The 57,169-nt window shown below is 61.5% G+C and carries 50 protein-coding genes and 4 pseudogenes (2 of these 54 cut by a window edge); 26 read left to right on the top strand and 28 right to left on the bottom strand.

From position 1 onward, the window contains the following. From hutU to ACVWZP_RS18580, 11 genes are all read left to right on the top strand, one after another. Nucleotides 1–1,200, top strand: partial view of a urocanate hydratase gene (gene hutU, locus ACVWZP_RS18630; protein ID WP_057003614.1) — the 3' portion only. Its footprint begins 486 nt before the window's first position; the window shows 1,200 of its 1,686 coding nt (coding positions 487–1,686); the start codon falls outside the window, past its left edge; the stop codon is at nt 1,198–1,200. 149 nt (nt 1,201–1,349) lie between these two features. Next, nucleotides 1,350–2,822 carry a purine-cytosine permease family protein gene (locus ACVWZP_RS18625; RefSeq protein WP_057003615.1) on the top strand — a complete coding sequence of 491 codons (1,473 nt, stop codon included), beginning with the start codon at nt 1,350–1,352 and terminating at the stop codon, nt 2,820–2,822. Between the two features lie 68 nt (nt 2,823–2,890). Further along, nucleotides 2,891–3,856 (top strand): ABC transporter substrate-binding protein, encoded by a 966-nt coding sequence (locus ACVWZP_RS18620; protein WP_046384991.1) that lies wholly within the window; start codon nt 2,891–2,893, stop codon nt 3,854–3,856. Between the two features lie 71 nt (nt 3,857–3,927). After that, a complete protein-coding gene (locus ACVWZP_RS18615; RefSeq protein ID WP_046384990.1) occupies nt 3,928–4,779 on the top strand; it encodes an ABC transporter permease in 852 nt (283 codons plus the stop codon). Continuing rightward, nucleotides 4,776–5,600, top strand: coding sequence for a quaternary amine ABC transporter ATP-binding protein (locus tag ACVWZP_RS18610; RefSeq protein ID WP_046385362.1), 825 nt, complete (start codon nt 4,776–4,778; stop codon nt 5,598–5,600). Before ACVWZP_RS18615 ends, ACVWZP_RS18610 begins: the two co-directional genes overlap by 4 nt. Before the next feature lie 136 nt (nt 5,601–5,736). Beyond that, nucleotides 5,737–7,260 (top strand): HAL/PAL/TAL family ammonia-lyase, encoded by a 1,524-nt coding sequence (locus tag ACVWZP_RS18605; RefSeq protein ID WP_457370005.1) that lies wholly within the window; start codon nt 5,737–5,739, stop codon nt 7,258–7,260. 19 nt (nt 7,261–7,279) lie between these two features. Further along, on the top strand, nt 7,280–8,818 hold the full coding sequence (gene hutH, locus ACVWZP_RS18600) for a histidine ammonia-lyase (protein ID WP_457370004.1): 1,539 nt from the start codon (nt 7,280–7,282) through the stop codon (nt 8,816–8,818). 144 nt (nt 8,819–8,962) lie between these two features. Beyond that, a complete protein-coding gene (gene hutI / locus ACVWZP_RS18595; protein ID WP_457370003.1) occupies nt 8,963–10,168 on the top strand; it encodes an imidazolonepropionase in 1,206 nt (401 codons plus the stop codon). Between the two features lie 11 nt (nt 10,169–10,179). Then, a complete protein-coding gene (gene hutG, locus ACVWZP_RS18590; RefSeq protein ID WP_457370002.1) occupies nt 10,180–10,980 on the top strand; it encodes an N-formylglutamate deformylase in 801 nt (266 codons plus the stop codon). Between the two features lie 187 nt (nt 10,981–11,167). Next, a complete protein-coding gene (locus ACVWZP_RS18585; RefSeq protein WP_057003619.1) occupies nt 11,168–12,007 on the top strand; it encodes an RNase A-like domain-containing protein in 840 nt (279 codons plus the stop codon). An 8-nt stretch (nt 12,008–12,015) separates the two neighbouring features. After that, nucleotides 12,016–12,381: a hypothetical protein gene (locus ACVWZP_RS18580; protein WP_057003620.1), complete on the top strand. Its 366-nt coding sequence runs from the start codon at nt 12,016–12,018 to the stop codon at nt 12,379–12,381. A 141-nt stretch (nt 12,382–12,522) separates the two neighbouring features. Here the strand turns inward: ACVWZP_RS18580 and ACVWZP_RS18575 are convergent, their stop codons facing one another. The 5 genes and pseudogenes from ACVWZP_RS18575 to ACVWZP_RS18555 all read right to left on the bottom strand — a co-directional run bounded on the left by ACVWZP_RS18575 (nt 12,523) and on the right by ACVWZP_RS18555 (nt 18,402). Beyond that, nucleotides 12,523–12,714 carry a hypothetical protein gene (locus ACVWZP_RS18575; RefSeq protein ID WP_132849963.1) on the bottom strand — a complete coding sequence of 64 codons (192 nt, stop codon included), beginning with the start codon at nt 12,712–12,714 and terminating at the stop codon, nt 12,523–12,525. Next, nucleotides 12,704–13,123 (bottom strand): hypothetical protein, encoded by a 420-nt coding sequence (locus tag ACVWZP_RS18570; RefSeq protein ID WP_057003621.1) that lies wholly within the window; start codon nt 13,121–13,123, stop codon nt 12,704–12,706. Before ACVWZP_RS18570 ends, ACVWZP_RS18575 begins: the two co-directional genes overlap by 11 nt. A 385-nt stretch (nt 13,124–13,508) precedes the next feature. Further along, nucleotides 13,509–13,675: pseudogene (locus ACVWZP_RS18565) on the bottom strand (RHS repeat-associated core domain-containing protein); the annotation flags it as partial. Next, nucleotides 13,674–14,081, bottom strand: coding sequence for a hypothetical protein (locus tag ACVWZP_RS18560; RefSeq protein ID WP_227778768.1), 408 nt, complete (start codon nt 14,079–14,081; stop codon nt 13,674–13,676). The pseudogene ACVWZP_RS18565 and the gene ACVWZP_RS18560, both read right to left, overlap by 2 nt. Then, nucleotides 14,065–18,402 carry an RHS repeat-associated core domain-containing protein gene (locus tag ACVWZP_RS18555; RefSeq protein WP_457370001.1) on the bottom strand — a complete coding sequence of 1,446 codons (4,338 nt, stop codon included), beginning with the start codon at nt 18,400–18,402 and terminating at the stop codon, nt 14,065–14,067. Before ACVWZP_RS18555 ends, ACVWZP_RS18560 begins: the two co-directional genes overlap by 17 nt. On the opposite strand from ACVWZP_RS18555, the gene ACVWZP_RS18550 reads away from it, so the two are divergent. The 9 genes and pseudogenes from ACVWZP_RS18550 to ACVWZP_RS18510 all read left to right on the top strand — a co-directional run bounded on the left by ACVWZP_RS18550 (nt 18,401) and on the right by ACVWZP_RS18510 (nt 28,665). Then, nucleotides 18,401–18,688 (top strand): hypothetical protein, encoded by a 288-nt coding sequence (locus tag ACVWZP_RS18550; protein ID WP_457370000.1) that lies wholly within the window; start codon nt 18,401–18,403, stop codon nt 18,686–18,688. The genes ACVWZP_RS18555 and ACVWZP_RS18550 overlap by 2 nt on opposite strands. Nucleotides 18,689–18,791: 103 nt before the next feature. Beyond that, nucleotides 18,792–19,763: a prolyl aminopeptidase gene (pip, locus tag ACVWZP_RS18545; RefSeq protein WP_457369999.1), complete on the top strand. Its 972-nt coding sequence runs from the start codon at nt 18,792–18,794 to the stop codon at nt 19,761–19,763. Then, nucleotides 19,760–20,197: a D-aminoacyl-tRNA deacylase gene (gene dtd, locus ACVWZP_RS18540; RefSeq protein WP_017849898.1), complete on the top strand. Its 438-nt coding sequence runs from the start codon at nt 19,760–19,762 to the stop codon at nt 20,195–20,197. The genes pip and dtd overlap by 4 nt, the downstream gene beginning before the upstream one ends. A gap of 323 nt (nt 20,198–20,520) precedes the next feature. Further along, nucleotides 20,521–22,200, top strand: a complete 1,680-nt coding sequence (locus tag ACVWZP_RS18535) for a glucan biosynthesis protein G (protein ID WP_186354518.1) — start codon at nt 20,521–20,523, stop codon at nt 22,198–22,200. Next, a pseudogene (gene mdoH, locus ACVWZP_RS18530) lies at nt 22,193–24,801 on the top strand (glucans biosynthesis glucosyltransferase MdoH). Before ACVWZP_RS18535 ends, mdoH begins: the two are co-directional and overlap by 8 nt. Before the next feature lie 150 nt (nt 24,802–24,951). Continuing rightward, on the top strand, nt 24,952–25,752 hold the full coding sequence (locus ACVWZP_RS18525; RefSeq protein ID WP_046384983.1) for a transporter substrate-binding domain-containing protein: 801 nt from the start codon (nt 24,952–24,954) through the stop codon (nt 25,750–25,752). Nucleotides 25,753–25,972: 220 nt separating this feature from the next. Beyond that, nucleotides 25,973–26,770, top strand: coding sequence for a transporter substrate-binding domain-containing protein (locus ACVWZP_RS18520; RefSeq protein WP_046384982.1), 798 nt, complete (start codon nt 25,973–25,975; stop codon nt 26,768–26,770). A gap of 208 nt (nt 26,771–26,978) precedes the next feature. Further along, nucleotides 26,979–27,938 (top strand): amino acid ABC transporter permease, encoded by a 960-nt coding sequence (locus ACVWZP_RS18515; RefSeq protein ID WP_017849893.1) that lies wholly within the window; start codon nt 26,979–26,981, stop codon nt 27,936–27,938. Continuing rightward, a complete protein-coding gene (locus ACVWZP_RS18510; protein WP_017849892.1) occupies nt 27,931–28,665 on the top strand; it encodes an amino acid ABC transporter ATP-binding protein in 735 nt (244 codons plus the stop codon). Before ACVWZP_RS18515 ends, ACVWZP_RS18510 begins: the two co-directional genes overlap by 8 nt. 3 nt (nt 28,666–28,668) lie before the next feature. Here the strand turns inward: ACVWZP_RS18510 and ACVWZP_RS18505 are convergent, their stop codons facing one another. From ACVWZP_RS18505 to ubiE, 12 genes and pseudogenes are all read right to left on the bottom strand, one after another. After that, a complete protein-coding gene (locus ACVWZP_RS18505; protein ID WP_046384980.1) occupies nt 28,669–30,576 on the bottom strand; it encodes a methyl-accepting chemotaxis protein in 1,908 nt (635 codons plus the stop codon). Between the two features lie 142 nt (nt 30,577–30,718). Beyond that, nucleotides 30,719–31,432, bottom strand: a complete 714-nt coding sequence (locus ACVWZP_RS18500; protein ID WP_370737573.1) for a methyl-accepting chemotaxis protein — start codon at nt 31,430–31,432, stop codon at nt 30,719–30,721. A gap of 144 nt (nt 31,433–31,576) precedes the next feature. Then, nucleotides 31,577–32,635 (bottom strand): annotated as a pseudogene (locus tag ACVWZP_RS18495) (methyl-accepting chemotaxis protein); the annotation flags it as partial. An 80-nt stretch (nt 32,636–32,715) separates the two neighbouring features. Then, nucleotides 32,716–33,423, bottom strand: coding sequence for a 16S rRNA (uracil(1498)-N(3))-methyltransferase (locus tag ACVWZP_RS18490; protein WP_057003627.1), 708 nt, complete (start codon nt 33,421–33,423; stop codon nt 32,716–32,718). Continuing rightward, nucleotides 33,420–34,214, bottom strand: a complete 795-nt coding sequence (gene tatC / locus ACVWZP_RS18485; RefSeq protein ID WP_017849888.1) for a twin-arginine translocase subunit TatC — start codon at nt 34,212–34,214, stop codon at nt 33,420–33,422. Before tatC ends, ACVWZP_RS18490 begins: the two co-directional genes overlap by 4 nt. After that, the gene (tatB, locus tag ACVWZP_RS18480) at nt 34,211–34,621 is read right to left on the bottom strand and encodes a Sec-independent protein translocase protein TatB (protein ID WP_457369998.1); all 411 of its coding nucleotides are present in this window, start codon (nt 34,619–34,621) and stop codon (nt 34,211–34,213) included. Before tatB ends, tatC begins: the two co-directional genes overlap by 4 nt. A 10-nt stretch (nt 34,622–34,631) precedes the next feature. Then, nucleotides 34,632–34,910, bottom strand: coding sequence for a twin-arginine translocase TatA/TatE family subunit (locus ACVWZP_RS18475; RefSeq protein WP_017849886.1), 279 nt, complete (start codon nt 34,908–34,910; stop codon nt 34,632–34,634). 25 nt (nt 34,911–34,935) lie between these two features. Next, the gene (locus tag ACVWZP_RS18470) at nt 34,936–35,268 is read right to left on the bottom strand and encodes a phosphoribosyl-ATP diphosphatase (protein WP_017849885.1); all 333 of its coding nucleotides are present in this window, start codon (nt 35,266–35,268) and stop codon (nt 34,936–34,938) included. A 2-nt stretch (nt 35,269–35,270) separates the two neighbouring features. Then, entirely contained in the window at nt 35,271–35,663 is a 393-nt protein-coding gene (gene hisI / locus ACVWZP_RS18465) for a phosphoribosyl-AMP cyclohydrolase (protein ID WP_017849884.1), read from the bottom strand. Nucleotides 35,664–35,704: 41 nt separating this feature from the next. Then, nucleotides 35,705–37,309, bottom strand: coding sequence for a ubiquinone biosynthesis regulatory protein kinase UbiB (gene ubiB / locus ACVWZP_RS18460; protein WP_017849883.1), 1,605 nt, complete (start codon nt 37,307–37,309; stop codon nt 35,705–35,707). Further along, nucleotides 37,306–37,929 (bottom strand): ubiquinone biosynthesis accessory factor UbiJ, encoded by a 624-nt coding sequence (locus ACVWZP_RS18455; RefSeq protein ID WP_177029560.1) that lies wholly within the window; start codon nt 37,927–37,929, stop codon nt 37,306–37,308. Before ACVWZP_RS18455 ends, ubiB begins: the two co-directional genes overlap by 4 nt. Beyond that, a complete protein-coding gene (gene ubiE, locus ACVWZP_RS18450; RefSeq protein WP_017849881.1) occupies nt 37,929–38,699 on the bottom strand; it encodes a bifunctional demethylmenaquinone methyltransferase/2-methoxy-6-polyprenyl-1,4-benzoquinol methylase UbiE in 771 nt (256 codons plus the stop codon). The genes ACVWZP_RS18455 and ubiE overlap by 1 nt, the downstream gene beginning before the upstream one ends. A gap of 144 nt (nt 38,700–38,843) precedes the next feature. On the opposite strand from ubiE, the gene ACVWZP_RS18445 reads away from it, so the two are divergent. The 3 genes from ACVWZP_RS18445 to ACVWZP_RS18435 all read left to right on the top strand — a co-directional run bounded on the left by ACVWZP_RS18445 (nt 38,844) and on the right by ACVWZP_RS18435 (nt 40,528). Then, a complete protein-coding gene (locus ACVWZP_RS18445; protein WP_017849879.1) occupies nt 38,844–39,119 on the top strand; it encodes a polyhydroxyalkanoic acid system family protein in 276 nt (91 codons plus the stop codon). A gap of 104 nt (nt 39,120–39,223) precedes the next feature. Continuing rightward, nucleotides 39,224–39,646, top strand: coding sequence for a phasin family protein (locus tag ACVWZP_RS18440; protein ID WP_046384976.1), 423 nt, complete (start codon nt 39,224–39,226; stop codon nt 39,644–39,646). Between the two features lie 12 nt (nt 39,647–39,658). Beyond that, a complete protein-coding gene (locus tag ACVWZP_RS18435) occupies nt 39,659–40,528 on the top strand; it encodes a phasin family protein (protein WP_057003629.1) in 870 nt (289 codons plus the stop codon). A 113-nt stretch (nt 40,529–40,641) separates the two neighbouring features. Here ACVWZP_RS18435 and ACVWZP_RS18430 read toward each other — a convergent pair whose 3' ends face one another. The 10 genes from ACVWZP_RS18430 to ACVWZP_RS18385 all read right to left on the bottom strand — a co-directional run bounded on the left by ACVWZP_RS18430 (nt 40,642) and on the right by ACVWZP_RS18385 (nt 53,593). Then, nucleotides 40,642–41,262: a TetR/AcrR family transcriptional regulator gene (locus ACVWZP_RS18430; RefSeq protein ID WP_017849876.1), complete on the bottom strand. Its 621-nt coding sequence runs from the start codon at nt 41,260–41,262 to the stop codon at nt 40,642–40,644. Nucleotides 41,263–41,290: 28 nt separating this feature from the next. After that, the gene (gene phaC / locus ACVWZP_RS18425; RefSeq protein ID WP_046384974.1) at nt 41,291–42,973 is read right to left on the bottom strand and encodes a class II poly(R)-hydroxyalkanoic acid synthase; all 1,683 of its coding nucleotides are present in this window, start codon (nt 42,971–42,973) and stop codon (nt 41,291–41,293) included. 88 nt (nt 42,974–43,061) lie between these two features. Continuing rightward, nucleotides 43,062–43,907 (bottom strand): poly(3-hydroxyalkanoate) depolymerase, encoded by an 846-nt coding sequence (gene phaZ / locus ACVWZP_RS18420; RefSeq protein ID WP_017849874.1) that lies wholly within the window; start codon nt 43,905–43,907, stop codon nt 43,062–43,064. Between the two features lie 163 nt (nt 43,908–44,070). Continuing rightward, a complete protein-coding gene (gene phaC / locus ACVWZP_RS18415; protein ID WP_046384973.1) occupies nt 44,071–45,750 on the bottom strand; it encodes a class II poly(R)-hydroxyalkanoic acid synthase in 1,680 nt (559 codons plus the stop codon). 249 nt (nt 45,751–45,999) lie between these two features. Beyond that, a complete protein-coding gene (locus ACVWZP_RS18410; protein WP_057003631.1) occupies nt 46,000–46,377 on the bottom strand; it encodes a gamma-butyrobetaine hydroxylase-like domain-containing protein in 378 nt (125 codons plus the stop codon). Between the two features lie 146 nt (nt 46,378–46,523). Further along, complete coding sequence (gene hslU, locus ACVWZP_RS18405) at nt 46,524–47,861, bottom strand: ATP-dependent protease ATPase subunit HslU (protein WP_046384972.1); 1,338 nt, start codon at nt 47,859–47,861, stop codon at nt 46,524–46,526. A 38-nt stretch (nt 47,862–47,899) separates the two neighbouring features. Further along, nucleotides 47,900–48,430: an ATP-dependent protease subunit HslV gene (hslV, locus tag ACVWZP_RS18400; RefSeq protein WP_457369997.1), complete on the bottom strand. Its 531-nt coding sequence runs from the start codon at nt 48,428–48,430 to the stop codon at nt 47,900–47,902. A 272-nt stretch (nt 48,431–48,702) separates the two neighbouring features. Continuing rightward, on the bottom strand, nt 48,703–49,404 hold the full coding sequence (locus ACVWZP_RS18395; RefSeq protein WP_017849870.1) for an SPOR domain-containing protein: 702 nt from the start codon (nt 49,402–49,404) through the stop codon (nt 48,703–48,705). A 1-nt stretch (nt 49,405) separates the two neighbouring features. Next, nucleotides 49,406–51,142: an arginine--tRNA ligase gene (gene argS, locus ACVWZP_RS18390; protein WP_057003632.1), complete on the bottom strand. Its 1,737-nt coding sequence runs from the start codon at nt 51,140–51,142 to the stop codon at nt 49,406–49,408. 231 nt (nt 51,143–51,373) lie between these two features. Continuing rightward, nucleotides 51,374–53,593 carry a primosomal protein N' gene (locus tag ACVWZP_RS18385; RefSeq protein ID WP_017849867.1) on the bottom strand — a complete coding sequence of 740 codons (2,220 nt, stop codon included), beginning with the start codon at nt 53,591–53,593 and terminating at the stop codon, nt 51,374–51,376. 225 nt (nt 53,594–53,818) lie between these two features. Between ACVWZP_RS18385 and rpmE the strand changes: the two genes are divergently transcribed. The 3 genes and pseudogenes from rpmE to ACVWZP_RS18370 all read left to right on the top strand — a co-directional run bounded on the left by rpmE (nt 53,819) and on the right by ACVWZP_RS18370 (nt 55,671). Further along, nucleotides 53,819–54,049: a 50S ribosomal protein L31 gene (gene rpmE / locus ACVWZP_RS18380; RefSeq protein ID WP_017849866.1), complete on the top strand. Its 231-nt coding sequence runs from the start codon at nt 53,819–53,821 to the stop codon at nt 54,047–54,049. Between the two features lie 14 nt (nt 54,050–54,063). Next, nucleotides 54,064–54,147: pseudogene (locus ACVWZP_RS18375) on the top strand (thermonuclease family protein); the annotation flags it as partial. 255 nt (nt 54,148–54,402) lie between these two features. Further along, entirely contained in the window at nt 54,403–55,671 is a 1,269-nt protein-coding gene (locus tag ACVWZP_RS18370; protein WP_017849864.1) for a malic enzyme-like NAD(P)-binding protein, read from the top strand. Between the two features lie 199 nt (nt 55,672–55,870). On the opposite strand, the gene ACVWZP_RS18365 is transcribed toward ACVWZP_RS18370, so the two are convergent. Then, on the bottom strand, nt 55,871–57,169 hold the 3' portion of the coding sequence (locus ACVWZP_RS18365) for a penicillin-binding protein 1A (protein ID WP_457370397.1). 1,164 nt of this gene lie beyond the right edge of the window; only the last 1,299 of its 2,463 coding nucleotides appear in the window; its start codon lies off the right edge, out of view; the stop codon is at nt 55,871–55,873.

Below are 57,169 nucleotides of genomic sequence, written 5' to 3'. Positions count from 1 at the left end.
CGCCAGCATTACGACAGCAACCTCAAAGGCCGTTGGGTACTGACCGCCGGCCTCGGCGGCATGGGCGGCGCGCAGCCGCTGGCCGCGACCCTGGCCGGCGCATGCTCGCTGAACATTGAATGCCAGCAGGTCAGCATCGATTTCCGCCTGAACAGCCGTTATGTCGACGAACAGGCCAGCGACCTCGACGACGCCCTGGCGCGCATCGCCAAGTACACCCAGGAAGGCAAAGCGATCTCCATCGCCCTGCTGGGCAACGCCGCCGAAATCCTGCCGGAACTGGTCAAGCGCGGTGTGCGCCCGGACATGGTCACCGACCAGACCAGCGCCCACGACCCTCTCAACGGCTACCTGCCGGCCGGCTGGACCTGGGACGAATACCGCGCCCGCGCCAAGACCGAACCGGCGGCCGTGATCAAGGCCGCCAAGCAGTCGATGGCCGTTCACGTCAAAGCGATGTTGGACTTTCAGAAACAAGGCATCCCGACCTTCGACTACGGCAACAACATCCGTCAGATGGCGCAAGAAGAGGGCGTGGAAAACGCGTTCGACTTCCCAGGCTTCGTACCGGCCTACATCCGCCCGCTGTTCTGTCGTGGCATCGGCCCGTTCCGCTGGGCCGCGCTGTCGGGCGACCCGCAAGACATCTACAAGACCGACGCTAAAGTCAAAGAGCTGATCCCCGACGACGCGCACCTGCACAACTGGCTGGACATGGCCCGCGAACGCATCAGCTTCCAGGGCCTGCCGGCGCGTATCTGCTGGGTCGGCCTGGGCCAACGCGCCAAGCTGGGCCTGGCGTTCAACGAAATGGTGCGCAGCGGTGAGCTGTCCGCGCCGGTGGTGATCGGCCGCGACCACCTCGACTCCGGCTCGGTGGCCAGCCCCAACCGCGAAACCGAATCCATGCAGGACGGTTCCGACGCCGTGTCCGACTGGCCGCTGCTCAACGCCTTGCTCAACACCGCCAGCGGCGCGACCTGGGTCTCGCTGCACCACGGCGGCGGCGTGGGCATGGGCTTCTCGCAGCACTCGGGGATGGTGATCGTCTGCGACGGCACCGACGAAGCGGCCGAGCGGATTGCCCGCGTGCTGCACAACGACCCGGCCACCGGGGTGATGCGTCATGCCGATGCGGGTTACCAGATCGCGATCGATTGCGCCAAAGAGCAGGGCTTGAACCTGCCGATGATCAAGTAACGACTGGCTCGGTTTCTGTGGGAGCTGGCTTGCCTGCGATTGCATCACCGCGGTCTACCCGAAAGACCGCGTCGCCCGCATCGCAGGCACGCCAGCTCCCACAGAAGAGCAATCAGTACCCAAAACAATCCATCAGAGGTTGAACACACATGGCTGCAAATGACGCGCGTGCAAGCTCCACCCCGTTGATCGAAAGGCGTTCGATCGACTACATCCCGGAAGCGGAAAGACACGGACGTCTGTTTAGCCAGTTCACCCTATGGATGGGCGCCAACCTGCAAATCACTGCGATTGTCACCGGGGCCCTGGCCGTGGTGCTGGGCGGTGATGTGTTCTGGTCGTTGATCGGCCTGTTGATCGGCCAACTGCTCGGCGGCAGCGTCATGGCGTTGCACGCGGCGCAAGGGCCCAAGCTTGGTCTGCCGCAGATGATCTCCAGCCGGGTGCAGTTCGGGGTTTATGGCGCGGCCATCCCGATCGTGCTGGTGTGTTTGATGTATCTGGGGTTCACCGCCACCGGCACCGTGCTTTCCGGTCAGGCGCTGGGCCAGTTGTTCGGCGTCAGCGACAGCGTCGGTATCCTTGTCTTTGCCAGTGTCATCGTGCTGGTCACGGTGCTCGGCTACCGCGTGATCCACTTCATCGGCCGGGTCGCCAGCGTCATTGGTGTGATTGCCTTTGTCTACCTGTTCAGCCGTCTGATGAGCCAGGCCGACATTGGCGCGCTGCTGCAAATCCGTCACTTCAGTTGGAGCAGCTTCCTGCTCGCGGTGTCGCTCGCAGCCTCCTGGCAAATCGCCTTCGGCCCTTACGTGGCGGACTATTCGCGCTACCTGCCGAGCCAGACGTCCTCGCTGAAAACCTTCCTGGCCGCCGGCGCGGGGTCGGTGATCGGCGCACAGGTGGCGATGGTCCTCGGTGTGTTTGCCGCCGCTCTGTCCAACGGGCAATTCGCCGGTCATGAAGTGGCCTACATCGTCGGTTTGGGCGGTACGGGGGCCACCGCCGCGCTGCTGTATTTCAGCATCGCGTTCGGCAAGGTCACCATCTCCACGCTGAACTCCTACGGCAGCTTCATGTGCATTGCCACCATCATCAGCGGCTTCCGGGGGCGCCTGCAGGTCACGCGCTTGCAGCGTCTGGTTTTTGTGCTGGCCATCGTCGGTACGGCGACTCTGATCGCGTTGCTCGGCCAGCACTCGTTCCTCGGTGCGTTCAAGTCTTTCATCCTGTTCCTGCTGGCGTTCTTTACGCCCTGGAGCGCGATCAACCTGGTGGACTACTACTGCATCACCCGCGAGCGTTATGACGTGACGGCGCTGGCCGATCCGGACGGGCGTTATGGGCGTTGGAACCTGCTCGGTATCAGCGTCTATGTGTTCGGTGTGCTGGTGCAATTGCCGTTCATCTCCACCAAGTTCTACACCGGTCCGCTGGTGGCCGCCCTGGGTGATGTGGATATTTCCTGGATCATCGGTCTGATAATTCCCGCAGTTCTCTATTACGTGTGTGCGAAAAAATGGCACAGCGCCGTGCCCGATCAACTGATTCTGCCGGTCGAGCAGGACAGCGTTGTACCTGCCCCAGCCAGCGGCGCCAGTCGCTCTGCGGCGCGGGCCTGATTGGACGTGGACCGGGCAGGATGCCTCTTGACTGCCGTAAGCCAACTCATGATTAGGAGCGTCACACAATGAAATCGAACAAGACCCTGCTGACCACATTGCTGTCCATGGGCTTGCTGGCAAGCGCCGGTGCCCAGGCGGCCGGTTGGTGCGAGTCCGGTAAGCCGGTGAAATTCGCCGGCCTGAACTGGGAAAGCGGCATGTTGCTCACTGACATCCTGCAAACCGTTATGGAAAAGGGCTACGACTGCAAGACCGACAGCCTGCCGGGTAATTCGATCACCATGGAAAACGCCCTGAGCAGCAATGACATTCAAGTGTTTGCCGAAGAGTGGGTCGGCCGCAGCGAGGTGTGGAACAAGGCCGAGAAGGCCGGCAAGGTCGTCGGTGTCGGCGCGCCGATTGTCGGTGCGATCGAAGGCTGGTATGTGCCGCGTTACGTGATCGAAGGCGATGCCAAGCGCAAGCTGGAAGCCAAGGCGCCGGGCCTGAAAAACATCGCCGACCTGGCCAAGTACGCTGCGGTGTTCAAGGACCAGGAAGAGCCGTCCAAAGGCCGCTTCTATAATTGCCCGGCCGGCTGGACCTGCGAGCTGGACAACAGCGCGATGCTCAAGAGCTACGGCCTGGAGAGCAGCTACACCAACTTCCGTCCTGGCACCGGCCCGGCGCTGGATGCGGCGGTGCTGTCGAGCTACAAGCGCGGCGAGCCGATCCTGTTCTACTACTGGTCGCCAACGCCGCTGATGGGCCAGGTCGACCTGGTCAAGCTGGAAGAAAAACCCGGCGTGGATAAGAGCGTGAGCATCAAGGTCGGCCTGTCCAAGACCTTCCACGAACAGGCACCGGAACTGGTGGCCGTACTGGAAAAGGTCAACCTGCCGATCGACCTGCTGAACCAGAACCTGGGGCGCATGGCCAAGGAGCGAATCGAGTCGCCGAAACTGGCGAAACTGTTCCTCAAGGAACACCCTGAAATCTGGCACGCCTGGGTGAGCGAAGACGCCGCCAAGAAAATCGACGCGGCCTTGTAGGTCATACGCGCCCGACTACCCTGAGGGGCAGCCGGGCGCCTGGCCACAACCCACTGGATCGAGAGCACGCTATGTTTCCTGAGAGTTTTACGTTTTCCATCGCCGACTGGGTCAACGGTTGGGTGGATTCGCTGGTGACCAACTACGGCGATGTGTTCCGGCACATCTCCGACACCCTGCTATGGGCCATCGTCAACCTCGAGGGCCTGCTGCGCGCCGCGCCCTGGTGGCTGATGCTGGCCATCGTCGGCGCCGTGGCCTGGCACGCCACGCGCAAGGTGGTGACCACCGCGGTGATCGTCGGCCTGTTGTTCCTGGTGGGCGCGGTCGGCCTGTGGGACAAACTGATGCAGACCCTGGCCCTGATGCTGGTTGCTACGCTGATCTCGGTGCTGATCGGCATTCCGCTGGGCATCCTGTCGGCGCGCAGCAATCGCCTGCGTTCGGTGTTGATGCCGCTGCTCGACATCATGCAAACCATGCCCAGCTTCGTGTACCTGATCCCGGTGCTGATGCTGTTCGGCCTGGGCAAGGTGCCGGCGATTTTCGCCACGGTGATCTACGCCGCGCCGCCGCTGATCCGCCTGACCGACCTGGGGATTCGCCAGGTCGACGGCGAAGTCATGGAAGCCATCAACGCCTTCGGCGCCAATCGCTGGCAACAGCTGTTCGGCGTGCAACTGCCGCTGGCGCTGCCGAGCATCATGGCTGGCATCAACCAGACCACCATGATGGCGTTGTCGATGGTGGTGATCGCCTCGATGATCGGCGCCCGCGGCCTGGGCGAAGATGTCCTTGTCGGCATCCAGACCCTCAACGTCGGCCGCGGCCTTGAAGCCGGGCTGGCCATCGTGATTCTCGCCGTGGTCATCGACCGCATCACCCAGGCCTATGGTCGTCCACGGCATGAGGCGAGCAAATGACTACTGTCAGCAAAATCGAAGTGAAAAACGTCTTCAAGATCTTCGGCAACCGCGCCAAGGACGCGCTGGCGCTGATCGGCCAGGGCAAGACCAAGGATCAGGTGCTGGCCGAGACCGGTTGCGTGGTCGGCGTCAACGACCTGTCCTTGAGCATTGGCACCGGCGAGATCTTTGTGATCATGGGCCTGTCGGGCTCGGGAAAATCGACCCTGGTGCGCCACTTCAATCGCCTGATCGACCCCACCAGCGGCGCGATCCTGGTGGACGGCGAAGACATCCTGCAACTGGACATGCAAGCCCTGCGCGAATTCCGTCGACACAAGATCAGCATGGTGTTCCAGAGCTTCGGCCTGTTGCCCCACAAGAACGTGCTCGATAACGTCGCCTACGGCCTGAAAGTGCGCGGCGAAACCAAGCAGGTCTGCGCCGAGCGCGCGCTGCACTGGATCGAAACCGTGGGCCTCAAAGGCTACGAAAACAAATACCCGCACCAGCTCTCCGGCGGCATGCGCCAGCGGGTCGGCCTGGCCCGCGCCCTCGCGGCGGACACCGACATCATCCTGATGGACGAAGCCTTCAGCGCCCTCGACCCGCTGATCCGCGCCGAGATGCAGGACCAGTTGCTCGAACTGCAAAAGACCCTGCACAAGACCATCGTGTTCATCACTCACGACCTCGACGAGGCGGTGCGTATCGGCAACCGCATTGCGATCCTCAAGGACGGCAAGCTGATCCAGGTCGGCACGCCGCGGGAGATTTTGCATTCGCCGGCGGATGAGTATGTGGATCGGTTCGTTCAGCGGCGGGCGGCGGTGGTCTGATCCGGATTATGTGGGGAGGCTGCTGGCCTCATCGGGAGCAAGCTCCCTCCCACAGGGGGATGCATTCCAAAGGTGGGAGGGGGCTTGCTCCCGATAGGGCCAGTAAAGCTGCACAAGAACTCAAGAAGGTATGAAGATGTCCCAGGCAGCAAAAATCATCATCGCCGACACCCCCCTGCGCTGGCAGGACGTGGTCGCCGTGGCCCGCTTCGGTGCGGTGCTCGAACTCTCGGGCCAGGCCTGGGCGCGCATCGACAATGCCCAGGCCATCGTGCAGCGCATCGTCGCCAGCGGTGAGCGCGCCTACGGCGTGAACACCGGCCTGGGCGCGTTGTGCAATGTGCCGCTGGAGGGCGCGCAACTGAGCCAACTGTCGCGCAACACGCTGTTGAGCCACGCCTGTGGCGTCGGCCCGGTGCTCAGCGACGAACAGACCCGCGCGATCATCTGCGCGGCGATCATCAACTACAGCCACGGCAAATCCGGCCTGCATCCGCAGGTGGTGCATGCGCTGCTGGCGCTGCTCAACCACGGCATCACGCCGCAGGTGCCGTCCCAGGGTTCGGTGGGTTACCTGACCCATATGGCTCATGTCGGCGTGGCGTTGCTGGGGATTGGCGAGGTGAGCTACCGCGGCCGGATCGTCCCGGCGCAACAGGCCCTGAGCGCAGAAGGCTTGCAGCCGGTGGTGCTCGGCGCCAAGGACGGCCTGTGCCTGGTCAACGGCACGCCGTGTATGACCGGCCTGAGCTGCCTGGCCCTGGCCGACGCTCATCAACTGTTGCAATGGGCCGACGTGATCGGCGCCATGAGTTTCGAGGCCCAGCGCGGCCAGATCGATGCCTTCGACGCCGAAATCATCGCCCTCAAACCGCACCCCGGCATGCAGCAGGTCGGTATCAACCTGCGTGCGTTGCTCGACGGCAGTGAAGTGATCGCCAGCAGCCAAGGCATCCGCACCCAGGACGCGCTGAGCATCCGCTCGATCCCGCAGATCCACGGCGCGGCGCGCGACCAGGTGGAACACGCGACCCGCCAGATCGAGACCGAACTCAACAGCGCCACCGACAACCCGCTGCTGCTCGGCACGCCACACAGCTACCGCGTGGTGTCCCAGGCCAACCCGCACGGGCAGTCCGTGGCGCTGGCCGCTGATATGCTGGCGATTGCCATGGCCGAGATCGGCTCGGTCGCCGAACGTCGTCTGGACCGCCTGATCAACCCCCACGTCAGCGGCTTGCCGGCGTTTTTGGTGAGCGACCCGGGGGTCAACTCCGGGATGATGATCGTGCAGTACGTCGCCGCTTCCCTGTGCGCGCAGAACCGTCAGTTGGCGCAGCCGGCGGTGCTCGACAATTTCGTCACCTCGGGCCTGCAGGAAGATCACCTGAGCATGGGCACCAACGCCGCGCTCAAGCTGCACCAACTGTTGGCCAACGTTACCCAGATCCTCGCCATCGAGTACCTGCTGGCGGCCCAGGCCTTCGAGTTTCTCAAGGACCAGCGTTTCGGCGCGGGCACCGACCGCGCCTGGCGCTTGTTGCGTGAACAGGTCGCGCCTTACGCGCAAGACCGCTGGCTGGCGCCAGACATCGCGACCGCCGCCGCGTTGCTCAAGCAGAGCGCTTTGCTGCAGCAGACTTTTCCCGAATTGCACTGAACAATAATTTCCAAGGAGCATGAATGTGACTGCGCTAACTCTGATTCCGGGCCAACTGAGCCTTGCCCAACTGCGGGCCATCTACCAGCAGCCGGTAACGATCAATCTGGATGACAGCGCCACTGCGCAGATCGACGCCAGTGTGGCCTGCGTTGAGCAGATTCTCGCCGAGAACCGCACCGCCTACGGCATCAACACCGGTTTCGGCCTGCTGGCCTCGACCCGCATCGCCAGCGAAGACCTGGAAAACCTCCAGCGTTCCCTGGTGCTGTCCCACGCCGCCGGCGTCGGTGAGCCGATCAGCGATGCGCTGGTGCGGCTGGTCATGGTGCTCAAGGTCAACAGCCTGAGCCGTGGGTTTTCCGGGATTCGCCGCCAGGTGATCGACGCGCTGATCGCGCTGATCAACGCCGAGGTGTACCCGCACATCCCGCTCAAAGGCTCGGTCGGTGCCTCCGGTGACTTGGCGCCCTTGGCCCATATGTCCCTGGTGCTGCTCGGCGAAGGCAAGGCGCGCTACCAAGGCGAATGGCTGGAGGCGACTGCTGCGCTGAAAATCGCCGGTCTCACCCCGCTGACCCTGGCCGCCAAGGAAGGCCTGGCGCTGCTCAACGGCACCCAGGTGTCCACGGCGTATGCGCTGCGGGGCTTGTTCGAGGGCGAGGATCTGTTCGCCGGTGCCCTCGCGTGCGGCAGCCTCACCGTGGAAGCGGTGCTGGGTTCGCGCTCGCCGTTCGATGCGCGCATTCACGCCGCGCGCGGCCAGCGTGGGCAGATCGATTCGGCGGCGGCTTACCGCGACCTGCTGGGCGAAAGCAGCCAGGTGTCGCAGTCGCACCAGAACTGCGACAAGGTGCAAGACCCTTATTCCCTGCGCTGCCAGCCACAAGTCATGGGCGCCTGCCTGACCCAGTTCCGCCAGGCCGCCGAGGTGCTGGTGATCGAGGCCAACGCGGTGTCGGATAACCCGCTGGTATTCGCCGCCGAAGGCGACGTGATCTCCGGCGGCAACTTCCACGCCGAACCGGTGGCCATGGCCGCCGACAACATGGCGCTGGCCATCGCTGAAATCGGCTCGCTGAGCGAGCGGCGTATTTCGTTGATGATGGACAAGCACATGTCGCAACTGCCGCCGTTCCTGGTGGGCAATGGCGGGGTGAACTCCGGCTTCATGATCGCCCAGGTGACCGCCGCGGCACTCGCCAGCGAAAACAAGGCACTCGCCCATCCCCATAGTGTCGACAGCCTGCCGACCTCGGCCAACCAGGAAGACCATGTGTCGATGGCTCCGGCTGCGGGCAAGCGCTTGTGGGAAATGGCTGAAAACGTTCGCGGCATCCTGGCCGTGGAATGGCTGGCGGCGTGCCAGGGCCTGGACCTGCGCGAATGCCTGAAGACCTCGCCGAAGCTGGAAAAAGCGCGCGCCACCCTGCGCGGCAAAGTGGCGTTCTACGATAAAGACCGCTTCTTCGCCCCGGACATCATCGCCGCCACTGAACTGCTCGCCAGCCGCTGCCTGAATGAACTGGTGCCGGCCAAGTTGCTGCCGAGCCTTTGAAAAACCCTCCGCCCCTGTAGGAGCGAGCTTGCTCGCGAAGAACCCCCAGGCGCCGCGAGCTATCAGGTAGCACGCGTTATCGTTGAGGTTTTTCGCGAGCAAGCTCGCTCCTACAGGGAACAGCGACCACCTTGGGAGGCATTGATGAAAGTCCTTTGGCAACACTGCCACATCGCAACCATGGCCCACGGCAATTACTCGATCATCGAGGATGCCGCCCTGGTCACTGCCGGTTCGCTGATCGAGTGGATCGGCCCGCGCAGCGAAGTGCCGGCTGCGGATTACGCCCAGGTGCATGACCTGCACGGCGCGTGGGTCACCCCCGGGCTGATCGACTGTCACACCCACACGGTGTTCGGCGGTAACCGCAGTGGTGAATTCGAGCAACGCCTTCAAGGCGTCAGCTACGCCGACATCGCCGCCCAGGGCGGCGGTATTGCCAGCACCGTGCGCGCCACCCGCGCCGCCAGCGAGGATGAACTGTTCGAAAGCGCCCACAAGCGCCTGCGCAGTTTGCTGCGCGACGGCGTGACCACGGTGGAGATCAAATCCGGCTACGGCCTCGACCTGGCCAGCGAGCGCAAGTTGCTGCGGGTGATTCGGCGCCTCGGCGACGCGCTGCCGGTCAGCGTGCGCGCCACCTGCCTGGCCGCCCATGCGTTGCCGCCGGAGTACAAGGACCGCGCCGACGCCTACATCGATCACATCTGCAGCGAAATGCTCCCGGCCCTGGCCGCGGAAGGGCTGGTGGACGCGGTGGATGCGTTTTGCGAATACCTGGCGTTCTCGCCGGCGCAGGTGGAGCGTGTGTTCAAGGTCGCGCGGCAACTCGGCCTGCCGGTGAAGCTGCACGCCGAGCAACTGTCGTCGCTGCACGGTTCCAGCCTGGCCGCGCGTTACCAGGCGCTGTCGGCGGATCACCTGGAGTTCATGGCCGAAGACGACGCTATCGCCATGGCCGCTGCCGGCACCGTCGCGGTGCTGCTGCCGGGCGCGTTCTACTTCCTGCGCGAAACTCAACTGCCGCCGATGGAGGCCCTGCGCAAGCACGGGGTGAAGATCGCCATCGCCAGCGACCTCAACCCCGGTACTTCACCGGCCTTGTCGGTGCGCCTGATGCTGAACATGGCCTGCACCCTGTTTCGCATGACCCCGGAAGAAGCCCTGGCCGGCGCCACCCAACATGCCGCCACTGCGCTGGGCATGGGCGATACCCATGGCTCGCTGGAAGTGGGCAAGGTCGCCGACTTTGTCGCCTGGCAGATCGATCGTCCCGCCGACCTGGCCTACTGGCTGGGCGGCGAGCTTGAAAAACGCGTCGTGCGCCACGGCGTCGATGTCACTGTTTAAGGAGTCGCACTGTGGATAACGTTCTGAGCTTCAAACAAGGCCGCGTGCCGCTGCTGATCAGCATGCCCCACGCCGGCCTGCGCCTGACGCCTGCCGTGCAGGCCGGGCTGATCCCCGAGGCACAAAGCCTGCCGGACACCGATTGGCATATCCCCACGCTGTATGACTTTGCCGAAGAACTCGGCGCCAGCACCCTGGCGGCGGAGTACTCGCGGTTTGTCATCGACCTGAACCGGCCCTCCGACGACACGCCGCTGTACGCCGGCGCCACCACTGGTTTGTACCCGTCGATCCTGTTCGATGGTGTGCCATTGTTCCGCGAAGGCCTGGCGCCATCCAGGGAAGAGCGCGCCACCTACCTCGAGCAGATCTGGATGCCGTATCACCGCACCCTGCAAGACGAACTGGCGCGGCTCAAGGCCGAATTCGGCTACGCACTGTTGTTCGACGCACATTCGATCCGCTCGGTGATCCCGCACCTGTTCGACGGCAAACTGCCGGACTTCAACCTCGGCACCTTCAACAACGCCGCCTGCGACCCTGGGCTGGCCAGCCAACTGGAAGCCATCTGCGCCGCGCATCCGCAGTACACCCATGTGCTCAACGGACGCTTCAAGGGCGGGCATATCACCCGGCATTACGGCAACCCGGCGCAGAACATTCATGCCGTGCAGTTGGAGTTGTGCCAGAGCACGTATATGGAAGAGTTCGAGCCGTTCCGTTATCGCGCGGATCTGGCGGGGCCGACGCGGGGGGTGTTGAAGCAGTTGTTGGACGGTTTTCTGGGGTGGGGGCAGAAGCGTTACTGCTGAAGTAGGTGGTCTATAGACGTATCGTAGGAACCAGGTGGTGCAATGGTTGCGGTCTCTCCTGGATAAAATGTAGGCGGTTTGCTACTGCCTACGTAGTCCGCGTCTTTATTAATAACGCGAGCGCTAAGGCATTAAAGCCTCTTGCTAATCTGCGTCCCCGCATCGTTGATAGCAAGGTAGGACTTAGGTGTCTCAAGAAGGAGAGTTTAGTGTTGTCATAAGCCAAGTGCAGATGGCAGCAATTTTGGAGCGTGAATCTTTGAGTGCCACTGAAATTGCGACTAATCGTATATTTGGAGGTTTGCGTATTGTTGGTGGGATTATCGAGTTGGGAGGAGCTGGCGTGCTCTGTGCAATACCCGAACCTACGATGATCACTAAGGTGGGATGTGCTGCCATGGGCATTCACGCTGCCGACCAATTGGCAGCGGGCAGCGCCCAATTGCTAACAGGCCTTACCGTTGACTCTTATGCCTATAAATCTGGTCAGGCAATGGCAAACGGCTTAGGCGCGTCTGCGCAAGTGGGGCAGGGGATGGGATTGGCTATGGAGTTCGCCGTTCCGCTCTCCGTTGCTAATCTCTACAACGCTTTCAGAGTTTCCTCCATCCGAGCAGGGCGGATGACACTGAACGTCAGTGAGCGACCGTTGCATGCACCTAAGAGTCTCGGGGGCGGACATGCCTATAGCGTTCATGTCGACAAGCCACTTGAGTTTTTGCAAAAGAGGGCGCTGAAAATGCCTGGGGCCGAGAGCATTTCCACGTTCGGTAATGCTGAGAAGGCAGAATGGGCTGTCAGTCAGGTATTGCAAAGGAACAAACTCAAAGTAATCTTCATGTCGAAAGTTAAGATGCGCTCAAGTGTATACACCCTTGAGGCGGATCTTGGTCAAATCGTGGGTTGGGGCATTCGCCCACGATCGCCTGCAACCGTCATTGAGATGACTAAAGTGCGAGTGGTCATAAAATATGCAGAATTCAACAATATGCCCATGTATATTTTGACGGCGTTCCCAATCCTTTGAGGCAGTCAATGGCTTACGGGTATCTAGAAAGCTTCATGTATGGTGAAGTGGCAGATGGCGTAGGCGCATGGCTCGTCGACGCCGAGTCAAACGTCGCGCCTACGGCGCTTTCGGATATTGTGAAGGGGTATGTTGATAGCCGATCACGCTTCGCATCTTTTATGCTCAAAAGAGATATTGGACGCTACCTGAAAGCAAACCTCACCGCTACGGGCCTGAAAAACGCCGCTCCGTTTGACTATGAGCTTTGCTTTTCCGAGCAGTATTTTGGCTGTAGTAATCAACAGTTCTTGCAGCAGGTCTCTCAGTTACTTGATGTAAATCTCAAGCGTACTAAGTGGCGAAACGTAAAACGTTTTTTGAAATGGCGCTGAGATGCCATGTTGATGATCTTGCTGCTTCTACGGTCAGACTTCGTCCGCTGCGAGAAGATGGGTTGTTGGAGCCTTCAGGGTCAGCCCCCTATCAACACGACCGGTGGCGTCGTAGTGAGGAGTTGGCGGTGTGGGTCTGGATCAGGTTGCGAGTTCGTCGTAGTGATGGTTTAGGTTGCCAGCGGCGCTTTGTTCGGTGAGCAGTTGGCCCAGTGGGTCGTAGACGTATTCGGTGCGGTCGTCATCGGTCATTTCTGAGTGAATTGTAGGACTGATCCCAAAGGCCGGTTGAGCCCCGGCCAGCGCGAGGGCGACCACGATTCTAAAAGTCATAAACCCAAAGCTCACTAAATACAAAGTCGAGATCAAAATGATCGGTCAACGAATCGAAGTCATCGTATTCCTCCGGCAGCGAGAGGCCTATGCCGTTGACTTGGTCAATTTGTACGAAACCCGCCCACGCCACTTGCTCTTTGGAGAGCCTTAGGACATCGGCTACAGTCATTCCCGGCCATAGCATATTTTCATAATTACCCTTGAAAGCAGTATTGCAAGAGATAGCAGAAATGACGCCATCGACGCCGTGATACGCCGTAATAAACCCGTTGTCGATGGTGAATGAATCGGGGCTGTTATGGGTTTTGTACTTATCTGACAGACGTGCTTGTACTTGTGTAATGCTTTCTCCAATGGCTATTCCGCCGATCGAAACTTTTGGCACTATTACGTTAGTCAAATTCATAACTATCTCTATTTCGGAGCATTCACTAATGCCCCGTCTACAAAAACTGGACTATCGACAATTTTTTCGTACTTTACAAAATCTGTTGGAACTACGCGTCCTTGGACTTCCCCATTCCGGTAGACTTTCCAGTAGCTGGGTTGGTGGACGCCTCCGCCCGGATGGTAGTCCAGGACATCCTTGTTTCCGGGTTTTGTCGTCCTAGTAACTTGGGTGTGCTGAGTCTTGTTGGTGTTCAAATTTGTGATGCTTTTGGTATAGCCTTTTTTCAATAACGACGCTTCAACTTGCTGTGTAGTGGTCACTGAGGCGTTTTGCCGGAAAGCTTGCTCGTCCATTTTTTAGAAATGTTTCTCCCTCTATTAAAGGCTTTAATGCAAGTTGGCCCGAGGGGGGCTACCCATTCGATTGGATTTTTGCATAGGCATAGAGGTTAATCCCCCCCATCAACCCAATCGGATCCGGCGTCGTAAACCGCCCCACATCCGGGTCATAAAACCTGAACGTATTGAAGTGCAACCCCGTCTCCCGATCCAGATACTGCCCCAGTCTAGACTTGTTTTTCTGTGTACATGTAAAATACATCTTCCGAGCAGTAGAATACTTTTCTCTTTTGATGTGCTTGGATTGGAGAAATTAATAACTCCCTCAATTCATCTGAATCTATGGCCTCAAAAATAAAATTCAACAAGTCGTCCTTTTTTGCTTTATACAACCTTCCTTTGAAGATTGTTTTTTTTCCTTTGCGTGCGGTTAAATTATGTGCCACGTAGTAGCAGTCCGAATTTAAATATGACTTCATATCTGCAAGCGAGTCGAAAATTTTTACCATATCCCCGTACAGTATCGGCTTTTGCATCATTGAGTAGATATCTTCCCTACTTTCGGTTGGGCCCAATTCCGACTTTATAAGTTTTTCAAAGCGATAGCTGTTTTTCATTTTAGTTTGGGATGTCATAAAAAATATGACCATCCCCTCCATTTTTATACCACTTGATGTGAGGTGTATCCCCGAAGCCGCCCTCTGGAGCCATATGCTGCTCGTAACCTTTTGGGTATTTTGCTACACCGTCGGCGCGGGCGCTTTGGGTATGAGCCTTGTAACGGTTCATATTGCCTTGCGATTCTTTCAAGAAAAATTTTGCATCTGAGCTTGATTTCACCTTAACTTGAAATTTCCCCCCATTTGCCATAGCCATCTTGCTATCTGCAACCGCTTGCTTCCACTCTTTTGAACCTTTAGTTAGTGCGTGCATCTGCGATGCTTTTTGATTCAGTTTTCCCTTGTAGGTACTGCACGCCAATCCTTTGGGATCGACCCACCCGAAAGGGTTCGGAGCATATTGATATAGATTCAATCCGCCCGCTAACCCGATCGGGTCAGGCGTGGTGAATCGTCCGATATCCGGATCATAAAACCTGAACGTGTTGTAGTGCAGCCCCGTCTCCCGATCCAGATACTGCCCCTGAAACCGCAGGTTCTGCTCTTCAATGTAGTAAGGCTCACGCACCTCTTCTGCCGTGTTCCCCCACACCCGATAAGTCGCCCGCCACACCGTTTCCCCATCAGCTTCCGTCAGTTGCTCCGGCAACCCATTCAAGTCGTTGTGGTAATAGCGCACGCTCTGGTGTTCGCCCACGCCATCAATCCGGGCCAGCGGCGTGTAGCCATCGTCCTCATAGAGATACAGGCTGGTTTGACTATGCCGATGCTCCTGCAGCAGGCGCAGGCCATCCCAGGTGAAGCGGGTTTCTCCCAGCGCATAACCCCGGCTGTCGTGTTCGGTTTTAGTGATGCGTCGACCGAGCGGGTCGTAGGTCATGTTCACAACCGTTTCTCGCTCGCCTTTTTGGCTGCGCACTTGGATCAAGCGGTGTTCAGCATCGTAGGCAAAGCGCTGTACGCCGCGTTTGGCGCTGCGCTTTTCGATCATTCGGCCGAAGCCGTCGTAGCGGTAACGCTTGTCCTGGTAGGTCAGCAGTTTGTTATGCACCACCAGCCCGGCGCCGGGTTGCGGGCCGTCGAGCAGGTTGGCGGCGGCGTCGTAGGCGAAGGTTTCGCGCTGACCTTGAGTGTTGTCCTGGGTAGCGATAATCCGGCCGGTGGCGTCGTAGTGCAGCAGTTCGAGGTGTTCGTCTTCCCGGCGGCTGATCAGGTTGTTGGCGGGGTCGTACTCGAAGTGCTTTTGCGCGGCCGCCGGCATCAACGAGGGCTGGCTGGCGTGGCGGCGCTGGCGGGCGCGCAGGCGGCCGCTGCGGTCGTATTCGCTGCGGGTGCTGAGTTGGCCTTGGGTGCGCAGCACTTCGCGGTGTAGACGGTCGCGTTCGAAGTCGCTGATGACGTGGCCGTCGAGGTTGATCTGGTGCAGGTGGCCGCTGCCGTAGTACAGGCGATTGAGCCAGCGGCCGTCGGGCAGTTGCGTTTGGATCAGGTTGCCGAGTTCGTCGTAGTGGTGGTGCAGAGTGCCCGCTGAACTCTGTTCGGCAAGCAACTGGCCAAGGGCGTCGTAAGCGAAACAAAGTGCCTGGGTATTGCCCTGCAAGTCGGTGAAGGTGACCGCTGTTAGCTGGTCTACCGCGTCGTAGCTGTAGTGGGTGCGGCCATCGTCGGTGGTCTTGGCAATCAACCGGCCAACCGCATCGCGCTCCAGCCGATGAATGATGGGGGCCGGTGGATCCTCGGGAACTATCGCCAAGCCATTGCCATAGGGCGCCGCAGCGGCGGTCACTGCCGTGATGTTATCCAGCCGGTCGTAGTCGTAGCGCTTGGCGCTGCCGTCAAGATCTTGTTGCTCGGTCAACCGATCCCCGGCATCCCAGGCAAACCGATAACGTTCGCCGTTCTCGTTGGTCAGCGCTTGCAGTCGCCCGTAGCTGTCATAGCCCAGTTGCACCTGTCGTCCATGGGCGTCGGTGCGCTGGCGTACCTGGCCGCGACGGTTGTGCTGGTAGAGCGTGGTGTGCCCGGCGGGATCGGTATAGCCCACCAACTGACCGCTGGCATCGCGCTGATATTGCTCGGTGCGCCCGTCCGGCAGTTGGCTGTTGAGTAAACGCCCGTTGGCGTCATAGCTGAATTGAGTGCGTTCGCCGAGGGCGTCGGTGATGACGTGCAAATAGCCGCGCTCGTCGTAGCGAAAGCGCGTGGGGTAGCCTGAGCAATCGACATGCTCGACCAGTTGCCCGAACGGGTTCCAGCGCAGCTTTTTACTTTTGCCGGTGGCGTCGATGATTTCCACTGCTTGGCCGAAGCGGTCGTATCGATAGCGCGTTGTCTGACCAAGTGGATCGATTTCGCTGACGCAGTTGCCGCGCGGGTCGTACCGGTATTGCCAGGCCTGTCCGGCGGCATCGGTTTCCACCAACGGCAGCGACCAATGCTCCAGCCACACGGTGGATTCGATCCGCCCCAACGGATCTTGCGTCTCGCACAGGTTGCCGGACTCGTCGTAACCGAACTTCCACTGACCGCCCTGAGGATCGGTGGCACCGAGCAACTGGCGCTCGTCATTCCATTCGAATTGCCAGGTTTGGCCGAGGTTGTCGGTGTATTCGGTGATCTGGTACTGCGGATTCCATTGGCGGGTGCTGACCCGTTGCAAGCCATCGGTAATCCGCGTGATCCCAGCTTGTAGGTCATAGTCGAACTGGTAGTCGTCGCCCTCGTCGGTCCAGTGTCGGACTACGCGCCATTCGTAGTCGTCCACACAGGCCCATTGGTAATAGCAACGCAGCCCGGTAGGTCGTTGGTGCTCGACCATGCGCTGGCCGCTGTCGTAGGCAAAGCGGCGCTGTAGATGCCCGGCAGTATCGCGAACTTCGGCCAGGTCGCCATGAGCGTCATAGGCATAGCTGACTAGGGTTTCGCGGCTGTGGTCGGCGAACAGCCGTTCAATCTGCTCGAGCCGGCCGAGTTTGTAGCCGAGTTCGATTCGCACATCATTGAGGGAATCGCGTAACCGGCTCAGCCGACCTTGGGCGTCATAGTCGAGGAGGATGCGGTTGTCGTTGCGGTCCCCTAATTGGCTCAAGCGCAGGTGCGACGGGTTGCCGGGCGTTGGTTCGAACAGCCGATAGAGCCCGTCGACGCTTTCAATCAGCAACTGCCCGTCGGCATGGCGCCGCACGCTCAGGCCTTCGCCCGCGCTGAACACCGCGCCGCCCAAGGGGATCACGCCCATGTCGATCTGCCGGGCCTGCTCGTCGGTGTAGACCAGGCGCTCGCCGCCCTCAGGAAGCCCACCCATCTCGACGAAGACTTCGTAGATCACACTCCAACCGGCGCCGAACAGGCCATCGCGGCGTTCATCCCGGCTGCTGTAGTAGCGCTGCCACTCGATAGGCAACAGGCCTGGCAGGGCGAAGTCCAAGTCGTCTTCACCGTCGAGAACTTTCGCGCCCGTGGCGCTGTGTACCGGGTTGGGCGAACCCACGACCGCCGAGGTGATGGCATTGCTCACCTGACTGCTGCCCCACGACACCAGCCCGCCCACGACCATGCACGGCAACGTGCTGAAGAACTTCGCGCCACCGCCGCGCAACGTCAGCAGCGCCGTCACCGCCAGCCCGACACCGGGCGTCTTGCCGCTGCGAATCTCGCGAACCACCACGGGCGCTCCGCCGATGATCACATTCGGCGAAATCTGTACCGTCCCAACCTTGGCCTCGCAGGTGCTCCGATCACCACTGCGCACGGCGGGCTGGCCGTTGATAAATACGCGACTGGAACCCTCGGCCATGTATTGCTCTGGCATCGGCGCGTGTTTATGGCAGTCGACTTTATCGCCAGGACAAGGCGCAGCGCCCGCCACCGGAGAGGCCACCGTTGGGCGCCATAGCTGAGAGAAAAACCCTTCAGCGATATCCAGATAAGAAGGCTCACCACCTGGCGCTGCGATCACATCCGAGATTTTGCCAGCCGCCCGCGCAGCGGGTTTACCGTTGATGAATACGTTGGGCGAACCGCTGCTGATGAAGGCGTCGATGACGGGAGGAAACAGGGCATTGGCGAAATACTCACATAATCGTGAGAGGCCTTTATCCGCGCCGGTTTTGCTCATGCCGACGCCGACCACCGCACCCACCACGGCGCCGAGTACCACGCAGCCGAGACCGCCAGTCGCCACGGTTACACCCGCCGCGGCAACCACCGCCGCTGTCGCCAATGCGGTCACGGCCACGTTGGCGGCAATCTCCAGGACTCCGCCTAAAACGTCGGCCAGCATGGAACTGTGCAGAAGCGCATCGCCCTCGCGGGCGGCCCAAGGCGTGTCGGTCATGCGTAACGATCCGTGTCTGAAAAAGACCCGGATCAAATCACGCAGTGGCGGTATTGCTCAGGTGAGACTTTCCGATGCGCTTGTAGGAATGCTCCTGAGGTTGATCGGCCAAACTCTCCACTTGTATGCCAAGCACCTGCACGCGGCGGGCGTGAACGCGCTGCTGTACTGCGGCCAAAGTCTGGTCCATGGCTGTTTGCGGGCGCAGAGCGAGGTGGAGGAGGGCGACCGGCTCTACAACGGCCTATTGGCTTACCTGGGTAGCGAACTGCTGACACAGGTCTAAGTGCTCAAGGACATGCTCATTGCACAATTCGGGTTTATAGTGCCAGACGGCAAAATAAAAGACGTCCCCCCAGGGATGAACCCGACCCCCTACGGAGCGCGCAATGCAGACTTGGTACCCGCAGATCAAACCCTACGCCCGGCACGATCTGGCCGTCGATGACACCCACACCCTGTATGTCGATGAAAGTGGCTCCCCCGAAGGCTTGCCTGTCGTATTCATCCATGGTGGCCCTGGTTCCGGTTGCGACGCCAACAGCCGCTGCTATTTCGATCCGAACCTGTACCACATCGTCACCTTTGACCAGCGGGGCTGCGGGCGTTCCTCTCCCCGCGCCAGCCTGGAAAACAACACCACCTGGGACCTGGTCGCCGACCTCGAGCGCATTCGCGAGTACCTGGGCATCGACAAATGGGTGTTGTTCGGCGGCTCCTGGGGTTCGACCCTGGCGCTGGCCTACGCGCAAACCCATCCCGAGCGCGTGCATGGCCTGATCGTGCGCGGGATTTTCCTGGCCAGGCCCCAGGACATCCGCTGGTTTTACCAGGAAGGCGCCAGCCGCCTGTTCCCGGATTACTGGCAGGATTACCTTGCGCCGATCCCCCTGGACGAGCGCCACGACCTGCTCACCGCGTACCACAAGCGCCTGACCGGCAACGACCAGATTGCCCAGATGCACGCCGCCAAGGCCTGGTCCACCTGGGAAGGGCGCATGTTGGGCCTGTGCCCGAACCCGCAGTTGATCGAGCGTTTCGCCGAGCCCCAGCGTGCGCTGTCGATTGCCCGCATCGAGTGCCACTACTTCACCAATAATTCCTTCCTGGAACCCGACCAGCTGATTCGCGACATGCACAAGATCGCCCATCTGCCTGGCGTAATCATCCACGGCCGCTACGATATGATCTGTCCGCTGGATAACGCGTGGGAGCTGCATCAAGCCTGGCCGAACAGTGAACTGCAGGTGATCCGCGAGGCGGGCCATGCGGCGTCCGAGCCGGGCATCACCGATGCCTTGGTGCGCGCGACCGGCGAGATGGCGCGTCGTCTGCTGGACTTGCCGCCTGAAGAAGCATGAAGGGCCTGTTGCAACGGGTGCGCGGCGCCCGGGTCGAGGTCGCGGGCGAAATCGTGGGGGCGGTCGACCAGGGTTTGCTGGTGCTGGTGGCCGTCGAACCGGGGGATACTGTCGAGAGCGCCGACAAACTGCTGCACAAACTGCTTAACTATCGGGTGTTCAGCGACGACGATGGCAAGATGAACTTGTCGCTCAAGGATATCGACGGCGGTTTGCTGCTGGTGTCGCAGTTCACCCTGGCGGCGGATACCAAAAGCGGGCTGCGGCCAAGTTTCTCTACCGCCGCGCCGCCGGCCCTGGGGGCGGCACTTTTTGCGCACTTGCTGTTACAAGCGCAACAATTGCATGGCAAGGTGGCGTCAGGGCGTTTTGGTGCGGATATGCAGGTTCATTTGGTCAATGATGGCCCTGTGACCTTCCTCCTACAGACATGAATGTATTAAAAACGACGTTAATGCCTAAAAACGCAGGGTTTCGCTACAAATACTTCGTTGTCCCTGATGCGTTGTCTCGCGGGCTACTAGATAATCGCGCGCTACGGGGATCAGCGTTGATTGGTCCATTTTTGACTTAGGTAGAGACTTGTCCGACAGCCTCAGGGGAATCATTTTGCCTCAGGGGAGTCGGAACAATGCTCGCCAACCTGGCATATAGATAGCTGGCCGTTGGTTTTTTGATCTGTTTTCGGCGAGGGTTGCTCGTGATTGTTAGTCCCTGTAATGCACCAAAATTGTCTGCCAAACGGTTACGAAACGCACTGGTGACGGGCTCCGCCCTGTTTTGCCTGTTCGGCGCGGGTCAACTGTGGGCATTCAGTCTGGATGATGTGTCGGCCAAGGCGAAAGAGCTGGCCGGGCAGAAATACGAAGCTCCGCGCAGCAATCTGCCGAACGAATTCCGCGAAATGAAGTTCGCTGACTACCAGAAGATTCGTTTCCGCAACGAAAAAGCCGAGTGGGCTGATCAGAACACCCCGTTCAAGCTGTCCTTCTATCACCAGGGTATGCACTTCGATACACCGGTGAAGATCAACGAAGTCACCGCCGACAGCGTCCAGGAAATCAAATACGACCCGACGCGCTTCGATTTCGGCGACGTCAAATTTGATCCCAAGGCCACTGAGCAGCTGGGTTATGCCGGTTTCCGCGTGCTGTTCCCGATCAACAAGGGCGACAAGCAAGACGAAATCATGACCATGCTCGGCGCCAGCTATTTCCGCGTCGTGGGCAAGGACCAAGTGTATGGCCTGTCCGCCCGTGGCATGGCGATCGATACCGCGCTGCCGTCCGGCGAAGAATTCCCGCGTTTCACCGAGTTCTGGATCGAGCGTCCGAAGCCGGGTGACAAGCATCTGGTGATCTTCGCCCTGCTCGATTCGCCGCGCGCCACCGGCGCCTATCGCCTGATCCTGCGCCCTGGCACCGACACCGTGGTCGACGTCAAGTCCCAGATGTTCCTACGCGACAAGGTCAGCAAGCTGGGCGTTGCCCCGTTGACCTCGATGTTCCTGTTCGGCGCGAACCAGCCGTCCAAGGTCCTCAACTACCGTCGCGAGCTGCATGATTCCAGCGGCCTGTCGATCCATGCCGGCAATGGCGAGTGGATCTGGCGCCCGCTGAACAACCCTAAACACTTGTCGGTCAGCAACTTCACCGTGGAAAACCCACGTGGTTTCGGCCTGCTGCAACGCGGTCGCAACTTCAGCCACTACGAAGACCTGGACGACAACTACGACAAGCGCCCAAGCGCCTGGATCGAGCCTGAAGGCGACTGGGGCAAGGGTTCCGTCGACCTGGTAGAGATCCCGACCGCCGACGAAACCAACGACAACATCGTTGCCTTCTGGAGCCCGGAAAAACTGCCGGAAGTCGGCCAGCCGCTGGATGTTGCCTACCGCCTGCACTGGACCCTGGACGACGCCGCGTTCCATTCGCCGGACAGCGCCTGGGTCAAGCAGACCCTGCGTTCCACCGGCGACGTGAAGCAGTCCAACCTGATCCGTCAGCCGGATGGCAGCGTCGCGTACCTGGTGGACTTCGAAGGCCCGGCCCTGAAGAAACTGCTGCCGGACGCCCCGGTGCGCAGCCAGGTGAGCGTGGGTGACAACGCCGAGCTAGTGGAAAACAGCGTGCGTTACAACGAGCACACCAAAGGCTGGCGCCTGACCCTGCGCATGAAGATCAAGGACGCAAGCAAGCCGACCGAAATGCGTGCGGCCCTGGTCCAGGACATCGTGCAGCCTGAGCCCGAGAAGGTCTCGACCCAAGTGCTCAAGGCTGACAAGGTTTTGGCCAAGCAGCACGAGAAACAAGCCAAGAAAGACGCCAAAGACAAGGAAGCCAAGCAGCCAGAAGCTGCCCCAGCCACACCGGAGCCGATCAAGACCGAGCAAGTCCTGACCGAAACCTGGAGCTATCAGTTGCCTGCCGATGAGTAATTCTCAAGTCCAGCCAGAGACTCTGTCCGAGTACCTGGCGCATCTGCCGATGACCGCAGAGCAGCGCGCCGAACTGGCGGGCTGCACATCCTTCAGCGAACTGCACGAACGTTTGTCGTCCAAGGCGTTCGATGCGCCGGTCGACGCCGCCCAGGCGTCGGTTGGCCGCCGGTTGACCCTCAGCACGGCCGAAGAGCTGGAGGACGCCGAAATGCTGGCGCTCGACGCCAGCGGCCGGGTGTGCCTCAAGGCGACGCCGCCGATTCGTCGGACCAAGGTGGTACCGGAGCCGTGGCGCACCAATATCCTGGTGCGCGGCTGGCGCCGGCTGACCGGCCGGACCAACCCGCCGAAGCCGCCGAAAGACGAACGCGTGCTGCCGGCGGCGCGCTGGCGCACGGTCGGTTCGATCCGTCGCTATATCCTGCTGGTGTTGATGCTCGGCCAGACCATCGTGGCCGGCTGGTACATGAAAGGCATCATGCCGTACCAGGGCTGGTCGCTGGTCGACTTCGACGAGATCCGCAACCAGACCTTGCTGCAGACCGCGACCCAAGTGCTGCCATACGCCCTGCAAACCAGCATCCTGATCATGTTCGGGATCTTGTTCTGCTGGGTGTCGGCCGGTTTCTGGACCGCGTTGATGGGCTTCCTCGAGCTGCTGACCGGCCACGACAAGTACCGGATCTCCGGTAAAAGTGCCGGCCACGAGCCGATTCCGAAGAATGCGCGCACCGCGCTGGTGATGCCGATCTGCAACGAAGACGTGCCCCGCGTATTCGCTGGCCTGCGCGCGACGTTCGAGTCGGTCGCGGCGACCGGTGACCTGGACCGCTTCGACTTCTTCGTGCTCAGCGACAGTAACGACGCCGACATCTGCATCGCCGAACAGCAAGCCTGGCTCGACGTGTGCCGCGAAGCCGGTGGCTTCGGCAAGATCTTCTATCGCCGCCGTCGCCGTCGTGTCAAACGCAAGAGCGGCAACCTCGACGACTTCTGCCGTCGCTGGGGCGGTGACTACAAGTACATGGTCGTTCTCGACGCCGACAGCGTGATGAGCGGCGAATGCCTGACCAGCCTGGTGCGCCTGATGGAAGCCACGCCGGATGCCGGGATTATCCAGACCGCGCCACGGGCGTCGGGCATGGACACCCTGTATGCGCGCATGCAGCAGTTCGCCACCCGCGTGTACGGCCCGCTGTTCACCGCCGGCCTGCACTTCTGGCAGCTGGGTGAATCCCACTATTGGGGTCACAACGCAATCATCCGCATGAAGCCGTTTATCGAGCACTGCGCCCTCGCGCCGTTGCCGGGTAAAGGCGCGTTCGCCGGTGCGATCCTCTCCCACGACTTCGTCGAAGCCGCGCTGATGCGCCGTGCCGGCTGGGGCGTGTGGATTGCCTACGACCTGCCGGGCAGCTACGAAGAACTGCCGCCGAACCTGCTGGACGAACTCAAGCGCGACCGTCGCTGGTGCCACGGCAACCTGATGAACTTCCGCCTGTTCCTGGTCAAGGGCATGCACCCGGTTCACCGTGCGGTGTTCCTCACCGGTGTGATGTCCTACCTGTCGGCCCCGTTGTGGTTCTTCTTCCTGGTGCTGTCGACGGCGTTGCTGGCGGTGAACACCTTGATGGAGCCGCAGTACTTCATGGCGCCGCGCCAGTTGTACCCGCTGTGGCCGCAATGGCATCCGGACAAGGCGGTGGCGCTGTTCTCCACCACCGTCGTGCTGCTGTTCCTGCCGAAGTTGCTGAGCGTCATCCTGATCTGGGCCAAGGGCGCGAAAGAGTTCGGTGGCAAGTTCAAGGTGACAATGTCGATGCTGCTGGAGATGCTGTTCTCCATGCTGCTGGCGCCGGTGCGGATGATCTTCCACACCCGCTTCGTCCTCGCCGCGTTCCTCGGCTGGGCCGCGACCTGGAATTCGCCGCAGCGTGACGACGACTCCACCCCCTGGGGTGAAGCGGTCAAGCGCCACGGTCCGCAAACCTTGCTCGGCTTCCTCTGGGCGCTGCTGGTGGTGTGGTTGAACCCGAGCTTCCTGTGGTGGCTGGTCCCGATCGTCGGTTCGTTGATGCTGTCGATCCCGGTGTCGGTGATTTCCAGCCGGGTCAAGCTGGGCCTCAAGTCCCGTGACGAGAGCCTGTTCCTGATCCCTGAGGAATACAATCCGCCGCAGGCGCTGCTGTCGACCGAGAAGTACACCCACGAAAACCGCTGGCACGCCCTCAATGACGGGTTCGTGCGTTCGGTGGTCGACCCGCAGCAGAACGCCCTGGCCTGCGCCCTGGCGACCTCGCGTCACCGTGAGGCGGAGCCGATCGAGTACCTGCGTGGCGAGCGCGTGCGCTATGCGTTGAAAGTCGGCCCGACCGGCCTCAACAACGCCGAACGCCTGGCCCTGCTCAGTGACCCGGTGGCCCTGGCCCGCCTGCACGAGCAGGTCTGGAGCGAAGGGCATGCCGAGTGGCTGGGCGCCTGGCGTCAGTCCTTCAAGTCCGACCCGCACGCGCCATTGCTGCCGTTGCAACCGTTGTCGTCCCAGGCTCAACCGGCCTGATTCAGACGCCCCCGAGGGTTCTCCTCGGGGGCGCTTGAAGCGCTGGTCCTACAGCGTTTCCCGTCTCTTCCTTTGTGCTCTAACTCCTTGTTATTTCGAAACAAAAGTCCCTGGTTCGAGGCGTATTGCCGTGCCTGTGTCTGAGTTAGCATCGCCCCCCGAAATTTGACTCGAGCACAGGGGGATTCATGATCAAAAGGTATTGTTCGGCATTGCTGATGGGCGCTGTCGCATTGATTCACGGTGCTCTGGTGCAGGCCGGCGCGCTGGACGACGCCGTTCGGCGTGGCGTGCTGAAAGTCGGCACCACGCCCACTTACGTGCCGTTTGAGATGACCGATAAACAGGGGCGTATCGTCGGTTTTGAAGTCGACTTGCTGCACGCGATGAGCCGCGCCCTGGGGGTCGAGCTTGAGCTGGTGGCGGTGCCGTACACCGAGTTGCTGTCGGGGCTGATGGCGAGGAAATTCGATCTGATCGGCAGCGGCATGACCGTCACGCAGGAGCGCAACCTCAAGCTGAATTTCAGCGACTCGTTTATCGTGGTCGGCCAAACGGTGTTGCTGCACCCGCGCCTGGCCGGCAAGGTCGCCAGCATTGAAGACCTGGACGAGGCCGGCTACCGCATCGCCACCACCGAAGGCACTACCGCGCAGGCGGCGGCGCAGCGGTTTCTGGGGGCGGCTCGGCTCAGCAGTTTCGCCACGCCGGAGGAAGGGGTGCGCCAGGTGGTGAGCGGGGTGGCCGATGCGTTTATTCATGATGCGCCTTACAACCTGATCGCCATGACCCGGCCGGAAAACCAGGCATTGCTGGCGCTGGAGCAACCCTTCACCTACGAGCCCCTGGCGTTCGGCCTGAAAAAAGGCGATTACGACAGCCTGAACTGGATCAACCATTTCCTCAACCAAGTGGCCCAGGACGGCACCTACGATCGGCTGTACGACAAGTGGTTCAAGGACACCGACTGGATGGCCGAGGTCGACTGAAAGTCATACCTACTTACACATCAATCAATTGCCCTCGCCCAACAATGAAGTGTCTACGTCTGCGCTTTGCCGCAGTGCTGTAGGGCTATTCCGACATACCTCGACAACTATTACCGGTGAAACCTTTGTACCGGGCAGCGAGTGGGTTAGGATCGCACCCCGAAATGGTGCGGCCCTTTTTGCGCGCCGACTTCATAAGAATCGTTCAGGGGACTTGATGATGAAAAAGTATCTTTCGATGCTGCTGCTCGGCGTCACCGCGCTGGTCGCGGCCAATGTGGCTCAGGCCGGGGCCATCGATGATGCGGTCAAGCGCGGCACGCTGAAAGTCGGTATGGACCCGACCTACATGCCATTCGAAATGACCGACAAGCGTGGTGAAATCATCGGCTTCGAAGTCGACATCCTCAAGGCCATGGCCAAGTCCATGGGCGTCAAGCTGGAGCTGGTGTCCACCGGCTACGACGGCATCATCCCGGCCTTCCTCACCGGCAAGTTCGACATGATCGGCAGCGGCATGACCCTGACCCAGGAACGCAACCTGCGCCTGAACTTCAGCGAACCGTTCATCGTGGTTGGCCAGACCCTGCTGATCCGCAAGGACCTGGAAGGCACCATCAAGTCCTACAAAGACCTGAACGACGAGAAATACCGCCTGACCTCCAAGCTCGGCACCACCGGCGAGATGGTCGCCAAGAAGCTGATCTCCAAGGCCAAGTACCACGGCTACGACAACGAACAGGAAGGCGTGCTGGACGTGGTCAACGGCAAGGCCGATGCCTTTGTGTATGACGCACCGTACAACGTCGTCGCCGAGAAGAAAGTCGGTAATGGCAAGCTGGTGTTCCTCGAAGAACCCTTTACCTTTGAACCGCTGGCCTTCGGTCTGAAGAAAGGCGATTACGACAGCATCAACTTCATCAACAACTTCCTGCACCAGATCAAGAACGACGGCACCTACGATCGCATCCATGACAAGTGGTTCAAGAGCTCCGAGTGGCTCAAGGACATGGAATAACGCCGGCTCCTATGGCTCCTGCTTTCTGTAGGAGCGAGCTTGCTCGCGAAGGCCGTCAACGATAACGCTGGCTTGCTGAATAAACGCGGTGTCTTTGAGTTTTTCGCGAGCAAGCTCGCTCCTACAAAATGCCTTGACTGAATGGCATTAGGGCAAGACCGCCCGCCACAAAGGTGGGGGCTTACCCGACCCTTTTGGATGTTGAGTAATGAAACAGAAAAAAGCCCAATGGCCCTGGCACCTGCTGACCGTGGTCGTGCTCGTCGGCCTGGCGGGCGCCTTGTACTACGCCACGTCGCTGATGTCCTACGAATGGCGCTGGAACCGCGTACCGCAATATTTCGCCTATCAGGCCGAAACATCGCAGCGCGCGGCGGATATCTCCACCGTTGTCGAGCTGGTGCGCAAAGGCGATGTGGCCGAAGTCACCCTGCGCAACGACGCGGGCACGGAGCAAAAGCTCAGCGTGGCCGACAACAGCCTGAAAGTGGCGCGCGGCGATGACGTGGCGGAAGGCGATGTAGTGGGCGTGACCCGGCAGTGGGCGCTGGGCCCGTTGATGTGGGGCTTGTGGACCACCTTGTGGCTGTCCTTCGTGTCCGGCGTGCTGGGTTTGGCGATTGGTCTGGCGACGGGCCTGTGCCGGCTGTCCAGCAACCCGACCTTGCGCGATCTGTCGACGATCTACGTCGAACTGGTGCGCGGCACGCCGCTGTTGGTGCAGATTTTCATCTTCTATTTCTTTATCGGCACGGTGCTCAACCTGTCCCGGGAGTTTGCCGGGATCGCCGCGCTGTCGCTGTTCACCGGGGCCTATGTGGCGGAAATCGTCCGCGCTGGTGTGCAGTCGATCACCCGTGGCCAGAACGAAGCCGCGCGCTCGTTGGGCTTGAGTGCCAGCCAGTCGATGCGCCATGTGGTGCTGCCGCAGGCGTTCAAGCGCGTGCTGCCGCCCCTGGCCGGGCAGTTTATCAGCCTGGTGAAAGACACTTCGCTGGTGTCGGTGATCGCGATCACCGAGTTGCTCAAGAGCGGCCGCGAAGTCATCACCACTTCGTTTTCGCCGTTTGAAATCCTGTTCTGCGTGGCAGGCCTGTACCTGTTGATCAACCTGCCGCTGTCGAAAATGGCCAGCCGGCTTGAGCGGAGGCTCGCGCAAAGTGATTGAAGTCCGCGATCTGGTAAAAGTCTTCGACACCCGTGGCCATGTGGTGCGCGCGGTGGACCACGTCACCACCCAGGTCGCCAAGGGCGAAGTGCTGGTGGTGATCGGCCCGTCCGGCTCCGGCAAGTCGACCTTCCTGCGCTGCCTCAACGGCCTGGAAGAGTTCGATTCGGGGTCGGTGAGCATCGACGGCCTGCAACTGGCCGATCCGAAAACCGACGTGAACGCCTATCGCCGCGAAGTCGGCATGGTGTTCCAGCACTTCAACCTGTTCCCCCACATGACCGTGCTGGAGAACCTGTGCCTGGCGCAGAAAGTCGTGCGCAAGCGCGGCAAAAAAGAGCGTGAAGCCAAGGCCCTGGCGTTGCTGGAAAAGGTCGGCATCGCGCAAAAGGCCAACGAGTTTCCCTCGCGTCTGTCCGGCGGCCAGCAGCAGCGGGTGGCGATAGCCCGCGCGCTGGCGATGGAGCCCAAGGTGATGCTGTTCGACGAGCCCACCTCGGCCCTCGACCCGGAAATGGTCGGCGAAGTGCTCGACGTCATGAAAACCCTGGCCCTGGAAGGCATGACCATGGTCTGCGTCACCCACGAAATGGGCTTCGCCCGTGAAGTGGCGGACCGGGTGTTGTTCTTCGATCACGGCAAGCTGCTCGAAGACGCGTCCCCGGCCGAGTTCTTCGATGCGCCGAAAGACCCGCGAGCCCAGGCCTTCCTGCGCCAGGTGCTGTGAGCCTCAGAGCCTGAACTTGCCGACCAGTGTCTGCAAATCCAGGCTCAACTGGCTCAACTGAGCGCTCGCCGCCGCCGTTTCTTCACTGGCGGCGGCGGTTTGCTCGGACACATCGCGCACCTTCAACACACTGCGATTGATCTCCTCGGCCACCGCGCTTTGTTCCTCGGCGGCGGCGGCAATCTGCGGGTTCATTTCCTGGATGACCGACACCGTGCGCGCAATGGCCGCCAGGGCGTCGCCGGCGTCGCGGGTCAGGCTGACGCTGTTGTCCGTCAGGCTGCGACTGCTGTCCATGATGTCCGCCACCTGCTGGGTGCCGGTATGCAGACGCAAGATCAGTCCTTCAATTTCCTCGGCCGATTCCTGCGTGCGTAGGGCCAGGCTGCGCACTTCATCGGCGACCACCGCGAAACCTTCCCCGGCACTGCCCGCGCGCGCCGCTTCGATGGCGGCGTTCAAGGCCAGCAGGTTGGTCTGCTGGGAGACTGACTTGATCACGTCGAGCACGCTGCCGATCTGTTGGCTCTCCTGCTGCAACGCCAGCATCGCCCGGCTGGACAGCGCCATTTCACTGGCCAGGTGGCCGATCTGCTCCACCGCCTGCGCAACCACTTTGTCGCCGAGGTGGGTCTGTTGGTCGGCTTCGCTCGCCGCGATCGACGCTTGCTCGGCATGCCGGGCGACCTCCTGGGCGGTGGCGAGCATTTCATTCATGGCCGTGGCCACCTGGTCGGTTTCGTCCTTTTGGTTGTTGACCCCGGCGCGGGTTTGCTCGGTGACGGTGGATAGCTGCATAGCCGCGCTGGCGATTTGCCGGGCGCTGTCGCCGATGCCGCTGATCAGGCCACGCAGGTTGCGGATCATCTGCGCCATGCTCTGCTGCAACTGGCCCAGTTCATCGCGGCGCTCCACGGCGGGGTTTTCGCTTAAGTCGCCCGCGGCAATGCGGTTGGCGACGGCCAAGGCCTCGCGCAACGGCACGGCGATTTGCCGGGCGATCCACCAGGCCGCCAAGGCCCCCAGCAGCAGGGCGGCAAGGGTGACGCTGATCAGCAGGGTTCGGGTGTGCTGCGCTTCCCGGTCGCGTTTGAACGCCTGGCCCTGGCTGACCAGATCGCTTTGCGCCAGCAACTGATTGAGTTGTTGTTCAAAGCGGTTTTGCACGGTCTCGGTGTCGAGTTGTGCCTGCTTGAGCGTGGTCAGCAGCGCACGGTATTGCGCGAGGTCGGTTTTGAGCAGGGTGGCGTCCACGGGCAGGCTGGTGACGGCGACTTGAGCGACGTCCAGGGCGTCGAGGGCCTTGCCCACCGCTTCGGCATAGGCCTGCAACGACTCGGCGGCCCAGGCGGGGCTGCGCGCGCGATCTTCGGCCTGTTCCATGGCCTGGCGCAGATCTTCGATGGCGTCGAGCGCCTGCTGGTCTTGCTGGTCAGGCAGTTCGCTGGCCAGTTGCGCGAGGGTGTCGCTGGCTTGCAGGGCGGCTTTTTGCAGCGGCGGCCGGGCGTTTTCCCGCTGTTCGATCAACGGCGGCAATTCCACCAGCACCGCTTTGAAGGCGGCCACCAGGCGTTCAGCTTCCTCGAGACGTTGCAGGTCGGTCGGGTCTTTCATGTGTTTTGACAGGTAGTCGAGGTGCTGGTCGATTTTTTCGATCTGCCGCGTCATTTTACCCAGGCTGGCCGTGTCGGTGAGCGTTCGGTACACGATGCGGTCGGCGCGCATGGCCTCCGCGTCGGCGGCCAGTTGGCCCAGCACCGTCAGGTTGCTGGAGCGGAACAGTGCGGCATTCAAGGCCTGCCAGCCTGTCATGGCGATGATGAAACTGAGGACCAGCACCTGGCCAAAACCCAGGGCGAGTTTGAGTCGGACGCTGGCGTTGACCAGCAAGCGGGTCAGCCGAGGAAACATGATGAACCTCCAAATCTGAAAAAGCGCTGCGCAACAAGGCAAACGCTAAAACGATTTGGGGTGAGGGCGGGCTGATAAGCGTGTAGGAAATTTCACAAGATGCTGAAGTGCGGCGACCCGGATGGGTCGCCGCCCAGCCCGGTCAGATGCGGAAACGTCCGACCAGGGTTTGCAGGTAGATGCCCAGGCGCGCCAGTTCGGCGCTGGAAGCGGCGGTCTCTTCACTGGCCGAGGACGTCTGTTCTGACACATCGCGCACATTCAGCACGCTGCGGTTGATCTCTTCGGCCACGGCGCTTTGTTGCTCGGCGGCGGTGGCGATCTGCGAGTTCATCGCCTGGATCGTCGATACGGTACGGGTGATGTTCGCCAGGGCGCTGCCGGCGCGGCGCGTCAATTCGACGCTGCTGTCGGTCAGCCCACGGCTGTTGTCCATGATGGTCGCCACTTGCTGGGTGCCCGTTTGCAGGCCGACGATCAGCTCTTCGATCTCTTCCGTGGATTTTTGCGTGCGCTGGGCCAGGCTGCGCACTTCATCGGCCACCACCGCGAAGCCGCGCCCGGCTTCACCGGCACGCGCTGCTTCAATCGCGGCGTTCAGCGCCAGCAGGTTGGTTTGCTGGGCCACCGACTTGATCACGTCGAGCACGCTGCCGATCTTGTCGCTTTCGCGCTTGAGATGGCCCATGGCCTCGGTGGAGTTGCCGACTTCGGTGGCCAGGCGTTCGATCTGGGCGATGGCTTCACCGACCACCTTGTCGCCTTCGCGGGCCTGCTGGTCCGCTGCCACGGCGGCTTCGGACGCTTCCTCGGCGTTGCGCGCAACTTCCTGCACGGTCGCGGCCATTTCATTCATGGCCGTGGCGACTTGGTCGGTCTCGATTTTCTGATTGTTGACCCCGGCGCTGGTCTGCTCGGTGACCGACGACAATTGCTCGGCGGCGCTGGCGATCTGGGTGACGCCGTCGCTGATGCCGCCGATCAATTCGCGCAGGCCTACGGTCATGCTTTGCATGGCGCGTTGCAGTTGGCCCAGTTCGTCCTGGCGCGTGGACGTCAGGTCGTGGCTCAGGTCGCCGGAGGCAACACGCTCGGCCACTTTGAGGGTCTGATTCAGCGGGATGACGATCTGGCGCGTGATCGCCCAGGCGGCCACCAGGCCAAAGATCAATGCCAGCACGGTGGCCAGCAGGAGCAGGTACTTGGCCTGGGCGGCATCGGTGTCGCGCACAGCGGTCTGGGAAATCGTCAGTTTATCGCTGCGGTTCAGCAGGACATCGCCTTGCGCGCTCATGGTTTTGAGTGCGACGGCGGTGGCCACCTGGGAATCGCGGAACTGGCTGACGGCGGCGCGATAGGCTTGCAGCGAGACACTGGCCTGCTGCAGGTTGGCCTGGTATTGCTCCTGCAATGAGCCTTGCAGTTCAGTGATCTTCTTCAGCGCGTTGTCGATGGCGTCGAGCGCGGGTTGCTCAGCCTCGACCTTGCCGCTGTAGGTGTAACCGCGGACCTGGAAGCGCGCTTGCTGGATCAGCTTGCTCAGGTCGACCACGCTATTGAACTGGGTGACGCTGTCGCTTTGCAGCAGGGACTTCTCGACTTCAGTCACCTTGAGCACCGCATTGTCGGCGGTATTGCCCAGCTTGCTGCGCGCATCCTCACGGTTGGCCCCGGCTTGCGCCATATCGCTGAATGCGCGCTTGTATTGCTCCACGGCGGCCAATTGCTCATCGATCAGGGCGATGTCGGCAGGTTGTTCGATCAGCGTGCGGGCGGTTTTCATGCCGCTGTCCAGGCGGTTCAGCAGCTCGCTGACGGCCGCCGTGCCTTGTTCGCCACGGCGCATTTCATAGTCCAGGCGGGCGATACGCAGGTCTTTGGTCAAGACATTGAGGCTGGAGATATACCCCAGTTTGTTGCCGCGGCTGGCCACATCGCCCAGGCCGGTCCAGCCGGTGAAGGTGATCAACAAGGTGAGGAGCAACACCAGGCCAAAGCCTACGCCCAGTTTGTGGTTGACGCTGACATTCCCCAGCTTTTCGGCTAACCAACGATGCATGCTGCGAACTCCCGTGGAACAAGGCTTGGACTTATTCGAAGGTTATCGGCAGCGCAGCAGGAATCTGTAGGGATGGGTGGCTAGAACAGCCGGGCGAGCAGGGCGGTGACGGCGGTTTCCACGCGCAGGATGCGCGCACCCAGTTGCACCGGTTGCAAGCCGGCCTTGCTCAGCAGGTCGACCTCGTAGGGTATCCAGCCGCCTTCCGGGCCGATGGCCAGGGTTACCGGCTCGTCCAGACCGCGCGGGCACGGCGGGTAATCGCCGGGATGGCCGATCAGGCCGAGGGTGCCTGCGGTCATGGCGGGCAGGCGGTCTTCGACGAAGGGCTTGAAGCGTTTTTCGATGACGATTTCCGGTAGCACTGTGTCGCGCGCCTGTTCCAGGCCGAGGATCAATTGCTCGCGGATCGCCTCGGGCTCCAGGAAGGGGGTTTGCCAGAAGCTCTTTTCCACGCGGTAGCTGTTGACCAGCACCACCTTCGGCACGCCCATGGCGGCGACGGTCTGCAGCACCCGGCGCAGCATTTTCGGGCGTGGCAGGGCCAGCAGCAGGGTCAGCGGCAGTTTGGCCGGCGGCGGCAGGTCGAAGGCCACTTGCAGCTCGGCTTCGTGGGCTTCCAGGCGCAGCACTTGGGCATTGCCCATCAGCCCGCCGATACGCCCGACCCGCAGGTTGTCGCCCACCGTCGCGCGGTGGACGTCCTGCATATGCACCAGGCGCCGGTCACGCAGGACCACCCGGTCGGCCGCGATAAAGTCGGCCTCTTCAAGCAGCAACAGGTTCACGGCTGGGTCGCTGGCGGCTGGTCGTTGTCGTCGGCGGCTTGGTCGTCGGGGTGTTCGCCACGCTTGGTGATCAGGCTGCTGAACAGGATGCCGATCTCGAACAGCATCCACATCGGCACGGCCAGCAGGGTCTGGGAGAAAATGTCCGGCGGGGTCAGGATCATGCCGACCACGAAGCAGCCGATGACCACGTAGGGACGGATCTTCTTCAGGTACTGCACGTTGACCACGCCGATCCATACCAGCAACACCACGGCCACCGGAATTTCGAAGGCCACGCCGAAGGCGAAGAACAGCGTCATCACGAAGTCGAGGTAGCTGGTGATGTCGGTCATCATCTCCACGCCGGCCGGGGTGGCGGCGGCGAAGAACTTGAAGATCAGCGGGAACACCAGGAAGTAAGCGAACGCCATGCCGGTGTAGAACAGCAGGATGCTCGACACCAGCAACGGCACCGCGATGCGCTTCTCATGCTTGTACAGGCCGGGGGCGATGAAGCCCCAGATCTGGTGCAGGATCACCGGGATCGCCAGGAACAGCGAGACCATCATGGTCAGCTTCAACGGCGTCAGGAACGGCGACGACACGTCGGTGGCGATCATCGTCGCGCCGGCCGGCAGGTAATGGCGCAGTGGCGTGGAGACGAAGGTGTAGATCTGCTGGGTAAAGGCGAACAGCCCGGCAAAGATCACGAAGATCGCCGCCACGCAACGCAGCAGGCGGGTACGCAGCTCGGTGAGGTGCGAGACCAGTGGCATGTGCTGGTCGTTTTCCGGTTTATCAGCGCTCATGGGGCTCGCGGCGGCAATGTAGGGTCATGGGGAGCGGGCGGCGCGGTTGGCGTCGGCGCTGGCTCGGTTGGAGCGGTCGGGGTAGTGGGCGCTGCTTCAACAACGGGCGTGGGCGCAATGCTGTGTTCGGCCACCGGTGTCACCGGCTTGGCCTGCTCCTGCACCGGCGTCAGAATATTGCGCGCCTCCTGCTCCAACGACAGGATGTGTTCGTTGTGCAGTTGGCGGCGGATTTCGTCGGCGCCGATTTCCCGTTCAACTTCCTGTTTGATGGCGTTGAAACTGCGTTTCAGACGCCCGATCCACAAACCGGCCGTGCGCGCGGCACCGGGCAGGCGTTCCGGCCCGAGTACCAGCAAGGCCACGAGGCCGACGAGCAGCAGTTCAGAGAAGCTGATACCAAACATTAGTCAGTGCTCACGAGTCTTTGCGGATCGGCTCTTCGACTTTTTCAGCCTGCACGTCGAAGGTGCGACGCTCGGTGATCGGCTGGGTCGCCTGCGGGTGGACCGGTTGGGCCGGCGGCACCGGGTTGGCGGCGGGTTCGGCGGGTTTTTCGTCGTCGTTCATGGCCTTGCGAAAGCCCTTGATCGACTCGCCCACGTCGGTGCCGAGGTTTTTCAGTTTCTTGGTGCCAAATACCAGAACGACCACCACCAAGATGACGATCCAATGTTTCCAGTCAAAAATGCCCATGCTGCAATTCCTCTGTAAAAGTTATTCAGGCGGACGGGCGCGAGGCCTTTTCGGCATGCCCGGACAAGCCGAAGCGACGGTCCAGTTCATCCAGCACGGCCTGCGGATGCTGCCCCAGTTGGGCGAGCATGACCAGGCTGTGGAACCATAGGTCGGCGGTTTCGTAGATCACATCGCTGCAGTCGCCGCTGATCTCGGCATCCTTGGCGGCGATGATGGTCTCGACGGATTCTTCGCCGAGTTTTTCCAGGATCTTGTTCAGGCCCTTGTGGTACAGGCTGGCGACGTAGGAGCTTTCGGCATCCGCGCCTTTGCGCTCTTCCAGCACCTGGGCCACACGGTTCAGGGTATCGCTCATGTTCAGTGTCCTGCCGAGTAAATGGCGTGCGGGTCTTTGAGTACCGGCTCCACAACCTTCCACTCGCCGTTCTCGAACACGCGATAGAAGCAGCTGTGGCGGCCGGTGTGGCAGGCGATGCCGCCGATCTGCTCGACCTTGAGGATCACCACGTCGGCGTCGCAGTCCAGGCGTATCTCGTGCAGGGTTTGCACGTGCCCGGACTCTTCGCCCTTGCGCCACAGTTTGCCACGCGAACGTGACCAGTAAATGGCGCGCTGCTCAGCGGCGGTGAGGCTCAGGGCCTCGCGGTTCATCCAGGCCATCATCAGCACGCGCCCGGTCTTGTAGTCCTGGGCAATGGCCGGCACCAGGCCGTCACTGTCCCACTTGATCTCATCCAGCCAGTCTTTCATCTTCGGCTCCGGCAATTTGCGACAGTGTATAACCGGATTGGCTACCGACGCACGATCAGATAAACACCCACGGCGACCATGATGCCGGCCGGCCAGTGGCCCAGTTGATTCAGCGGCCCGCCGATGGCCAGCATCACCCCGCCGACCAGATGCGCGGCGCCCAGCAGGCGCAGGAACCAGTCGTCCTTGCGCGTGTGCCACGGCGGCGTCGGGTCTTTGGCGTGGGGCTGGGACATGCGTTCCAGCAGGTCGCGGGTCATGTTGGCCAGGTGCGGCAGTTGCTCCACCTGGCTCTGCAGGTTGCCCAGCAGGGTTTTCGGGCTGACCCGCTCGCGCATCCAGCGTTCGAGGAACGGCTGGGCGGTGTTCCACAGGTCGAGGTCGGGGTACAGCTGGCGGCCCAGGCCTTCAATGTTCAGCAGGGTTTTCTGCAGCAACACCAACTGCGGCTGCACTTCCATATTGAAGCGCCGCGCGGTCTGGAACAGGCGCATCAGCACCTGGCCGAAGGAAATGTCTTTCAACGGTTTTTCGAAGATCGGCTCGCACACGGTGCGGATCGCCGCTTCGAATTCGTTGAGCTTGGTTTCCGCCGGCACCCAACCCGAATCGATGTGCAACTGCGCCACGCGGCGGTAATCGCGCTTGAAGAAGGCGAACAGGTTGCGCGCCAGGTAGTCCTGGTCTTCCGGGGTCAGGCTGCCGACGATGCCGCAGTCGATCGCAATGTACTGCGGGCTCCACGGGTTGAGGGTGCTGACGAAGATATTGCCGGGGTGCATGTCGGCATGGAAGAAACTGTCGCGGAACACCTGGGTGAAGAAGATCTCCACGCCGCGCTCGGCGAGCATTTTCATGTTGGTGCGCTGGTCGGCCAGGGTCGCGAGGTCGGTGACCTGCACGCCGTAGATGCGCTCCATCACCAACACTTTAGGGCGGCACCAGTCCCAATACACTTGCGGCACATACAGCAGCGGTGAGCCTTCAAAGTTGCGCTTGAGCTGGCTGGCGTTGGCCGCTTCGCGCAGCAGGTCGAGTTCGTCGTAGATGGTTTTTTCGTAGTCGGCGACCACGTCCACCGGGTGCAACAGGCGCGCGTCGGCGGAGAAGCGTTCGGCGGCGCGGGCGAGAATGAACAGCCACGCCAGGTCTTGGCCGATGATCGGCTTGAGGCCCGGGCGAATCACCTTCACCACCACTTCTTCGCCGGTCTTGAGCTGCGCCGCATGCACTTGCGCCACCGAGGCCGAGGCCAGGGGCTCGACGTCGAAACGGCTGAACACGTCGCTGATCTTGCGGCCCAACTGCTCTTCGATCAGCTTCATCGACTGCTGCGAATCGAACGGCGGCACGCGGTCCTGTAGCAGCATCAGTTCGTCGGCGATGTCTTCGGGCAGCAGGTCGCGACGGGTCGAGAGGATCTGCCCGAACTTGATAAAGATCGGCCCCAGATCCTGCAAGGCCAGGCGCAGGCGCGCGCCACGGCTCAGGTCCAGCGGCTTGCGCGGGAACCAGCGCCACGGCAACACATAGCGCACGGCAAGCAGGAACCACGGCAACGGCAGGGCGAACAGCAGGTCATCGAGGCGGTAGCGGATTACGACGCGCTGGATACGGAACAAACGGCGGACGGCGAGCAGCTTCATGCGTTATCGCTTGGATCAAGGGAACGGCTCAGGCGCTCGAAGCGGGCCTCAAGGCGTTCCAGGTCGATTTTGGCCTTGTCGAGTTCACGAAAGCGCGCTTGCGCCTCCCGTTGTCCGACCAGGGTGCGCGATTCTTCGCTCAGGTATTCGGCGAGGTTCTGGTTGAGGCTGGCGAACCCCTGCTGGTACCAGCGCGTGCGACTGCGCAGGTGGCCGCTGATCAACTGGGTGGGCACGGGGCCGATCCAGCGCGACAGTTCGTATTCCCAGTCCAGTTCCAGGTCCTGCAGCACGGCGGCCAGGTCCATCAGCACCGCGCTGTCGCCTTCCAGCGCCACTTCGGGGCCGTGGAGGATGGCGGTCTTGTTGCGGCTCAGCGCCAGGTGCAACAGGCTCGAGGCCGGCGCACGCAGGGTGCAGTCGGCCTCGGCGGCCCAATGGGTCGCGAGCAACAGGCCTTCGTCGCTGGGCAGGATAAACAGCTGCAAGGCGGGGCTCGTGCAGTCGACGGCGATGATCTTGCCGTTCAAGTGCGTCAGCCGCGCCAGGGCGGTGCTGTCCAGGCGCAGCACGCGGTTGACGCCGTGTTCGACGCTGGCGAGCAGGCCTTGGAACAGCATCAGGGCTTGATGCCGCGGTGCAGGGCGACGATGCCCGAGGTCATGTTGTGGTAGGTCACGCGGTCGAAACCGGCGTCCACCATCATCGACTTCAGGGTTTCCTGGTCGGGGTGCATGCGGATCGATTCGGCCAGGTAGCGATAGCTCTCGGCGTCGTTGGTGATCAGCTTGCCCATCAACGGCATGAAGGCGAACGAGTAGGTGTCGTAGACCTTGGACATCAGCGCGTTGGTCGGCTTGGAGAACTCCAGCACCAACAGCCGGCCGCCGGGCTTGAGCACGCGCAGCATCGAGCGGATCGCGTCTTCCTTGTGGGTCACGTTGCGCAGGCCGAAGGCGATGGTCACGCAGTCGAAATGGTTGTCGGGGAACGGCAGCTTTTCCGCATCGGCCTGGACGAATTCGATATTGCCGGCCACGCCTTTGTCGAGCAGGCGATCGCGGCCGACCTTGAGCATCGAGCCGTTGATATCCGCCAGCACCACTTGGCCGGTCGGGCCGACCAGCTTGGAGAACTTGGCCGCCAAGTCGCCCGTGCCGCCGGCGATGTCCAGCACGCGGTTGCCGGTACGCACGCCTGACAGTTCGATGGTGAAGCGCTTCCACAGGCGGTGCATGCCGCCGGACAGCACGTCGTTCATCAGGTCGTACTTGGCCGCAACGGAGTGGAACACTTCAGCGACTTTCTGCGCTTTCTGGCTTTCCGGGACGTTCTTGAAGCCGAAGTGAGTGGTGGGTTCGGCATCGCTGCCTTTGCGCTGATCAGTCATATCGCTGTCACCAAAAGAGAATGCGGGACATGATAATCCCCAAGGCCTGCTTTGTCTTGGCAAGGCTGAAGGTAAGATAGGTGCTCACCGAGACCTTTTGCCGCATGGCAGGTGTTCAAGTCGTTATAAAGAGGAGTCGTTGCAATGGCCCGTATCACTGTTGAACGTGCACACACCCTGGGTAAAGAAGGCGCACGGGCGAAGGCCGAGAAGCTGGCACAGAAACTCCAGGATCAATATGGCCTGGAGCCTTCGTGGTCTGGCGATACGTTGAACCTCAAGCGTTCGGGGGTTAAAGGCACGGTGCAGGTCGCCGCTGATCTGTTGCGTATCGATGTGGAACTGGGCCTGCTGATGTCGGCCATGAGTGGCACCATCAAGACTGAAATCGAGAAAGCCCTGGATAAAGCCTTGGCCTGATCCGACTGTTGTTAGGGTGCCGATTCTAATTTTTCTGCCTACTTTGTGCCCAAGCCCTCAACTTCTGCGGGCCGTTCCTCCACCCTTTTTGCGTGAGGTGCACCATGGCCAAAGTTACCCTGAAGAAAAAAATCGACGCCCCGAGCCACGCCCTGGACGAGGTTAAAACCTATGCCCGCAAGATCTGGCTGGCAGGCCTGGGTGCCTATGCCAGGGTCGGAAACGAGGGCGGCGCGTACTTCAAAGAGCTGGTAAAGACTGGGCAACATGTTGAAAGTAAAGGTAAAAAAGTTGCCGTTGAACAACTTGATGCTGCCAACAGTCAGATTGACCAAGTAAAGAGTAATCTCTCCAGCGTCAAAGGCCGGGTTGAAGTTCAACTGGATAAAGTTGAAAAAGCTTTTGACACTCGTGTTGCAAGTGCCTTGAATCGAATCGGCATTGCGTCTAAACATGACGTGGAGACACTCTCTGCTAAGCTCGAAGAGCTGACGGCATTGCTCGAACGTGTCGCGCGTAAACACTAAGGAGACATCGGGATGGCTGTTAAAAAGACTACTCAGAAAGAAGGCAGCTCGTGGGTCGGGAAAGTTGAAGAATATTCCCGCAAGATCTGGCTGGCTGGTTTAGGCGTTTACTCGAAGATCGACAGTGACGGCAGCAAACTCTTCGAGACGTTGGTTAAAGACGGCGAGAAGGCCGAGAAGTTGACCAAAAGCACCGTGGGTAAAAAAGTCGATGCGGCCAAGGCCAGCGCCGGTTCCGCCAAGTCGAGCATTTCCGAGACTTGGAACAAGTTGGAAGAAACTTTCGACAAGCGCCTTAACAGTGCGATTTCGCGACTGGGCGTACCCAGCCGTGCTGAAGTGAAAGCACTGCACAGCAAGGTCGAGACCCTGACCAAGCAAATCGAAAAACTCACCGGTGCCAAAGTCACCCCGGTGAAGGCTGCTGCGTCCAAGCCTGCCGCTAAAACCGCTGCCGCCAAACCGGCTGCGAAAACGGCCGCCAAGCCACTGGTCAAAGCCGCCGCCAAGCCGGCTGCCAAACCTGCGGCCAAAGCGCCAGCCAAAGCCGTGGCTAAACCTGCGGCCAAGCCAGCGGCGAAAGTTGCAGCGGCCAAACCTGCGGCCAAGCCAGCCGCTAAACCAGTGGCCGCTAAAGCCGCTGCCAAGCCTGCTGCCAAACCCGCCGCTAAAGCGGTCGCCGCCAAACCTGCTGCGGCCAAACCTGCCGCCGCGAAGAAGCCGGTAGCCGCGAAAAAGCCCGCAGCAGCGAAGCCGGCCGTGGCCGCCAAGCCTGCGCCTGCGGCACTCGCCGCTTCCAGCGCCAACTCGGCAGCCGCGCCGACCGCTGCGCCTGCACCGACTGCCGCATCGGTAACCCCGACGCCATCCAGTCAGTCCTGATCTTTTCGGGGCACCTGAAAAAGCGCCCGGCCTGTGAAGGTCGGGCGCTTTTATGATCGGTCAGTCCATTCGATTGCCGCACGGTTCTCGCGCAGTGCCTGTAAGGCACACGTTTAACCCGGATCGTCCATATAGCGCAGCGCCAGGCGCTCCGTGGTTTCCCGCGCCGCTGGCAACAGGTGCGGCGCGACCAGCATCATGATCTGGTAGACCACCACCTGCACCTCGCCTTCACGGTCGAGAATGCGTTGGTAGTCCAGGGAAAACAGCAGGGTCATGGTGATCTGCTCCACCAACTGGCCCAGCGCCTGGGTGCTGCTGACCAACTGCCCCGCCGCCTGCAGCCGTGCGAGTAATGACGCCAGGGTGCGCTTGAGCGCCGTGAGCAGGTGGCGAATGCCCCTTGCCAGTTTCGGCAGGCGCCCCGCCAGGTTCGACAGGTCCTGGAACAGGAACCGGTAATGGGCCATGCGCTCGACGATCAGGTGCAGGAACAGCCAGTAATCCTGGGCCTCCAGTTGTGCGCCCGGCGGTGGGTCGAGCAGGGGCGCCAGCTCACTCTGGAAACGCTCGAACAGCCCGAGCACCAGCGGTTCCTTGCCATGGAAGTGGTAGTAGAGATTGCCGGGGCTGATCCCCATTTCATTGGCCACCTCCATGGTCGACACGTTCGGTTCGCCCTTGTGGTTGAACAACAGCAGGGCACATTCAAGGATACGGTCGCGGGTTTTCATCCGGTCTTCTTAAATAGGATCGTTGAGCTCAGCGGACCCGCACGTATGTGCCTGGCGCTGCTTCCATCGGTGGGTAATTCTGGTTGCCCAGGGCGGTGAGGGTTTCGCGTTGTACGCCCGAGCGCGCCTGAATCCACGCCAGCCACTCGGGCCACCAGCTGCCTTCGACGTGGCTGGCGTCGTAGTACCAGGCGCGTGGGTCGCTGCTCAGCTTGAGGTTCTCGACGTAGTTGGCCTTGGGGTTGCCCGGCGGGTTGAGGATGCTCTGGATATGCCCGCTGTTGGACAGCACGAAGCGCCGCTCGCCGCCCAGCAACTGCGTGGAGCGGTACACCGCGTCCCATGGCGTGATGTGGTCGTTGATCCCGGCCACGCTGAAGCTGTCCACCGTGACCTTCTGCAAGTCGATGGGCGTGCCGCACACCTCCAGGCCACCGGGACGGCTCAGCGGGTTGTGTTTGAAGAAGTCCAGCAGGTCGCCATGCAGGGCGGCGGGCAGGCGCGTGTTGTCGTTGTTCCAGTACAGGATGTCAAAGGCCGGCGGTTCCTTGCCCAGCAGGTAGTTGTTGATCCAGTAGTTCCAGATCAGGTCGTTGGGGCGCATCCAGGCAAATACCTTGGCCATGTCGCGACCGTCCAGCACGCCCTGCTGGTAGGAACGGCGCTTGGCGGCTTCCAGGGTTTGCTCGTCGGCGAACAGGGTGGCGGGGCTGTCGATCTGGCTGTCGAGCAGGCTCACCAGATAGCTGGCGCTGGCGACGCGGCGCAACTGGCGCTTGGCTTGCAGGTGGCCTTGCAGCGCGGCGATGGTCAGGCCGCCGGCGCAGGCGCCCATCAGGTTGACCTCGCGGGCGCCGGTGATTGCGCGGCAGACGTTGAGTGCTTCCTCCAGCGCGGCCACGTAGGTGGACAGGCCCCATTCGCGGTGGCGCACATCCGGGTTGCGCCAGCTGACGATGAAGGTCTGCAGGCTGTTTTTCAGGGCGTACTGCACGAAGCTGTTGGCCGGGCTCAGGTCGAAGATGTAGTACTTGTTGATTTGCGGCGGCACGATCAACAGGGGCTTGGCGTACTGCTTTTCGCTCATGGGCTTGTACTGGATCAGCTCCAGCAGCTCATTGCGAAACACCACCGAGCCTGGCGTGGTGGCGACGGTCTTGCCCACTTCAAAGGCGTGCTTGCTGACCTGGCGCGGCAGGCCGTTGTTGTGCAGCATGTCTTCGAACAGGTTGCTCACGCCGCGCACCACGCTGTTACCGCCGGAGTTGAGCAGTTCCTTGATGGCCAGCGGGTTGAGCAAGGTGTTGGAGGGCGATACCGCATCGTTGATCAGGGTGAACGCGAAGTGCGCGCGGGCGCGGTCATCGGCGCTCAGGGTGCTGTCATCGATCCAGCTGCGGGTTTGCTTCTGCCAGCTCAGGTACGCCTGCAGGCTGCGCCGGTACAGCGGGTTGAGGGCCCAGGTCGGGTCGATGAAGCGGCTGTCGTGGGGGTTGGGTTCATGCACGGTTTCGCCCAGCAGCACGCGCCCCAGTTGACCGCCCAGGGCCAGGGCATGACGAGCGGTATGCACCGGGTTGCGCAAGCCGTGGGCGGCGACGCTGCGCAGGGTCGACAGCAAGTCCCGGCCGCGCAGGCCGGTGATCGCATTTTGCGCATTGATGAACACGGCAGGGGTGGGCGCCGGGTTCGTCACGGGTCGTTCTCGCATGAGCCAACACTCCTTCGTCAAGTCATCAACAGGCACGCCAATTCAGAACCATAGTCGGTTCTCGGCAAGTTGCGCGGCGGTGTGGTCCTTACACCGCCGGACGGGGATGAATCACCGCGCGCAGGCGCTCCTCCTCGAGAAATTTCATGATGATCGGCGCCACGGCTTCGGCGCGAGTGATCAGGAACAGGTGGCCATCATCGATGATGTGCAGCTGTGCGTTGGGAATGCGCCAGGCGAGCATCCGCATGTTGATCAGCGGGATCAGCGGGTCGTCGTCCCCGGCCAGCACCAGGGTCGGCTGACGGATCTTGTGCAGCCAGTGGATGCTGGTCCAGCCCAGCCCGGCGAACAGTTGCCAGTAGTAACCCAGCTTGCCGGCCGAGCGCACTTTGCTCGCGTGTTCGGCGGCCAGGTTCGAATCGCGGCGGAACGAACCGCCATAAATCATCGGTGCAATACGCACCACGTGAGACGGCTGGATATAGCGCCGCGGGCTCGCCATCAGCCACAGCACTTTCGGCTTGCCCGGCACCATCACCGCACCGGCGGCGGTCGCGGCGAGAATCAGCTTCTTGCAGCGCTCCGGGTAGTCGTAGGCAAACTGCTGCGCCAACGCGCCGCCCCAGGACACGCCCACTGCATTCACCTGGCCGTAGTCCAGGTAATCGAGCATGCGCGCGGTGAGCTTGGCCAGGCCGGGAAAGCGATACGGCCGCTTGGGTGTCGACGAGCCGCCCACGCCCGGCACATCGAAGGCGATCACTTCCAGGTCCGGGTCCAGGGCCTGGACGAACGGAAACACCAGCTCGAGGTTGGCGCCGATGCCGTTGAAGATCAGCAGTGGCGTCAAGTGCGACTTGCCCGGGCGTACCGCCGTGCGGATGGTCTGGCCATCCAGGTCGATGGTGCGGAAGATGAACGGTTGCGGCATGCTCAAGCCCTGTGAAGTATTGCAGTCCGAGTGAGGTCAGTGTGGGAGGGGGCTTGCTCCCGATGACGTTCGGTCAGTCAATGGATCTGGTGACTGATACACCGCTATCGGGAGCAAGCTCCCTCCCACATTTGATCTCATTTCAATCCCAAAAAAGTGTGCTCTAGCGTTCATGCACATAGGTACCCGGTGCCGCTTCGGCTGCGGCGTAGGTTTTATTGCCTAATGTCGTCGGTGCCTTCTTCAACTTGCCCGCCCGCTCCGCCTGCCACGCCTGCCAATGCAACCACCACGAGTCGGTGTGCTTGGTCGCATTTTCCTGCCATTCCAGCGGCTTGCCCGCCAGGCCGTCGCTGGTCTGGTAGCGCGCCTTGGGGTTGCCCGGCGGGTTGAGGATGCTCTGGATATGCCCGCTGCTCGACAACACAAACTCCACCTTGCCGCCAAACAGCTGCGCCGACTTGTAGCAGGACTGCCACGGCGTGATGTGGTCGTTGGTGCCGGCCAATGAGTAGATATCGGCCGTGACCTGCTTGAGGTCGATCGGCGTGCCGCACACTTCCAGGGCATTGGCGCGCACCAGCGGGTTGTTCTTGAACAGTTCGATCAGGTCGCCGTGGAATGCCGCCGGCAAGCGCGTGGTGTCGTTGTTCCAGAACAGGATGTCGAACACCGGCGGCTCGTTGCCCAGCAGGTAGTTGTTGACCCAGTAGTTCCAGATCAGGTCGTTGGGGCGCATCCAGGCAAACACCTTGGCCATGTCGCGACCTTCCAGCACGCCGGCCTGGTAGGAGTGGCGCTTGGCCGCTTCCAGCGTCTGCTCGTCGACGAACAGCGCCACCTGGGTGTCCAGGGTGGTGTCCAGTACGCTCACCAGCAGGGTCAGGGCGTTGACCTTCTTCTCCCCCAGCGCCGCGTAGTGGCCGAGCAGGGCGGTGCAGGTGATGCCGCCGGAGCAGGCGCCGAGCATGTTGATGTCTTGGCTGCCGGTAATCGCGGTGACCACATCGACCGCTTCCTTGAGCGCCTCGATATAGGTCGACAGGCCCCACTCGCGCTGGGCCTTGGTCGGGTTGCGCCAACTGACGATAAACGTCTGCTGGCCGTTGCGCAGGCAGAAGCGCGCCAGGCTCTTATCCGGGCTCAGGTCGAAGACATAGAATTTGTTGATCTGCGGCGGCACCACCAGCAGCGGGCGTTCGTGGACCTGTTCGGTGATCGGCTTGTACTGGATCAGCTCCAGCACGTCATTGCGAAACACCACCGAACCTTCGCTAGTGCCCAGGGACTTGCCGACCTCAAACGCGCCCATGTTGACCTGGCTCGGCATGCCGCCGTTGTGAACCATGTCCTTGGCCAGGTGGGACAGGCCGTCGAGCAGGCTTTTGCCGCCGGTTTCAAAGAAGCGCTTGACCGCCGCCGGGTTGGCCGCCGTGTTGGAGGGGGCCATGGCTTCGGTCATCAGGTTGATCACGAAGTGACCGCGGCTGATGTCCTGTTCCGACAGGTTGCTGTCACCGATCCAGTCGTGCAGTTCCTTGCGCCACGCCAGGTAGGTTTGCAGGTAACGCTTGTAGAGTGGGTTCTGGCTCCAGGCCGGGTCGTGAAAGCGACGGTCATCGCTTTCGGGCATCAGCGCGGATTTGCCGAACATCACATTTTTCAATTCGACGCCAAAGTGGGCGACATGCTTGACGCTGTGCAACGGTTGTCTGATGGCTTGGCTCAGCACCATCTTCGCTGAGGCCAATAAGTCCTTTTTACGTAACGCGATGATCGGGTTCAGCCCCAAGGTGTTTTCCGAGGCCTGGCGTTTCAAGTCATCGTTATTCTTGTTACTCATCTACGACGCTCCATTGTCCGAAAGACGAGTACCGGGTACCGCTGCGCACCACGTTTCGATACACAACACAAGCCAGGTACTGCGACTCGGGTGACCGTTGATACCGCATCGTCAAATGCAGGGAACTTGCCAGTTCCATTGGTTACCCGAGTTTAATTTTTTTCGCAAGCGGGCCAATCGTTGGCCACAGGAGTGGGCATTCAAGCAGATGGAATTAGAAAATGCCCTCTAAAGCGCAAGAAGCCTGGGCTAGAGCATCAGCCGCACGACTGACTGATCCGGGTCGCGGGTTTTTCCGGCCGCTTTGAGTTCGGCGAGGTAATCGGCCCACAGCGCGTCCTGACGCACGGCCAGTTGGTAGAGGTAGTCCCAGGTGAACAATCCGCTGTCGTGTCCGTCGTCGAAGATCAATTTCAGTGCGTACTGACCGGCCGGTTCGATCTTGTTCAAGCGCACGTTGAGCTTGCCGAATTGCAGGATGGGTTTGCCGTGGCCCTGGACTTCGGCGGAAGGCGAATGTACCCGTAGGAATTCGGCGGGCAACTGGTAGGCCTCGTCGGGCCCGTAGGTGAGGCCGAGGGTGTTGGAGGTTTTGTGCAGGTTTACAGCAGTAGGAAATTTCGACATTGATGAGATCCTGAATAAACCGGCTTCAAAATGTGGGAGGGGGCTTGCTCCCGATGGCGGTGTGTCAGTCAGCATACATCTGTCTGACCGACCGCTATCGGGGGCAAGCCCCCTCCACATTGAAGCAAAGCAGTGCTGTGTGAGGCTTACAGGATATAGCGAGACAGATCTTCGTTCTGCGCCAATTCGCCCAAGTGGCTGTTGACGTAGGCGGCGTCGATCTGGATCGCTTCGCCATTCTGCGCACCGGCCAGGTCGCCGGCGCTGAACGACACTTCCTCGAGCAGGCGCTCCAGCAAGGTGTGCAGGCGACGGGCGCCGATGTTCTCGGTCTTCTCGTTGACCTGCCAGGCGATTTCCGCCAGGCGCTTGATGCCGTCCGGCAGGAACTCGATGGCGAGGCCTTCGGTTTTCAGCAGCTCGCGGTATTGCTCGGTGAGCGAGGCATGCGGCTCGCTGAGGATGCGTTCGAAGTCGCCCGGGGTCAGCGCCTTGAGCTCCACGCGAATCGGCAGGCGGCCTTGCAGCTCCGGCACCAGGTCGCTTGGCTTGCTCAGGTGGAACGCACCGGAGGCGATAAACAGGATGTGGTCGGTCTTGACCATGCCCAGCTTGGTATTGACGGTGCAGCCTTCGATCAGCGGCAGCAGGTCGCGCTGTACGCCCTCGCGGGACACGTCGACGCCACCGGAGTTACCGCGCTTGGCCACCTTGTCGATCTCATCGATAAACACGATGCCATGCTGCTCGACCGCTTCCAGGGCCTTGGCCTTGAGTTCTTCCTCGTTCACCAGGCGCCCGGCTTCTTCGTCGCGCACCAGTTTCAGCGCTTCCTTGACCTTGAGCTTGCGGCTTTTCTTCTTGCCCTTGCCCATGTTGGCGAAGAGGTTCTGCAGCTGGCTGGTCATTTCTTCCATGCCGGGCGGCGCGGAGATGTCGACGCCGGACATTTCGGCGACTTCGATCTCGATTTCCTTGTCGTCCAGCTGGCCTTCACGCAGGCGTTTGCGGAACAGCTGACGGGTGTTGGAGTCCGAGGCTGGCGCGGCGTCTTCGTTGAAACCCATGCGCGCCGGTGGCAGCAGGGCGTCGAGGATACGTTCTTCGGCGGCGTCTTCGGCGCGGTGGCTGACCTTGGTCATTTCCTGTTCGCGCAGCAGCTTCAAGGCAGCGTCGGCCAGGTCACGAATGATCGACTCGACGTCGCGGCCCACGTAGCCGACTTCGGTGAACTTGGTCGCTTCGACCTTGATGAACGGGGCATTGGCCAACTTGGCCAGGCGCCGGGCGATTTCGGTTTTACCGACGCCGGTCGGGCCGATCATCAGGATGTTCTTGGGCGTTACTTCAACGCGCAGTTCTTCCGGCAGTTGCATCCGGCGCCAGCGGTTACGCAGCGCGATGGCAACGGCGCGCTTGGCATCGTCCTGGCCGATGATATGGCGATTGAGTTCATGGACGATTTCGCGGGGAGTCATGGACATAATGTTTGGCGGTCCTCAAGCGGGAATAAGCCTACGGCTTACTCGGCGAGGTCCTGCTCCTCAATGGTGAAGTTGTGGTTGGTGAACACGCAGATATCGCCAGCGATACCCAGGGCGGTTTCGACGATTTCGCGGGCCGACAGGTCGGTTTTCTTCAACAGTGCGCTGGCTGCCGCTTGGGCATAGCCACCGCCGGAGCCCATGGCGATCAGGCCGTGTTCAGGCTCAACCACATCGCCGTTACCGGTGATGATCAGCGACGCGTCTTTGTTGGCAACGGCCAGCATGGCTTCGAGGCGGCTGAGGGAGCGGTCGGTGCGCCATTCTTTGGCGAGTTCGACGGCGGCGCGAACCAGGTGGCCCTGGTGTTTTTCCAGCAGGCCTTCGAAACGCTCGAACAGGGTGAAGGCGTCTGCGGTGGCGCCGGCAAAGCCTGCGAGCACCTGGCCGTGGTACAGGCGACGCACTTTCTTCGCGTTGCCTTTCATCACGGTATTGCCAAGGGAAACCTGGCCGTCGCCGCCCATGACGACTTTGCCGTGGCGACGTACTGAAACGATGGTGGTCAAGGGGAGAGTCTCCACGCAGCGGGGCGAAAATGCCCTGGTGGGAACTGATATGGGGGTAGCGGGGATGATTTCAACCTTGGGAGGTTGGTACGGACGAATGGTGTCTATTGGTCTGACACCCTTTCGAGAACCGCCTAAAACCAATGTGGGAGGGGGCTTGCCCCCGATCGCGGTGTATCAGTCGCCGAAAATATTGACTGATCTACCGCTATCGGGGGCAAGTCGAATCGTCGCACCGCCCCTCCCACATTTTGATTGGTGTTGGCTTTAGGTCAGCGGCTCTGGCGCTGTTGTAACAACAGGTTGCTAAAGCCCGCGCCGGCCAATTGTTTCTGCGCCACGGTCAGTTGCTCGCGGTTGCTGAACGGGCCCACCAACACGCGATACCACGTTGCCTCTTTCACCGTGCCGGACTCCACCGTGACCGCCTGGCCCAGCAGGATGATCTGTGCACGCACGCGATCGGCGTCCGCCTGTTTCGGGAACGAGCCCGCCTGCAGGAAGAACTTGGTCACCGGCGCGGCCTTGGTGGTCGCAACCGGCGGCGGTGGCGGCGGGGTGATTCCGGCCAGCGCGGCCTGGGCCCGTGCCGTGTCGATTTTGGCCGCTTCCGCCGGAGTGACCGGTGTGGTCGGTACTTGCGGCGTCGGCAGGGTTTTCTCCGGCACGGCGTCGGGCGGCACGATCACTTCCGATTCCGGCAGCAGGGTGTAGAAGTCGTACTTGGGCTTCACCGGCGCGGTCGGGCTTGGCGCGGTCTTGTTGGCCTCGGCCATTTTCGTGGCTTTTTGCTGCTCCTGTTTGACCCGTTTGACGTCATCGCCCTGGCCGGGGTCCAGCTTCATCAGGAATACGATAAACGCGCCGACCGTGAGGCCGATGGCCATCCACAACCAGCCCGGAATGGGCTTCTTCGCCGGTGCCTGGTAGCGGCTGGCGCCGCGCTTGGGTGCAGGTTTTTTCTTGGCAGCCAACTTACATACGCTCCAGAGTTTCCAGGCCCAACAGTTCCAGGCCTTGCTTGAGGGTCCGTCCAGCCAGTGCGGCGAGGCGCAGGCGACTCTGCTTGTGGGCTTCGTCGTCGGCGGTGAGGATCGGGCAGTTCTCGTAGAAGCTGGAGAACAGCCCGGCGACTTCGTACAGGTAGGTGCAGAGGATGTGCGGCGTGCCTTTCTCGCCGACGCTGTTCAGCACTTCGCCGAATTGCGCCAGCTTGGCGCCCAGTTCCTGTTCCTGGGGCGCTTGCAATACGATCTGCCCTTGCACTTCGCTGAAGTCCTTGCCCAGCTTGCGGAACACCCCGGCCACGCGGGTGTAGGCGTACAGCAGGTACGGCGCGGTGTTGCCTTCGAAGTTGAGCATCAGCTCGAAGTTGAAGCTGTAGTCGCTGGTGCGGTGCTTGGACAGGTCGGCGTATTTCACCGCGCCAATGCCCACCACGCGGGCAATGTTGCGCAGGTCGGCGTCCGCCAGCTCCGGGTTCTTTTCCTTCACTAGGTTGTAGGCACGTTCCTGGGCTTCGTTCAGCAGGTCGATCAGTTTTACGGTGCCGCCGTCGCGGGTCTTGAACGGGCGGCCGTCGGCGCCGTTCATGGTGCCGAAGCCCATGTGTTCCATGTGCATCGGGTGCGTGACGAAACCGGCGCGGCGCGCCACTTCGAACACCTGCTGGAAGTGCAGGGCCTGGCGCTGGTCGACGAAATACAACGCGCGATCCGCCTTGAGCACGCCGCTGCGGTAGCGCACGGCGGCCAGGTCGGTGGTGGCGTAGAGGTAGCCGCCATCGGCCTTGACGATGATCACCGGCAGCGGCTCGCCCTCGGCGGTCTTGAATTCTTCGAGGAACACGCACTGCGCGCCGTTGCTTTCTACCAGCAGGCCTTTGGCCTTGAGGTCATTGACCACGTTGATCAGGTCGTCGTTGTAGGCGCTTTCGCCCATGACGTCGGCCATGGTCAACTTGACGTTGAGCAGTTCGTAGATGTGCTGGCAGTGGGCCAGCGAGATATCGCGAAAACGCGACCACAGCTCCAGGCATTCCGTGTCGCCGGCTTGCAGCTTGACCACCAGGCCGCGGGCGCGGTCGGCGAACGCTTCGGATTCGTCGAAACGCTTCTTCGCGGCGCGGTAGAAGTTTTCCAGGTCCGACAGCTCGTTGCTGGTGATCGGGTTTTCCTGCAGGTAGGCCATCAGCATGCCGAACTGGGTGCCCCAGTCACCGACGTGGTTCTGACGGATCACGGTGTCGCCGAGAAACTCCAGCACCCGCGCCACGCCGTCGCCGATGATGGTCGAGCGCAGGTGGCCGACGTGCATCTCTTTGGCCAGGTTGGGCGCCGACAGGTCGATGGCCACGCGCTCGGCAGGGCCGGCCTTGCGCACGCCGATTTTGGCATCGGCCAGCGCCGCGTCCAGGCGCGAAGCCAGGGCCTCGGTGTTCTGGAAGACATTGATAAAGCCCGGGCCGGCGATTTCGGCCTTGCTCACCTGCGGGTCGGCCGGCAGCGCGGCGATGATTTTCTCCGCCAGGTCGCGCGGCTTCATGCCGGCCGGCTTGGCCAGCATCATCGCGATGTTGCTGGCGAAGTCACCGTGGGTCTTGTCGCGGGTGTTTTCCACCTGGATCGCCGGCGTCAGGCCTTCAGGCAACACACCTTCGTTGACGAGTTGGGTGAGGGCTTGTTGGATCAGCTGGCGAATGGTGTCTTTCATGGTGTTCTCTTTCGACCGCAAGCGGTGGCGCGCGATGCGCAGGTGGAAAAACTGGGCATTATCCGTGGCGAGGGCGGGCTTGCCAACCGTTCCAGACCTGCGGGGCTTTTTAAGGGCATCCTGCCCACTTGTAGGAGCGAGCTTGCTCGCGAAAATCGTCAACGATAACGCGGATATTCGGGTTTACGTGGCGCTCTCGGGGTTTTCGCGAGCAAGCTCGCTCCTACATGGCTAGTACAAATCGACCGGGTCCACATCCAACGACCATCGCACCTGGCGACCGCTGGGCATTTGCTCCAGCGCAAGTAACCAGCTACTTAACAGCCGGTGCAGCGGTGCGCGGGACGTTGCCTGCAAGAGTAGCTGAGCGCGGTAGCGTCCGGCGCGGCGTTCCATGGGCGCGGGCACCGGGCCGAGCAATTCGATGCCGCTCAGGCCCAACTCGCCGAGCAGGCGCTCGGCGGCGCTGCAGGCTTCATCGAGAAAACCTTCCGCCTGCCCCGGCTTGTGCGCCTCGGCGCGCAGCAGCGCGAGGTGGGCAAAAGGCGGCAGGCCGGCGGCGCGGCGTTCGCTCAAGGCCTGCTCGGCAAACGCGAAATAACCTTGTTCGGTCAGTTGGATCAGCAGCGGATGGTCGGCCAGGTGGGTCTGGATGATCACCTTGCCCGGCTCCTCGGCGCGCCCGGCACGGCCAGCGACCTGCACGATCAACTGCGCCATGCGCTCGCTGGCGCGGAAGTCGCCGGAGAACAAGCCGCCGTCGGCATCCAGGATCGACACCAGGGTCACCCGTGGGAAGTGATGCCCCTTGGCCAGCATCTGCGTGCCTACCAGGATGCACGGCTGACCCTTCTGGATGGTGGCGAACAGCTGGTTCATCGCGTCCTTGCGCGAGGTGCTGTCGCGATCGACCCGCAGCACCGGGTAGTCCGGGAACAGGATGCCCAGGCGTTCTTCGGCGCGTTCGGTGCCCGCGCCGACCGGTCGCAGGTCGACTTTGCCGCATTGCGGGCAATGGCGCGGTACACGTTCCACGTGGCCGCAGTGATGGCAGCGCAACTCGCCATGGCGCTGGTGCACGGTCATGCGCGCATCGCAGCGTTCGCATTCGGACATCCAGCCGCAGTCATGGCATAGCAAGGTCGGCGCGAAGCCGCGACGGTTGAGAAACACCAGGACTTGCTGGCCGGCGGCGAGGGTCTGGCCGATGGCTTGTTGCATCGGCCCGGAAATACCGCTGTCCAATGGCCGGCTTTTTACATCCAGTCGTAGGAAGCGCGGTTGCTTGGCGCCGCCTGCGCGCTCATTCAGGCGCAGCAGGCCATAGCGGCCGGTGTAGGCGTTATGCAGGCTTTCCAGGGACGGCGTGGCCGAACCCAGCACGATCGGAATGTCTTCCTGACGCGCCCGCACCAGGGCCAGGTCGCGGGCGTGGTAGCGCAGGCCTTCCTGCTGTTTGTACGAACCGTCGTGTTCTTCGTCGATGATGATCAGCCCGGGGTTTTTCATCGGGGTGAACAGCGCCGAGCGGGTGCCGATAATAATGTCGGCCTCGCCGTCCCGCGCCGCCAGCCACGATTCCAGGCGTTCACGGTCGTTGACCGCCGAATGCACCAGGGCGATGCGTGCGTTGAAACGCTGCTCGAAACGCGCCAGGGTCTGCGGGCCGAGGTTGATCTCGGGGATGAGTACCAGCGCCTGTTTGCCCGCTTGCAGGGTTTCGCGGATCAACTGCAGATAGACTTCGGTCTTGCCGCTGCCGGTCACGCCGGCCAGCAGGAACGCGTGAAAGCAGTCAAAACCTGCGCGAATGGCTTCATAGGCCGCACGTTGCTCGGGGTTCAGTGGCAATTCCGGTTGGGCCAGCCAGTGTTCATGGCGCGGGTCCGGCGCGTGCTTGCGGATCTCGACCTGCACCAGGCCTTTGGCGAGCAGCAGGTCGAGGCTGTCTTTGCTCAGCATCAGCTTGCTCAAGAGCTGGTGGGCCACGCCATGGGGATGCTGCGCCAGTGTCGCCAGGGCGTCACGCTGACGCGGGGCGCGGGCGATGCGCGGGTCGTCGAGGCGCGCGCCGGGCACCGTCGACCAGAAGCGTTCCTGGCGCGCTTCGGCCAGCTCGCCCTGGCGCAGCAGCACCGGCAGCGCCCAGCTCAAGGTGTCGCCCAGGCTGTGCTGGTAATACTGGGCGGTCCACAGGCACAGCTTGAACAACGCCGGCGGCAGCGGCGGCGTGGTGTCGAGGATGGCCACGGCCGGCTTGAGCTTTTCCGCCGGCACTTCACTGTGATCGGCTACCTCCACCAGGATGCCGATCATTTCCCTGCGCCCGAACGGCACCCGCACCCGCATGCCTGGCTGCAACTGCGCCCGCAGCACGCCGGCCGGGGCCCGGTAGTCGAACAGGCGGCGCAGGGGCGAGGGCAGGGCTAGGCGCAAAATGGCGTCGGGCACGCAGGGGTTCTCTATAAAGGAGGGTGATGACGAAGGGCGGGAGCCTAGCAGACGAGGGATGCGTTGGGTATGCCGCGGTTTTCGGATGAAAGGGGCTTTGGTGTGCTGAATCGATGCAGAGCGGCGCTTGCGCGTTTAAAAAGGTCTGGTAGAATCCGCGGCCTAATTACGTGCGGTATTCGACAATGGTGTCGAGTGGCGGCACGCTAGCCTGAGGAAGTCACCATGAAAGCCGGTATCCATCCAGCGTACGAAACCATCGAAGTCACCTGCAGCTGCGGCAACAAGTTCGAAACCCGTTCGAACCTGTGCAAGCCACTGGGCACTGACGTATGCAACGAGTGCCACCCGTTCTACACCGGTAAGCAGAAAACTCTGGACACTGGCGGCCGTGTACAGCGCTTCGCAGATCGCTTTGGTGCTTTCGGCAAGAAGCCTGCTACTCCAGCAGAGTAAGGCTCAAAGGCCCTATGGGCTTTTGCCAGCTGTTGAAAAAGGCGTCCCTTGCGGGCGCCTTTTTTGTGCCCGCGATTTGGCTGGCGGCGGCCCAGGCCCGCCTCGGTCATCAGGCTTTGCTCGGCTAAGCAGGCACTCCAGCGCAGTTGCAGTGGTTGAAATCGACACTCGAGGAAAAATTGTAGACATTTTTCAAGTAGATTGTGAACAGTTTAGCCCTTGTGTCCCGTGGCTCTTGGCCGAAAGTCGTAGTGTACGGCGCTTGACACCGGTGACTGCCCAGTCTTGTAGGGGCTTTACGACACGAGTATCCTCGGCGGTCCGTCGACCAACAGTAAAAGCGGAATGCCGATATGTCTGATTTGAAAACTGCCGCTCTCGAATATCATGCCCTTCCTCGTCCAGGAAAGCTGAGTGTAGAGCTCACCAAAGCCACTGCCACCGCTCGCGACCTGTCGCTGGCCTACAGCCCTGGCGTTGCCGAGCCCGTCCGTGAAATCGCCCGTGACCCTGAGTTGGCGTACAAATACACCGGCAAAGGCAACCTGGTTGCAGTGATTTCCGATGGCACCGCGATTCTTGGCCTGGGTAACCTCGGCCCATTGGCTTCCAAGCCAGTCATGGAAGGTAAAGGCGTGCTGTTCAAGCGCTTTGCCGGCATCGATGTGTTCGACATCGAAGTCGATTCCGAGAGCCCGCAGGCTTTCATCGACACCGTCAAGCGCATTTCCATCACCTTCGGTGGCATCAACCTGGAAGACATCAAGGCACCTGAGTGCTTCGAGATCGAAAAGGCTCTGATCGAACAGTGCGACATTCCGGTATTCCACGATGACCAGCACGGCACCGCGATCGTTACCGCGGCCGGCATGATCAACGCCCTGGAAATCGCTGGCAAAACCCTGGCTGACGCCAAGATCGTCTGCCTGGGCGCTGGCGCTGCGGCCATCTCGTGCATGAAGCTGATCGTCAGCATGGGCGCCAAGCTGGAAAACATCTACATGGTCGACAGCAAGGGCGTGATCCAGTCCGAGCGTACCGACCTGAACCAGTACAAGGCGATGTTTGCGCATCCGTCCTCCAAGCGCACCCTGGCTGAGGCCCTCGACGGTGCCGACGTATTCGTCGGCCTGTCCGGTCCGAACCTGCTGAGCGCTGAAGGCCTGAAGGCCATGGCAGCCAACCCGATCGTGTTCGCCTGCTCCAACCCGGACCCAGAAATCGCGCCGGAACTGGCACACGCCACCCGCGACGACGTGATCATGGCGACCGGCCGTTCGGACTACCCGAACCAGGTCAACAACGTGCTGGGCTTCCCGTTCATCTTCCGCGGTGCCCTGGACGTTCGCGCCAAGCGCATCAACGAAGAAATGAAAGTGGCGGCCGCCAACGCCCTGCGTGAACTGGCCAAGCTGCCGGTGCCTCAGGACGTGTGCGATGCCTACGGTGGCGCCAAGCTGGAATTCGGTCGTGAGTACATCATTCCGAAACCAATGGACAAGCGCCTGATCACCGTGATCTCCGACGCCGTGGCCAAAGCTGCGATCGAGACCGGTGTGGCCACCCTGCCGTATCCGAAAAACTACCCGCTGCAAAGCGTGGATGATGTGTTCAACGGCTAAGCCGTTGTAGCGCACCAACAAAAAGCCCCGGCTCTTGCGAGTCGGGGCTTTTTGCTGTCTGGCTATAAACCCAAGGCCTGCGCAGAACCAAATGTGGGAGGGGGCTTGCCCCCGATGGCGGACTGTCAGTCAATGAACCTGGTGACTGACACACCGCCATCGGGAGCAAGCTCCCTCCCACAGGGTTGACCGCATTGGTTTAGAACAGATCGATCGGTGCCGCCTCATCCGCCGGCAGCGGGCTGCCCGGCGCCACGCCATTGCCCAATTCGTTGATCGACGGCGGCGTGTCCTCGCTCTTGAACAGCTCGAAGTACGCATTCGGCGTGCTCGGCGATGCTGCGCGGCCACTGACCGGGTCGATCCGCAGGCTGAGGATGCCTTCCGGTTCCGGCTGGGTATGCAGCGGCTTGTCCTTCAAGGCGGCGCCCATGTAGCTCATCCAGATCGGCAGCGCGACGGTACCGCCGAACTCGCGGCGGCCGAGGCTTTCCGGCTGGTCGTAGCCGGTCCATACGGTGGTCACGTAGTCGGCGTTGTAGCCGGAGAACCAGGCGTCCTTGGATTCGTTGGTGGTACCGGTCTTGCCCGCGATGTCCGCGCGGCCCAGGGCCAGCGCACGGCGGCCGGTGCCTTTCTTGATCACGTCTTCCAGGATGCTGTTGAGGATGTAGGTGGTGCGGCCATCCACCACGCGTTCGGCCACTGCCGGCGCCTGCGGTTCAGGCGCGGCGCTCGGGTTCGCCGCCGGCGTGACGCCTGGGGTCGGCTCGATGGTGATACCGCCGTTGCTCGGTGCGGCCAGGCCATCGCTGGCGGCCACGCCGTTGACCACATCACCCGGCACCCGTGGCGGGTTGGCGGTGAACAGGGTGTCGCCATTGCGGCTTTCGATCTTGTCGATCAGGTACGGCGTGATCTTGTAGCCGCCGTTGGCAAACGTGCTCCAGCCGGTGGCGATTTCCATCGGCGTGAGGGTCGCCGTCCCCAGGGCCAGGGACAGGTTCGGCGGCAGGTCCGCCTTGTTGAAACCAAAGCGGGTGATGTAGTCGATGGTCTTGCCCACGCCCATCGCCTGCAGCAAGCGGATCGACACCAGGTTGCGCGACTTGTACAGCGCCTCGCGGATGCGGATCGGGCCGAGGAAGGTGTTGGTGTCGTTCTTCGGACGCCAGACCTTGTCCAGGTACTCGTCGACAAACACGATCGGTGCATCGTTGACCAGGCTGGCGGCGGTGTAGCCGTTGTCCAGGGCGGCACTGTAGACGAACGGCTTGAAGCTCGAACCCGGCTGGCGCTTGGCCTGGGTGGCACGGTTGTAGTTGCTCTGCTCGAACGCGAAACCGCCGACCAGGGCACGGATCGCGCCGTTCTGCGGGTCGAGGGAGACCAGGGCGCCTTGGGCGACCGGCACCTGGCTGAATTTCAGGCTGTCGTCCTTCTGGCGTTGCACGCGGATCAAATCACCCACCTGCGCCACGTCCGACGGCTGCTTGGG

The sequence above is a fragment of the Pseudomonas sp. TE36184 genome (assembly GCF_054060055.1).
This window is presented reverse-complemented; position numbering and strand designations above follow the sequence as displayed.

Coding starts and splice junctions, on each gene's coding strand:
- ACVWZP_RS18625 (WP_057003615.1), top strand. CDS start 1,350: ATGGCTGCAAATGACGCGCGTGCAAGCTCCACCCCGTTGATCGAAAGG.
- ACVWZP_RS18575 (WP_132849963.1), bottom strand. CDS start 12,714: ATGACTTTTAGAATCGTGGTCGCCCTCGCGCTGGCCGGGGCTCAACCG.
- ACVWZP_RS18500 (WP_370737573.1), bottom strand. CDS start 31,432: ATGAATGAAATGGCCGCGACCGTGCAGGAAGTTGCGCGCAACGCCGAG.
- ACVWZP_RS18550 (WP_457370000.1), top strand. CDS start 18,401: ATGCGTAACGATCCGTGTCTGAAAAAGACCCGGATCAAATCACGCAGT.
- tatB (WP_457369998.1), bottom strand. CDS start 34,621: ATGTTTGGTATCAGCTTCTCTGAACTGCTGCTCGTCGGCCTCGTGGCC.
- ACVWZP_RS18475 (WP_017849886.1), bottom strand. CDS start 34,910: ATGGGCATTTTTGACTGGAAACATTGGATCGTCATCTTGGTGGTGGTC.
- ACVWZP_RS18620 (WP_046384991.1), top strand. CDS start 2,891: ATGAAATCGAACAAGACCCTGCTGACCACATTGCTGTCCATGGGCTTG.
- phaC (WP_046384973.1), bottom strand. CDS start 45,750: ATGAGTAACAAGAATAACGATGACTTGAAACGCCAGGCCTCGGAAAAC.
- ACVWZP_RS18610 (WP_046385362.1), top strand. CDS start 4,776: ATGACTACTGTCAGCAAAATCGAAGTGAAAAACGTCTTCAAGATCTTC.
- hutH (WP_457370004.1), top strand. CDS start 7,280: ATGAATGTGACTGCGCTAACTCTGATTCCGGGCCAACTGAGCCTTGCC.
- ACVWZP_RS18615 (WP_046384990.1), top strand. CDS start 3,928: ATGTTTCCTGAGAGTTTTACGTTTTCCATCGCCGACTGGGTCAACGGT.
- ACVWZP_RS18440 (WP_046384976.1), top strand. CDS start 39,224: ATGGCCAAAGTTACCCTGAAGAAAAAAATCGACGCCCCGAGCCACGCC.
- ACVWZP_RS18505 (WP_046384980.1), bottom strand. CDS start 30,576: ATGTTTCCTCGGCTGACCCGCTTGCTGGTCAACGCCAGCGTCCGACTC.
- ACVWZP_RS18605 (WP_457370005.1), top strand. CDS start 5,737: ATGTCCCAGGCAGCAAAAATCATCATCGCCGACACCCCCCTGCGCTGG.
- ACVWZP_RS18410 (WP_057003631.1), bottom strand. CDS start 46,377: ATGTCGAAATTTCCTACTGCTGTAAACCTGCACAAAACCTCCAACACC.
- ACVWZP_RS18470 (WP_017849885.1), bottom strand. CDS start 35,268: ATGAGCGATACCCTGAACCGTGTGGCCCAGGTGCTGGAAGAGCGCAAA.
- ACVWZP_RS18580 (WP_057003620.1), top strand. CDS start 12,016: ATGGCTTACGGGTATCTAGAAAGCTTCATGTATGGTGAAGTGGCAGAT.
- ACVWZP_RS18555 (WP_457370001.1), bottom strand. CDS start 18,402: ATGACCGACACGCCTTGGGCCGCCCGCGAGGGCGATGCGCTTCTGCAC.
- phaC (WP_046384974.1), bottom strand. CDS start 42,973: ATGCGAGAACGACCCGTGACGAACCCGGCGCCCACCCCTGCCGTGTTC.
- ACVWZP_RS18370 (WP_017849864.1), top strand. CDS start 54,403: ATGTCTGATTTGAAAACTGCCGCTCTCGAATATCATGCCCTTCCTCGT.
- hisI (WP_017849884.1), bottom strand. CDS start 35,663: ATGAAAGACTGGCTGGATGAGATCAAGTGGGACAGTGACGGCCTGGTG.
- phaZ (WP_017849874.1), bottom strand. CDS start 43,907: ATGCCGCAACCGTTCATCTTCCGCACCATCGACCTGGATGGCCAGACC.
- ACVWZP_RS18570 (WP_057003621.1), bottom strand. CDS start 13,123: ATGAATTTGACTAACGTAATAGTGCCAAAAGTTTCGATCGGCGGAATA.
- ACVWZP_RS18520 (WP_046384982.1), top strand. CDS start 25,973: ATGAAAAAGTATCTTTCGATGCTGCTGCTCGGCGTCACCGCGCTGGTC.
- ACVWZP_RS18560 (WP_227778768.1), bottom strand. CDS start 14,081: ATGACATCCCAAACTAAAATGAAAAACAGCTATCGCTTTGAAAAACTT.
- hutI (WP_457370003.1), top strand. CDS start 8,963: ATGAAAGTCCTTTGGCAACACTGCCACATCGCAACCATGGCCCACGGC.
- dtd (WP_017849898.1), top strand. CDS start 19,760: ATGAAGGGCCTGTTGCAACGGGTGCGCGGCGCCCGGGTCGAGGTCGCG.
- ACVWZP_RS18515 (WP_017849893.1), top strand. CDS start 26,979: ATGAAACAGAAAAAAGCCCAATGGCCCTGGCACCTGCTGACCGTGGTC.
- ACVWZP_RS18445 (WP_017849879.1), top strand. CDS start 38,844: ATGGCCCGTATCACTGTTGAACGTGCACACACCCTGGGTAAAGAAGGC.
- rpmE (WP_017849866.1), top strand. CDS start 53,819: ATGAAAGCCGGTATCCATCCAGCGTACGAAACCATCGAAGTCACCTGC.
- argS (WP_057003632.1), bottom strand. CDS start 51,142: ATGAAAGACACCATTCGCCAGCTGATCCAACAAGCCCTCACCCAACTC.
- tatC (WP_017849888.1), bottom strand. CDS start 34,214: ATGAGCGCTGATAAACCGGAAAACGACCAGCACATGCCACTGGTCTCG.
- ACVWZP_RS18435 (WP_057003629.1), top strand. CDS start 39,659: ATGGCTGTTAAAAAGACTACTCAGAAAGAAGGCAGCTCGTGGGTCGGG.
- ACVWZP_RS18525 (WP_046384983.1), top strand. CDS start 24,952: ATGATCAAAAGGTATTGTTCGGCATTGCTGATGGGCGCTGTCGCATTG.
- ubiE (WP_017849881.1), bottom strand. CDS start 38,699: ATGACTGATCAGCGCAAAGGCAGCGATGCCGAACCCACCACTCACTTC.
- ACVWZP_RS18455 (WP_177029560.1), bottom strand. CDS start 37,929: ATGCTGTTCCAAGGCCTGCTCGCCAGCGTCGAACACGGCGTCAACCGC.
- ubiB (WP_017849883.1), bottom strand. CDS start 37,309: ATGAAGCTGCTCGCCGTCCGCCGTTTGTTCCGTATCCAGCGCGTCGTA.
- hslU (WP_046384972.1), bottom strand. CDS start 47,861: ATGTCCATGACTCCCCGCGAAATCGTCCATGAACTCAATCGCCATATC.
- ACVWZP_RS18430 (WP_017849876.1), bottom strand. CDS start 41,262: ATGAAAACCCGCGACCGTATCCTTGAATGTGCCCTGCTGTTGTTCAAC.
- pip (WP_457369999.1), top strand. CDS start 18,792: ATGCAGACTTGGTACCCGCAGATCAAACCCTACGCCCGGCACGATCTG.